Origin of the sequence: Halomonas sp. KAO (assembly GCF_015595025.1) — a bacterium.
Lineage (GTDB): Bacteria > Pseudomonadota > Gammaproteobacteria > Pseudomonadales > Halomonadaceae > Halomonas.
The window spans coordinates 1,204-58,874 of record NZ_JADNRL010000019.1 but is presented as its reverse complement, the minus strand read 5'-3'; the positions used below and the strand labels follow the sequence as shown (position 1 = coordinate 58,874).

The 57,671-nt window shown below is 64.7% G+C and carries 48 protein-coding genes (1 of these 48 running past the window's edge); 36 read left to right on the top strand and 12 right to left on the bottom strand.

The window, feature by feature from the left end; all coding sequences use genetic code 11:
- Positions 1-570, top strand: the 3' portion of a protein-coding gene (alr, locus tag IOC61_RS06575) for an alanine racemase (protein WP_195688070.1). It extends 534 nt beyond the left edge of the window; the window shows 570 of its 1,104 coding nt (coding positions 535-1,104); the start codon falls outside the window, past its left edge; it ends in the stop codon at positions 568-570.
- A gap of 20 nt (positions 571-590) precedes the next feature.
- A complete protein-coding gene (gene lpxL, locus IOC61_RS06570; protein WP_195688069.1) occupies positions 591-1,508 on the top strand; it encodes an LpxL/LpxP family Kdo(2)-lipid IV(A) lauroyl/palmitoleoyl acyltransferase in 918 nt (305 codons plus the stop codon).
- Between the two features lie 9 nt (positions 1,509-1,517).
- Here the strand turns inward: lpxL and IOC61_RS06565 are convergent, their stop codons facing one another.
- The 5 genes from IOC61_RS06565 to IOC61_RS06545 all read right to left on the bottom strand — a co-directional run bounded on the left by IOC61_RS06565 (position 1,518) and on the right by IOC61_RS06545 (position 7,056).
- On the bottom strand, positions 1,518-2,855 hold the full coding sequence (locus IOC61_RS06565; protein ID WP_195688068.1) for a DUF2254 domain-containing protein: 1,338 nt from the start codon (positions 2,853-2,855) through the stop codon (positions 1,518-1,520).
- Positions 2,856-3,037: 182 nt separating this feature from the next.
- Positions 3,038-4,699 (bottom strand): energy-dependent translational throttle protein EttA, encoded by a 1,662-nt coding sequence (gene ettA / locus IOC61_RS06560; RefSeq protein ID WP_195688067.1) that lies wholly within the window; start codon positions 4,697-4,699, stop codon positions 3,038-3,040.
- 90 nt (positions 4,700-4,789) lie between these two features.
- Entirely contained in the window at positions 4,790-4,993 is a 204-nt protein-coding gene (locus tag IOC61_RS06555) for a PA3496 family putative envelope integrity protein (protein ID WP_195688066.1), read from the bottom strand.
- Positions 4,994-5,190: 197 nt separating this feature from the next.
- Entirely contained in the window at positions 5,191-5,625 is a 435-nt protein-coding gene (locus tag IOC61_RS06550) for a PAS domain S-box protein (RefSeq protein ID WP_195688065.1), read from the bottom strand.
- A 117-nt stretch (positions 5,626-5,742) separates the two neighbouring features.
- Positions 5,743-7,056, bottom strand: a complete 1,314-nt coding sequence (locus tag IOC61_RS06545) for an MFS transporter (protein ID WP_195688064.1) — start codon at positions 7,054-7,056, stop codon at positions 5,743-5,745.
- Between the two features lie 103 nt (positions 7,057-7,159).
- Here IOC61_RS06545 and IOC61_RS06540 point away from each other — a divergent pair, with 103 nt between their 5' ends.
- Positions 7,160-8,032 carry a DMT family transporter gene (locus IOC61_RS06540; RefSeq protein WP_195688063.1) on the top strand — a complete coding sequence of 291 codons (873 nt, stop codon included), beginning with the start codon at positions 7,160-7,162 and terminating at the stop codon, positions 8,030-8,032.
- An 89-nt stretch (positions 8,033-8,121) separates the two neighbouring features.
- On the opposite strand, the gene IOC61_RS06535 is transcribed toward IOC61_RS06540, so the two are convergent.
- From IOC61_RS06535 to IOC61_RS06525, 3 genes are all read right to left on the bottom strand, one after another.
- On the bottom strand, positions 8,122-10,023 hold the full coding sequence (locus IOC61_RS06535) for a LapD/MoxY N-terminal periplasmic domain-containing protein (RefSeq protein WP_195688062.1): 1,902 nt from the start codon (positions 10,021-10,023) through the stop codon (positions 8,122-8,124).
- 67 nt (positions 10,024-10,090) lie between these two features.
- A complete protein-coding gene (locus tag IOC61_RS06530; RefSeq protein ID WP_195688061.1) occupies positions 10,091-10,792 on the bottom strand; it encodes a transglutaminase-like cysteine peptidase in 702 nt (233 codons plus the stop codon).
- A gap of 57 nt (positions 10,793-10,849) precedes the next feature.
- The gene (locus tag IOC61_RS06525; protein WP_195688060.1) at positions 10,850-11,512 is read right to left on the bottom strand and encodes an arylesterase; all 663 of its coding nucleotides are present in this window, start codon (positions 11,510-11,512) and stop codon (positions 10,850-10,852) included.
- Between IOC61_RS06525 and IOC61_RS06520 the strand changes: the two genes are divergently transcribed.
- From IOC61_RS06520 to IOC61_RS06485, 8 genes are all read left to right on the top strand, one after another.
- The gene (locus IOC61_RS06520) at positions 11,511-12,227 is read left to right on the top strand and encodes an ABC transporter ATP-binding protein (RefSeq protein ID WP_195688059.1); all 717 of its coding nucleotides are present in this window, start codon (positions 11,511-11,513) and stop codon (positions 12,225-12,227) included. The two genes, IOC61_RS06525 and IOC61_RS06520, sit on opposite strands and share 2 nt — an antisense overlap.
- Positions 12,224-14,818, top strand: a complete 2,595-nt coding sequence (locus IOC61_RS06515; protein WP_195688058.1) for an ABC transporter permease — start codon at positions 12,224-12,226, stop codon at positions 14,816-14,818. The genes IOC61_RS06520 and IOC61_RS06515 overlap by 4 nt, the downstream gene beginning before the upstream one ends.
- A gap of 334 nt (positions 14,819-15,152) precedes the next feature.
- Entirely contained in the window at positions 15,153-16,313 is a 1,161-nt protein-coding gene (locus IOC61_RS06510; protein ID WP_195688057.1) for a hypothetical protein, read from the top strand.
- Between the two features lie 129 nt (positions 16,314-16,442).
- Complete coding sequence (glyA, locus tag IOC61_RS06505) at positions 16,443-17,708, top strand: serine hydroxymethyltransferase (RefSeq protein ID WP_195688056.1); 1,266 nt, start codon at positions 16,443-16,445, stop codon at positions 17,706-17,708.
- Positions 17,709-17,889: 181 nt separating this feature from the next.
- Complete coding sequence (locus IOC61_RS06500) at positions 17,890-18,657, top strand: FadR/GntR family transcriptional regulator (protein ID WP_195688055.1); 768 nt, start codon at positions 17,890-17,892, stop codon at positions 18,655-18,657.
- A 66-nt stretch (positions 18,658-18,723) separates the two neighbouring features.
- Positions 18,724-19,758 carry a TRAP transporter substrate-binding protein gene (locus tag IOC61_RS06495; protein ID WP_195688054.1) on the top strand — a complete coding sequence of 345 codons (1,035 nt, stop codon included), beginning with the start codon at positions 18,724-18,726 and terminating at the stop codon, positions 19,756-19,758.
- Positions 19,759-19,827: 69 nt separating this feature from the next.
- Positions 19,828-20,436 carry a TRAP transporter small permease subunit gene (locus tag IOC61_RS06490; protein WP_195688053.1) on the top strand — a complete coding sequence of 203 codons (609 nt, stop codon included), beginning with the start codon at positions 19,828-19,830 and terminating at the stop codon, positions 20,434-20,436.
- The gene (locus IOC61_RS06485) at positions 20,436-21,737 is read left to right on the top strand and encodes a TRAP transporter large permease (protein WP_195688052.1); all 1,302 of its coding nucleotides are present in this window, start codon (positions 20,436-20,438) and stop codon (positions 21,735-21,737) included. Before IOC61_RS06490 ends, IOC61_RS06485 begins: the two co-directional genes overlap by 1 nt.
- 83 nt (positions 21,738-21,820) lie before the next feature.
- On the opposite strand, the gene IOC61_RS06480 is transcribed toward IOC61_RS06485, so the two are convergent.
- A complete protein-coding gene (locus IOC61_RS06480; RefSeq protein WP_195688051.1) occupies positions 21,821-22,357 on the bottom strand; it encodes a gluconokinase in 537 nt (178 codons plus the stop codon).
- Positions 22,358-23,043: 686 nt separating this feature from the next.
- Here IOC61_RS06480 and IOC61_RS06475 point away from each other — a divergent pair.
- The 9 genes from IOC61_RS06475 (at position 23,044) to IOC61_RS06435 (ending at position 31,615) form a co-directional block, all read left to right on the top strand.
- The gene (locus IOC61_RS06475; protein WP_195688050.1) at positions 23,044-23,955 is read left to right on the top strand and encodes an MBL fold metallo-hydrolase; all 912 of its coding nucleotides are present in this window, start codon (positions 23,044-23,046) and stop codon (positions 23,953-23,955) included.
- 163 nt (positions 23,956-24,118) lie between these two features.
- Positions 24,119-24,985: an MBL fold metallo-hydrolase gene (locus IOC61_RS06470; RefSeq protein ID WP_195688049.1), complete on the top strand. Its 867-nt coding sequence runs from the start codon at positions 24,119-24,121 to the stop codon at positions 24,983-24,985.
- A 50-nt stretch (positions 24,986-25,035) separates the two neighbouring features.
- Positions 25,036-26,799, top strand: coding sequence for a SulP family inorganic anion transporter (locus IOC61_RS06465; RefSeq protein WP_195688048.1), 1,764 nt, complete (start codon positions 25,036-25,038; stop codon positions 26,797-26,799).
- A 60-nt stretch (positions 26,800-26,859) separates the two neighbouring features.
- Positions 26,860-27,333 carry a YeeE/YedE family protein gene (locus IOC61_RS06460; protein ID WP_195688047.1) on the top strand — a complete coding sequence of 158 codons (474 nt, stop codon included), beginning with the start codon at positions 26,860-26,862 and terminating at the stop codon, positions 27,331-27,333.
- Positions 27,330-27,743, top strand: coding sequence for a DUF6691 family protein (locus IOC61_RS06455; RefSeq protein ID WP_195688046.1), 414 nt, complete (start codon positions 27,330-27,332; stop codon positions 27,741-27,743). Before IOC61_RS06460 ends, IOC61_RS06455 begins: the two co-directional genes overlap by 4 nt.
- A 159-nt stretch (positions 27,744-27,902) precedes the next feature.
- A complete protein-coding gene (locus tag IOC61_RS06450; protein ID WP_195688045.1) occupies positions 27,903-28,604 on the top strand; it encodes a response regulator transcription factor in 702 nt (233 codons plus the stop codon).
- Complete coding sequence (locus IOC61_RS06445) at positions 28,601-29,938, top strand: ATP-binding protein (RefSeq protein ID WP_195688044.1); 1,338 nt, start codon at positions 28,601-28,603, stop codon at positions 29,936-29,938. The genes IOC61_RS06450 and IOC61_RS06445 overlap by 4 nt, the downstream gene beginning before the upstream one ends.
- Positions 29,939-29,957: 19 nt before the next feature.
- A complete protein-coding gene (locus IOC61_RS06440) occupies positions 29,958-30,653 on the top strand; it encodes a c-type cytochrome (protein WP_195688043.1) in 696 nt (231 codons plus the stop codon).
- Positions 30,650-31,615, top strand: coding sequence for a c-type cytochrome (locus IOC61_RS06435; RefSeq protein WP_195688042.1), 966 nt, complete (start codon positions 30,650-30,652; stop codon positions 31,613-31,615). Before IOC61_RS06440 ends, IOC61_RS06435 begins: the two co-directional genes overlap by 4 nt.
- A gap of 95 nt (positions 31,616-31,710) precedes the next feature.
- Here IOC61_RS06435 and dsbG read toward each other — a convergent pair whose 3' ends face one another.
- Both dsbG and IOC61_RS06425 read right to left on the bottom strand, forming a co-directional pair.
- On the bottom strand, positions 31,711-32,487 hold the full coding sequence (gene dsbG / locus IOC61_RS06430; protein WP_229332975.1) for a thiol:disulfide interchange protein DsbG: 777 nt from the start codon (positions 32,485-32,487) through the stop codon (positions 31,711-31,713).
- A gap of 58 nt (positions 32,488-32,545) precedes the next feature.
- Positions 32,546-33,367: a TlpA disulfide reductase family protein gene (locus IOC61_RS06425; protein WP_195688041.1), complete on the bottom strand. Its 822-nt coding sequence runs from the start codon at positions 33,365-33,367 to the stop codon at positions 32,546-32,548.
- Positions 33,368-33,566: 199 nt separating this feature from the next.
- On the opposite strand from IOC61_RS06425, the gene IOC61_RS06420 reads away from it, so the two are divergent.
- From IOC61_RS06420 to lon, 10 genes are all read left to right on the top strand, one after another.
- Positions 33,567-34,025 carry a copper chaperone PCu(A)C gene (locus IOC61_RS06420; protein ID WP_229332974.1) on the top strand — a complete coding sequence of 153 codons (459 nt, stop codon included), beginning with the start codon at positions 33,567-33,569 and terminating at the stop codon, positions 34,023-34,025.
- Positions 34,026-34,100: 75 nt separating this feature from the next.
- Positions 34,101-34,574, top strand: a complete 474-nt coding sequence (gene nrdR, locus IOC61_RS06415) for a transcriptional regulator NrdR (protein WP_195688040.1) — start codon at positions 34,101-34,103, stop codon at positions 34,572-34,574.
- Between the two features lie 12 nt (positions 34,575-34,586).
- Positions 34,587-35,735 carry a bifunctional diaminohydroxyphosphoribosylaminopyrimidine deaminase/5-amino-6-(5-phosphoribosylamino)uracil reductase RibD gene (gene ribD / locus IOC61_RS06410; RefSeq protein WP_195688039.1) on the top strand — a complete coding sequence of 383 codons (1,149 nt, stop codon included), beginning with the start codon at positions 34,587-34,589 and terminating at the stop codon, positions 35,733-35,735.
- A gap of 285 nt (positions 35,736-36,020) precedes the next feature.
- The gene (ribBA, locus tag IOC61_RS06405) at positions 36,021-37,190 is read left to right on the top strand and encodes a bifunctional 3,4-dihydroxy-2-butanone-4-phosphate synthase/GTP cyclohydrolase II (protein ID WP_195688038.1); all 1,170 of its coding nucleotides are present in this window, start codon (positions 36,021-36,023) and stop codon (positions 37,188-37,190) included.
- Between the two features lie 151 nt (positions 37,191-37,341).
- A complete protein-coding gene (gene ribE / locus IOC61_RS06400) occupies positions 37,342-37,836 on the top strand; it encodes a 6,7-dimethyl-8-ribityllumazine synthase (RefSeq protein ID WP_195688037.1) in 495 nt (164 codons plus the stop codon).
- Positions 37,833-38,330 (top strand): transcription antitermination factor NusB, encoded by a 498-nt coding sequence (gene nusB, locus IOC61_RS06395; RefSeq protein ID WP_195688036.1) that lies wholly within the window; start codon positions 37,833-37,835, stop codon positions 38,328-38,330. The genes ribE and nusB overlap by 4 nt, the downstream gene beginning before the upstream one ends.
- Positions 38,331-38,341: 11 nt before the next feature.
- Positions 38,342-39,307, top strand: coding sequence for a thiamine-phosphate kinase (gene thiL, locus IOC61_RS06390; protein WP_195688035.1), 966 nt, complete (start codon positions 38,342-38,344; stop codon positions 39,305-39,307).
- Complete coding sequence (locus IOC61_RS06385; protein ID WP_195688034.1) at positions 39,304-39,777, top strand: phosphatidylglycerophosphatase A; 474 nt, start codon at positions 39,304-39,306, stop codon at positions 39,775-39,777. The genes thiL and IOC61_RS06385 overlap by 4 nt, the downstream gene beginning before the upstream one ends.
- A 73-nt stretch (positions 39,778-39,850) precedes the next feature.
- Positions 39,851-41,086 (top strand): DUF945 family protein, encoded by a 1,236-nt coding sequence (locus IOC61_RS06380; RefSeq protein ID WP_195688033.1) that lies wholly within the window; start codon positions 39,851-39,853, stop codon positions 41,084-41,086.
- A gap of 131 nt (positions 41,087-41,217) precedes the next feature.
- Positions 41,218-43,656 (top strand): endopeptidase La, encoded by a 2,439-nt coding sequence (lon, locus tag IOC61_RS06375; RefSeq protein ID WP_195688032.1) that lies wholly within the window; start codon positions 41,218-41,220, stop codon positions 43,654-43,656.
- A gap of 116 nt (positions 43,657-43,772) precedes the next feature.
- Here the strand turns inward: lon and IOC61_RS06370 are convergent, their stop codons facing one another.
- Positions 43,773-44,501: an SDR family NAD(P)-dependent oxidoreductase gene (locus IOC61_RS06370; RefSeq protein WP_195688031.1), complete on the bottom strand. Its 729-nt coding sequence runs from the start codon at positions 44,499-44,501 to the stop codon at positions 43,773-43,775.
- A 96-nt stretch (positions 44,502-44,597) separates the two neighbouring features.
- Here IOC61_RS06370 and IOC61_RS06365 point away from each other — a divergent pair, with 96 nt between their 5' ends.
- From IOC61_RS06365 to IOC61_RS06340, 6 genes are all read left to right on the top strand, one after another.
- Positions 44,598-45,575, top strand: a complete 978-nt coding sequence (locus tag IOC61_RS06365; RefSeq protein ID WP_195688030.1) for a TAXI family TRAP transporter solute-binding subunit — start codon at positions 44,598-44,600, stop codon at positions 45,573-45,575.
- Positions 45,575-47,398: a TRAP transporter permease gene (locus tag IOC61_RS06360; protein ID WP_195688029.1), complete on the top strand. Its 1,824-nt coding sequence runs from the start codon at positions 45,575-45,577 to the stop codon at positions 47,396-47,398. Before IOC61_RS06365 ends, IOC61_RS06360 begins: the two co-directional genes overlap by 1 nt.
- Before the next feature lie 76 nt (positions 47,399-47,474).
- Complete coding sequence (locus tag IOC61_RS06355) at positions 47,475-48,035, top strand: hypothetical protein (protein ID WP_195688028.1); 561 nt, start codon at positions 47,475-47,477, stop codon at positions 48,033-48,035.
- A 377-nt stretch (positions 48,036-48,412) separates the two neighbouring features.
- Entirely contained in the window at positions 48,413-49,192 is a 780-nt protein-coding gene (locus tag IOC61_RS06350; protein ID WP_195688027.1) for a helix-turn-helix domain-containing protein, read from the top strand.
- 1 nt (position 49,193) lies between these two features.
- Complete coding sequence (locus tag IOC61_RS06345; RefSeq protein WP_195688026.1) at positions 49,194-51,917, top strand: ATP-binding protein; 2,724 nt, start codon at positions 49,194-49,196, stop codon at positions 51,915-51,917.
- 369 nt (positions 51,918-52,286) lie between these two features.
- A partial coding sequence (locus IOC61_RS06340; protein WP_267491279.1) for an ESPR-type extended signal peptide-containing protein occupies positions 52,287-57,671 on the top strand: 5,385 nt, incomplete at its 3' end.

Below are 57,671 nucleotides of genomic sequence, written 5' to 3'. Positions count from 1 at the left end.
CAGCTCGAGGCCCTGGCCGAACGGTTAGGGGCGCCGCTGTGTCTGGCCAACTCGCCGGCGACCCTGGCGCACCCCGAGGCCCATGGTGCCTGGAATCGCCCGGGAGTGATGCTCTATGGCAGCGACCCCCTCGAGCAGCCCAACGCCTTGACCTCCCGGCTGGCGCCGGTGATGACCCTGCGTTCGGCGATCATCGCCGTGCGTGAACTTCCCGCCGGAGAACCGGTGGGTTATGGCGGCCGTTGGGTTACCCCCCGGCCCTCACGCATCGGCGTGGTGGCGGCGGGGTACGGCGACGGCTATGACCGCCATGCCGTGGACGGCACTCCGGTGCTGGTCGCGGGCAAGCGCACCGCCATTGCCGGCAAGGTCTCCATGGATATGCTCACCGTGGATATCACCGATATTCCCGAGGCGGATATCGGCAGCGAGGTCGTGTTGTGGGGGCGGGCCGCCAACGGCGAGGTGCTGTCGGTGGATGAGGTGGCCCGCCACTGCGACACCATCAGCTACACCCTGCTGACCGGGGTGCTGCCCAGGGTGCCGAGGCGGTATCATGGAGCGTCTTGAAAGCCCGACAGGAACCGAACATGTCCAGGGACGCTCCTGACCGCCCCAACTTCGCCCACCCCCGTTACTGGCCGGTCTGGTTGGCCATTGCCGCCATGCATGTGGCGGCCTGGCTGCCCTGGCGTCTCAAGCTGTGGATCGGCAAGCTGATCGGCCTGGCCGCTCGGCGCTTTGCCGGGCGGCGCCGGCATATCACCGAGACCAATCTCAGGCTCTGCTTCCCGGAGCTCGACGATGAAGCGCAGCGTCGCCTGGTCAGGGAGACCTTTATCGCCAACGGCATCGGCCTCATGGAGACCGCAACGGGCTGGTGTCGTGACCCCGAACACCTGCGTCATCGGGTCGTTTTCAAGGGTCAGGAGCATCGTGCCCGGCTGGAGGCCGAGGGGAGGGGAGCGTTGATCCTCGGGGTGCACTTCTCGACCCTCGACCTGGGTGCCGCCCTGCATTCGCTCTATTTTCGCGCCGACGCCGTGCAGCGGCCCCATGACAACCCGCTCTTCGCCCGCTTCATGGGGCGTGCCCGTGCCCCCTACTTCGATGCGGTGATCGATCGCCACGACCTGCGCGGCGTGGTGCGCCGCATCAAGGCGGGGCACGCGGTCTGGTATTCGCCCGACCAGGACTTCGGCCGGGATGTCAGCGTCTTTGCCCCCTTCTTCGGCATCCAGGCGGCCACGGTGAAGATGACGGCACGCATCGCTCGCATGACCGGGGCGCCGGTGATACCGCTGATCTTTCACCGCAACGCCGATAATCGCACCTATACCCTCGAGTACCTGCCGCCGCTGGAGGATTTCCCCAGCGGTGATGAGGTGGCCGATGCCACCCGTGTCAACGCCGTGATCGAGGCGGCGATCCGCCAGCACCCCGAGCAGTATCTGTGGCTGCACCGGCGTTTCAAGACACGCCCGGAAGGGGAACCCTCTCCCTACTGATGTAATCGGTCAGGAGAGGCGGGGCAGGGTATCCGGCAACGAGAGGCGATGGGAGCCGCGATTCAAGTGATCGGAGACGAAGCGCCGGTCCAGCGGATGGTCCGCCGACTGGGCGAGCGTTTCCACCACCCGGTCGGCATGGGCCTGCAGTGTCTTGAGATCCCGGCGATCGGCGAACTGGGAGAGGGTCTTCAATGACCTAAGCAGCTCCAGGCCGATGCTCAGGTCCTCCCTGGCGTAGGTCAGGATGGGCTGGAAGAGTCGGAACACGAGGCTGTCGAACGCCTCTACCTGCCAGGTCACCCGGCAGGCGCCGTCCTGGTCGAAGAGTGCGTCACAGGGCCGCCACTCCAGGCGTCGGCGCAGCAGGTCGGTGAGGCGATGCAGACACAGTCGAGCGGTGCCGGGGTCGTTGATCCCCGGTGACAGCGCCTTGACGGCCACCTCCATCAGCTGTGTCATGCCGAACACATAGTGCTCGCTGATCGACTCCCCCTCCATATAGGTCAGCGTGGCACGCACCTCATCGCACCAGCCCGAATCGGGCGCCTCCGGGGCTTCCAGCGAGAGGATCGGCATGCCCGCCACCACGTAGTCGCCGAAGTGGAAATGCAGGTGCAGTGTGCCCTCGGCCCGCTCCGCCAGGGTTGCCAGGGTAGTGAGGTCGGCATTCAGCAGATAGCCCGCCTGTCGGGCATGTACGGGATGATAGGGGGGCTCGGACGTGATGGGGGGAGTGGAGGAAGCGAGAACCCGCCACTCCTCGCCGCTCTGACAGGTCTGCAGCGCCTGCATCGAGATGAGAGTGGTTCGGTGCAGGTCGGCCGCCACGGCGTCGACCTGGATCGACTGCGAGGCGTTGTGGATGAAGTAGACGAACAGGGCGAGGCAGTGAATGACCATCAGGCAGGCCAGGTAGACCGCCAGTGTCCGCCAGGTCACGATGCCCTCGTTGACATCCGGGGTCATCAGCAGCACCAGGGCAAAGAGAATGGTGCCCAGGTAGTGACCCAGCACTCGCTGATGGGAGCGCTCCGAGATCAGCCCGAACACCAGCTTGTGGGAGAACTGGCCGCCGGCCTGGGAGAGGACCGACATCACCATCGAGAAGCTGAACACCATCAGGGAGATCATGCCGCCGAGCAGGGCGGCGAGCAGCGAGCGGGTGTCTTCCGGCGGCTCGATCAGCTTGACCAGCAGGGAGGGCAGCTGCTCGTCGGAGATCGGCAGGAAGAGTGACACATAGGCGAGCAGCGCATAGGCCAGCGCCAGCAGAGAAGGCAGATAGGCAATGCTCTGCCGAAAGGCCTTGAACAGATGGATGGGCCAGAACAGCAAGCGGATCATGGGCGGCTCCTCATGAGCGGAGTCCCCTTATCGCGTGACTCGGCGCCGGGTGCAACCCTATCCCTCTCGGGAGCAGTAAGCCATCAGCCATAAGAAAACCCCGCAGACCCTAGGGGTGCGGGGTTGGTTCTTACTCGTCGGACATCAAGCTGACTTACAACTTACCGTCCCGGCGAAGCCGGTCAGGCGTCGATGCGCTTGTACTTCATGCGATGCGGGGTGTTATCCCCGACCCGCTTCTTGTGGTCCGCTTCATACTCGGTGTAGTTGCCCTCGAAGAACTCCACATGGGAGTCGCCCTCGAATGCCAGGATATGGGTGGCGATCCGGTCGAGGAACCAGCGGTCGTGAGAGATCACCAGGGCGCAGCCGGGGAAGGCCAGCAGGGCCTCCTCGAGGGCGCGCAGGGTCTCGATATCCAGGTCGTTGGAAGGCTCGTCAAGCAGCAGCACGTTGGCCCCCTGCTTGAGGGTCTGGGCCAGCTGCAGACGGCCCCGTTCACCGCCGGAGAGCTCGTTGAGACGCTTCTGCTGATCGTTGCCCTTGAAGTTGAAGCGACCCACATAGGCCCGTGAGGAGACCTCGTAGCCGTTGATATTGAGCATGTCCTGGCCGTCGGAGACGGCTTCCCACACGGTCTGCTTGTCATCCAGGGCATCACGCAGCTGTTCGACATAGGCGATATCGACGGTCTCGCCGACCACCACCTCGCCGGTGTCGGGCTGCTCCTTGCCGGTGATCAGCTTGAACAGCGTCGACTTGCCCGCGCCGTTGCCGCCGACGATACCGACGATGGCTCCCTTGGGTATGCTGAACGAGAGGTCCTCGTAGAGCAGCTTGTTGTCGAAGGCCTTGGAGACGCCGTGGAACTCGATGACCTTGTCGCCGAGCCGCGGGCCGGGCGGAATATAGATCTCGTTGGTCTCGTTGCGCTTCTGGAAGTCGCCGGACTGCATCTCCTCGAAGCGATTGAGGCGCGCCTTGCTCTTGGCCTGGCGGCCCTTGGCATTGCTGCGCACCCACTCGAGCTCATGCTTGATGGCCTTGTTCTTGGAGGCCTCCTGCTTGGCCTCCTGCTCGAGGCGCTTCTCCTTGGCTTCGAGCCACCCCGAGTAGTTGCCCTCGAAGGGGATGCCCTGGCCGCGGTCGAGCTCGAGGATCCAGCCGGCCACGTTGTCGAGGAAGTAGCGGTCGTGGGTGATCGCGACCACGGTGCCGCTGTAGTCATGCAGGAAGCGCTCGAGCCAGGCCACGGACTCGGCGTCCAGGTGGTTGGTCGGCTCATCGAGCAGCAGCATGTCGGGGCTGGAGAGCAGCAGGCGGCACAGCGCCACGCGGCGGCGTTCGCCACCCGAGAGGTTACCGACGCGGGCATCCCAGGGCGGCAGGCGCAGGGCCTCGGCGGCCACTTCCAGCTTGCGGTCCAGGTTATGGGCGTCGGAGGCCTCGATGATGTTTTCCAGGCGAGCCTGTTCGCTGGCCAGGGCATCGAAGTCGGCATCCAGCTCGGCATAGGCGGCGTAGACGGCGTCGAGCTTCTCCTGGGCGTCCTTGATCTCGCCCAGCGCCTCTTCCACTGTCTCGCGAACGTTCTTGTCGTCGTCGAGCTGGGGCTCCTGGGGCAAGTAGCCGACGTTGATACCCGGCATGGGGCGGGCTTCGCCCTCGAACTCGGTGTCGACGCCTGCCATGATGCGCAGCAGGGTCGACTTGCCGGCGCCATTGAGGCCCAGTACGCCGATCTTCGCGCCCGGGAAGAAGGAGAGAGAGATATCCTTGAGGATCTGCTTCTTGGGGGGCACGATCTTGCCCACCCGGTTCATGGTGTAGACGTATTGCGCCATGGAGTTCCACTTGGTTGGAGGATTGGCTGACCCACGGATGATAGTGCCCGCAACGGGTAAAGGCCAGCCACTGGAGCGCACGGTCGGGGCCTACTCCTCTTCGTCGATCGCCCAGTCATCCTCGATGGCACGACGCAGGCGCCGCTCCTCGAGCAGTGACTCCACGCGGCGTCGGGCGCGCAGGGTGTCGGCGCGACTGGAAGCGCGGGGCGGCGCGTAGTCGTCATCGTTCATTGCATCAGCGGATTCCCGATCATTGTCATCATCGGAATCGAGAAGGTGTTCACGGCGCATGTGGCGTTCCTCCCATGGCCAGTGGTCGACCCGTGCCGACCGATCACATATCGCTTCTCTTCCCCTGTGCGTGCGTGGAATCCGAAGCGCCCGGACAACTCGGTCACAACACTCGGTCACAACATGGTTGCCTGGGCGCTATATAGTGCCAAAAGGCGAGAAGTGCAACCCCCTGGGCCCGATATCGTTGTCGGTGGTCAATCCAGGCCGTGCTCGGCCTTGACGCGCTCCAGCTCCTGCTGGGCCTCGACACGCTCGGTGACGTCCTTCTGTACCCCGATGTAGTAGGTGAGATTGTCGTCTTCGTCGTGGACCGGCGTGATCGAGAGCTCATTCCAGAACAGGGTGCCGTCCTTGCGATAGTTGCGCAGTATCGTTCGGCAGGGGCGTCCCTCGCCCAGTGCCTTGCGAATGGTGACAAGCCCCTCCTGGTCACGATCATCGTTCTGCAGGAACCGACAGTCCTGATAGAGGATCTCGTCGGCACTGTAGCCGGTCAGGCGCTCGAAGCCCTGGTTGATATAGATCAGGATGGTATCGTCGCCCTCCTGCTCGGCGACCACGATGCCATCATCGGAGGCGTCGACGATGCGCTCGAGCAGGTCCGGGCTGATCAGTGGAGATCGTTTCATATTGGGCGTTCCTGTCGCGAATCCTGTCCTGGCCGCCTGGGGGTGACGACATGCATTATGGAGTCAAGCCTGCCAGTTATCATGGCCAGAGGTCATGGTGATTGCAACGCACCACCGCTACTCTACCTCGGGCAGCCGGCTGGCGCTGGCGGCGGCGGCCAGCGCCATGCCGGCGAGTATCACCAGCAGGGTCGGGCTGCCCAGCCACTGGCCGAGGGCGCCGACCGCACCGCCCACCGCCAGCAGCAGCACCCCGGTAATGGTATTGGAGAGCGCCACGTAGAGGGCGCGGTTGTCGCCGCTGGCCATGTCGACCACATAGGTCTTGCGCCCCAGCCGCACCCCGGCGTGTACGACCACCAGCAGCGCATAGACCAGTGCATAGGGCCATACCGTCTGGGTCCAGCCGCCCGGCAGCCAGGCGAAGGCGGCGCCGAGCAGACAGCAGGCCGCCGCCCCCAGGCCGGCATCGCGCATCACCCGTCGGCTCGAGGCATCGGCACGCTTCCCCCACACCGGGCTTGCCAGCATGCCGGCGAGTCCCGACACCACGATCAGCACCCCCAGGCCCCCCAGCTCGGTGCCGCTCTGCTGCTGGCCGAGCAGTGCTACCCAGGGTAGCGCCAGGGCGCTGGCCAGGAGCAGGGTGCGGGAGATATTGAAGTGCAGGAAGGCGCGGTCCTCACGCAGCAGGCGCAGGCCCAGCTTGATGCTGTCCCAGGCATTCTCGCCGCCCTCCACGGCGCCGGGTGCCTCATGGATACGCGCCGCACACAGGGCATTCAGCGCCCAGCCCAGCGCCGCCACCCCGAGCAGCACGGCCAGGGCGACCTCTCCCTGGCGGTCCTCGAAGAGCATCAATACGCCACCGGCGGCCAGGGTCACGGCGCCCGCCACGCTGCCGCTCCACCCCATCAGATTGCCGCGGCGCTGCTTGGCGATGGTCTTGCCCAGCACATCCTTGGTAGCGATGGAGGAGAGTCCCCGGGCCAGCGAGAGCGCCACCAGGGTGGCAAGCACCAGGCTGCCGCCGACGCCGCCGGAGCCGAATAGCGCCAGCAGGGCGAGTATTGCGGCGGCCGCCGCCTGGAGCAGCCCTCCGGCCACCCATACCCACTTGCGCTGGGGCTTGAGGCGGATGAAGCCGGCCACGAACAGCTGTGGCAGCAGGGCGCCGGATTCGCGGATCGGCACCAGCAGGCCGATCATCCAGAGGGGGGCCCCGATCACCCCCAGCAGCCAGGGCAGCACCAGCCGTGCGCTGGACAGCTCGTCGGCCAGCTTGTTGCCCAGCGAGGCGATCAGATGCAGGAAGAAGCTGCGCGGCTGCTCGTCGCAAGCCTCATCGGGGATGTCCTTGCACATCCGGCTGTCATCGTCGCCGGTCAGCCATTCGTAGAGACGATGCTGGCTGATATCGGGTGCGGCCATGGGGGCTCCTCGCTGGTAGGATGGGGCCCCATTGTCGCGACAGGGAGGCCGCCGTGTCATCTATCAGATTCTTCGACTGTGTTACATCCACGCGGGTGACATCATGACCCGCGACGGTCAGGCCATGCTCTACGGCCTTGGCGCGGTGGCGCTGTGGTCCACCGTGGCCACCGCCTTCAAGGTGGCGCTGGGTTACATGTCGCCACTGGCGTTGATGTGGCTCGCCTCGCTGGTCTCCTGGGTGCTGATCGGCATCCTGGTGGCGCGCCAGGGATTGCTGGGCCAGGCGCTGCGCCGGGGTTGGCGCACCGCCGCCTGGGCCGGGCTGATGAACCCGGTGGCCTACTACCTGGTGCTGTTCGGCGCCTATGACCGCCTGCCGGGCCAGGAGGCCATGGCGCTCAACTATACCTGGGCGCTGGCCATGGCGTTCCTGGCGGTACCACTCCTCGGCCAGTGGCTGACGCGTATCGATGTGCTGGCGGGCCTTGTTGCCTACGCCGGGGTGTGGGTGATCGCCACCCGTGGTGCGGTATTCGACGTGGCCTTCGCCGATCCGCTCGGGGTGGGAATGGCGCTGGCCTCGACGTTGATCTGGGCGCTCTACTGGCTCCTCAACGCCCGTGACCATCGGCCGCCGCTGGTGGCCCAGTGGCAGAACTTCAGTGTCGGGGTGCCGGTGTTGACGCTGCTGCTGATCGCTGGCCCCGGTATCGAGTGGCACGGCTGGCCGGCGCTGGGGGCCGGGGTCTATGTGGGGCTGTTCGAGATGGGCATCGCCTTCGTGCTGTGGCAGCTTGCCGTGCACGGCGTGTCGCGTACGGCCAAGGTCTCCAACCTGATCTTCCTCTCGCCACCGGTGTCACTGCTGCTGCTCTACCTGGTGGTGGGCGAGCCGATTCTGCCCTCCACCCTGGTCGGTCTGGTACTGATCCTCGGTGGACTCGGGCTGCAGCAGTGGCAGAAGGCACCCTGAGTCAGGTGCTGCGACGAGGCCATTGAGTCGCGCGAGTCGAACCGGAAGCGTTGGCTGTGGGTGAGCCTTCATGAGTGCTCTCGGCGGTACTACAAGCGAACGCCTGGGCCGGTAACGCCATCCAGGCCGAGATCGAATACCGTTTGTCTCTCGATGTCGCTGGCAACCCCCTCGGCAATGGTCAGCACGCCCAGGGCGCGACAGAGGGTCGCCATGCCGAGGAGGACCGTCTGCTGCTCCGGGCTCGCCTCGATGCCCTGAACCAGGCTGCGATCGAACTTCAGGAAGGAGAGGCCACTGCCCTGCAGCTCGGCCAGGCGGGAGAACTCGCTGCCCACCTGTTTCAGACCAATACGACAGACCAGGGGCTCGAGGACTCTGCATAGCAGGCGGAACTGCTCCGGTTCACGCAGGGCGGCGGACTTCGGCAGTTCCAGCCACAGCAACCGGGCCTGCTCGGGGTGTCCCTTGAACAGCTCCGTCAGGCGGGTCAGGAAGTCCGCATCGCGAATCGAGGCGGGCGAGAGAGTGATACCCAGGGGTACCTGGTCGCGGCTGATGGTATCGATGGCGGCCTTGGCAACCGCCAGGTCGAGTGACGTAGTGAGCTCCAGCCGCGATACCCAGGGCATGAAGGTGCCCGCCGCACGCCACTCCCCCTCGAGATAAAGAAAGCAGGGGCCTTCATGATGCAGTAGGCTGCCCCCTGCATCGACCACCGGGAAGCTGGCCAGTCGGGGCCCCTGGGCGACGGCCCGCTCCAGGGCGCTCCGCCAGTCGGCGCGGTTGGTATAGAGCAGGTCGCTACGCTGGCTCTCGACCCACTGCTGGCCCAGATCACCCTGGGTTTCGGCGGCGGCCAGGGCACCATCCAGGCCGGCCATGAGCCTACTGATGGTATCTCCCGGTGCATAGTGGCAGAGGGCCGAGAGCAGCCCCAGGCTCGCCTCGCTCTCGCCGACCCGCAGGGCTTCCAGCTCGGCGCTGAGTGCCTCGGCCAGTGAACCGTCATCCTCGCAACCGGGAATCAGCAGGGCAAAGTCGCCACTATTCAGGCGGCCCACGATGCCACCGCCCTGGGTCCGGGCGACCCGGTGAAGACTCTGGCTCAGGCTCTTGAGCAGCTTATTGGTTGGCGCTCGCCCCAGGCGCTGGTTGACGTCGGTAAGTCGGTTCAGACGCACCAGCACCAGGCAGCCGCTGGCGCGTTCATCTTCGCTTTCGAGGTGCGTAGTCAGCTGGGTCATGAAGGCATCACGCCCCAGAGCGCCGGTCGCTTTATCCTGCTGTAGTCGGCGTCGCAGCTTGTCGAGCTTCTCGCTCTCGTTATGCAGCATCTCTCTTACGGAGTCGGAGAGCTGGTTCATGGCCTGAACCACCTGGCGCAGCTCGCGAGTCTGCGGCTCGGGGCTGGTCGTAAAACGCCGGGCGCCGATATCCCGGGCCTGGGCAATCACGGCCTTGAGTGGCTTTCGAATGGTCCGCACGATCCAGCCGGCGAGCAGCAGACCGATCAGGGCGGCCAGGCCGAACCAGGCGACCAACCGAATGGCGCCGTGCCACAGGGATTGGTAGGCGAAGCTATGCTGGCTCTGTAGGGTCAGGGTGCCGTATTGCTGCCAGCCGTTCTGGATCACCGCCTGGCTTGGCGGCACATCGAAACGTACCAGATCGACGAACCAGCCAGGCACGTTATCGACAGGGGCAGCGGCCTCGCGCCGGGCCAGCAGCTCGCCATCGGGGGCGTGCAACTCGATCAGCTGGTAGTGGCCGGTGTCGAACTGAGCGGCCATCAGCAGTTCGATAATGACCGAATCCTTGTCAAGCTGACTCATGGAGAGCGCCAGGGCATTGACGTTGTCGATGTTCTTGACCCGAATTTCCTGCTCGGTGTAATTCCTCAGCGCCGACAGCCCGACCGCCAGGCTGCCACCCAGGGGCAGTAGCAGGATCACCAGAACCGTGATCCACAGTTGTTTTATCAGCGACATGGCGGCCACTCCTCTGCGAGGTTTCGTGGTGTAACCACGGTGGTTGGTGTCGTTGTCAGGGGTGAAGTCATAGGAAGCCCTGCTCCTGCATCCGTGACAGTGCCCTGCTCCACCGCGACAGGCGCTGTAAGGGGTTGGCGCGTGACTGCGTCGAGCCGACGGCCCATAACCCATCGCTATTGAAGCTGAACACGGGGTCCAGATCGGTCCGCTGGGCGGCGGGGGTGATCGTGGTCACCAGGTTGTCGAGGACCAGTGGCTCGCTGGCGGGGGTCTCGTAATATCCCAGCACCATATGCGCCTGGGTCGCCTGTCTGCGCCCGATGCGCGCCCGAACATAGATCATGCGCAGCTGCTGATTCGGCACGCCGAGGCGCTTCAGGGTGATGTATTTGGCGATGGAGAAATCCTCGCAGTCGCCCTGGGCCTTGCCCATGGTCTCCAGCGGCGTGGCCCAGTAATCTTCCTGACCCCAGATATCGATATCATCCAGCCAGCGAATGCGGCGATTGAAGAAGTCGTTGGTGTCGCGAAGCTGCGTCTGCAAGGGTTGGCTGGCCAGTCGCTCGAGCAGCGCGAACCACTCCTCCAGCATCGTGCTGCCCCGGTCGCCATAGCGGTTGCGCATCACCAGGCGCAGCTGGTCGGGCCTGAAGCTTGCCTCGACTGGCCCCGGCCAGCCGCCGATACACAGCGTCGTCAACAGGATCAGGCCACCGCCGAGCAGGCCGCGACGCGAGTAGCGTGATGGTGAATGCGGCGGTGGCATGAATAGGGTCCAGTAGCGGGATTGTGTCCACTATACCGGCAGCAGGTGAGTTAAGGTTTAGTCTGATACCAGGTCCAGATCAAACTCCAGCAGTGCCTTCAATTGGGGCCAGACATTTTCCAGAATGATGGGTTGGCCGGCGGCGGTGGGGTGGATGCCGTCGTCCTGCATCAGGCTGTCATCCAGGGCCACGCCCTCGAGCAGGAAGGGGACCAGCGGCAGCTCGAAGTCGTCGGCAAGGCGGCGGTAGACCCCGGTGAAGGCGTCACGATAGGCCCGACCATAGTTGGGGGGAATATCGATACCCAGCAGCAGCACCTCGGCATTGGTCGCGTGGCTCGCCTCGATCATGCGTCGCATGTTGGCCTCGAACTGGCCGGGAGGCAGGCCGCGCAGGCCGTCGTTGCCGCCCAGTTCGAGAAGAACGATGTCGGGGTCATGCTGTCCGAGAAGCTCGGGTAGGCGGCTCGCCCCGCCGCTTGAGGTCTCGCCGCTGATGCTGGCGTTGATCACCCGCGCCTTGTCCTCCAGCCTCGCCTGCAGCAGGCTGACCCAGCCCCTGTCGGCCTCGATGCCGTAGGCCGCGCTGAGGCTGTCGCCCATCACCAGCAGGGTGGTGCGATCGTTGGCCTGGGCCGAAGCGACACCTATCGACAGGATCAGCGCCAGCAGCCAGGTGGTGAAATGGCGCAGTGCAACTTCAGGGAATTCCTTCATCATGAACGCAACCTCTCGCACGGATATGACACCGATTCTACACGCCGAGCATCTGATCAAGCAGGTAAGAAGCGGCGAGCGCCGGCTCACCATTCTGAGTGACCTGGCCATCTCGGTGTTCCCCGGCGAGACGGTGGCGATTCTCGGCCAGAGCGGTGCCGGAAAGTCGACCCTGCTGGGACTGCTGGCCGGGCTCGATCTGCCGACTGGCGGTGAGCTTGCGATGTTCGGCCAGCGGCTCGCCGACCTCGACGAGGATGGTCGGGCGCGGCTGCGGGCCGGTCGTGTCGGCTTCGTGTTCCAGAACTTTCAGCTGCTGCCGACCCTGACCGCCCTGGAGAACGTGCTGTTGCCACTGGAGCTCTCGCCCCGCACGGACAGCGAGCAGCGAGCCAGGGAGTGGCTGGCGCGGGTGGGACTCGGCGAGCGCCTCGACCATCTGCCCAAGCAGCTCTCCGGCGGCGAGCAGCAGCGCGTGGCCCTGGCGCGCGCCTTCGTCACCGGTGCCGAGCTGGTGTTTGCCGATGAGCCCACCGGCAACCTCGACCCCGCGACCGGCGAGCGCATCATCGATGCCCTGTTCTCGCTCAACCGCGAGGCCGGCACCACCCTGGTGCTGGTGACCCACGACCATGCCCTGGCACGGCGCTGTGACCGCTGCCTGCGTCTCGATCACGGCCGCCTGGAGGAGATGGCGCTCGACGAGGTGGGCGCATGAGTCTCTCCATTCTGCGCCTGGCACGTTTCTCGGCCCGGGGGCTCGTCCGCGACCTGCGCGCCGCGGATGTGCGTGCGCTGTTCGTCGCCCTGGCCCTGGCGGTGGCCGCCTCCACCATGATCGGCTTCTTCCTCGACCGGTTGGACCGCGGCCTGACCCGTCAGGCGAGCCAGCTGCTGGGCGGTGACCTGGTGCTGGAACAGGGGCACCCCTTCGATGCCGAGTTGCGCGCCACCCTGGAGGAGGCGGGCCTGGTGCTCAGCGACCAGGTGGACATGGTCTCCATGGTCAGCCTGGCTGACGCCTTCCAGCCCGCCAGCCTCAAGGTGGTGGATGATCGCTATCCGCTCTATGGCGGGGTACATGTCGACCAGGGGGAGGGTGTCGAGGTGGTGGCTCACGGCCCGTCTCCGGGTGAGGTGTGGCTGGCTCCCCGCCTGGCATTGCTGCTCGAGGCCGAGATCGGCGACCGCGTGCGCCTGGGCGAGAGTGAGCTGACCGTCGGTGGAGTGGTGGAGCGCGAGCCGGATCAGTCCGCGGGATTCGGCAGCTTCAACCCGCGGCTGATGATGCATCGTGACGACATGGAGGCCACCGAGCTGGTCCAGGATGGCTCGCGGGTGGCGTTCGAGCTGCTCGGTGCGGGGCCGCCGGCTATCCTCGACGACCTGGCGCCGCTGCTGGAGCGGCTGCGCCGCGACGGCGTCGAGGTCCGCGATGTGCGTCGCGACCGTCCCGGGCTCGGCAGTGCCCTGGAGCGGGCCGAGCGCTACCTGAGCCTGGCCGGGCTCGCCGCCGTGCTGCTGGCCGGGGTGGCGGTAGCGATGTCGACCCGACGCTATGTCGATCGCCACCTGGATACCGCCGCGCTGCTGCGCTGCTTCGGTGCCACCCAGGGCGAGCTGAGCCGCCTGTTCGGCCTGCAACTGCTGTGGCTGGCGCTGGCGGCCTCGGTGCTAGGAGCCCTGCTGGGCCTGGCCAGTCAGGCGGCGCTGCTGGCGCTGCTCACCGCCTTCCTCCCCCTGGAACTGCCGCCCCCGGGCATGCTGCCACTATGGCTCGGGGTATTTACTGCCTTGTCGGTGCTGGTGGGCTTCGCCGGCCCCACCCTGCTGCGACTCAAGAGGGTCAGCGCCCTCAAGGTGCTGCGCCGCGAGCTCGATCCGCTGCCCGCCTCGGCGTGGCTGGTGGTGGCGGTGGCCAGCGGCGTCTTCGGTGGGCTGCTGTGGCTCTACTCCGGCGATCCGGGTCTGGCGCTGGGGCTGCTGCTGGGCGGCCTGGTGATGCTGATGGTGCTGTGGGGGCTGGGGTCGCTGCTGCTCGGCGGTGTGTTGCGACTGGCGGCCCGCCTGCCGCGTAACGGGCGCGAGGCGGGTGTGGCCCAGGCGCTGCGGCTGGGCGGCGCCCAGCTGGCACGCCGACGCACCGCGAGCCTCGGCCAGCTGCTGGCCTTCGCGGTCACCTTCTTCGCCATGGCGATGATCGCCCTGGTGCGCGGCGACCTGCTCTCCACCTGGGAGGCGCAGCTCCCCGCAGAGACGCCCAACTATTTCGCCATCAATATCCAGCCCCATGAGCGCGAGGCCTTCGAGGCATCCCTCAGTGGCGCTGCCGATGCCCGCAGCGCCCTCTACCCCATGGTGCGCGGGCGTATCACCGCCATCAATGACATGGCGCCGCGCGAGGCGGTGCCCGCCGAGGCGCGCGGCGACAATGCCCTGCGCCGTGAGCTCAATCTCACCTGGCGCGAGACGCTTCCCGAGGGCAATCGCCTGGTCGCCGGCACCTGGTTCGATCAGCAGAAAGAGAGTGCCCCCGGCGACTGGTATGCCGAGGTGGCCAGCGAGTCCGCCACGTCGCCCGAAGCCGAGCGGGTGCCGATCTCCGTGGAGGACGGCCTGGCCGAGCGACTCGGCCTGGGGCTGGGTGACACCCTGACCTTTACCATCGGTGCAGCCGAGATCATCGGCGAGGTGAGCAGCCTGCGCGACCTGGACTGGGACAGCTTTCGCCCCAACTTCTTCGTCATCTTCCCACCCGGGGTGCTGGAGCGCTTCGGCCACAGCTATATCACCGCCTTCCACCTCGACGACGCGGAGCGCGAGGTGCAGCGTGGGCTGGTGCGCGACTTTCCCGGCGTGACCCTGCTCAATGTCGATGCCATCCTCGCCCAGGTGCGAGACCTGCTGAGCCGGGTCACCCGCGCCGTGGAGGTGGTGCTGGTCTTCGTGCTGCTGGCCGGCGTCAGCGTGCTCTACGCGGCGCTGACCGCCAGCCTTCCGGTGCGTGCCCACGAGAGTGGCCTGCTGCGGGTGTTCGGTGCCGGCAATCGCCTGCTCTCCCGGGTACAGGGCGCGGAGTTTGCCATCCTCGGTCTGGCCAGTGGTCTGATGGGGGCGTTGCTTGCCGAGCTGGCCGCCGCGGCGCTCTACCTGGCCTGGCTCGATCTCGCGCCGCGCCTGCATCTCTGGCTATGGCTGGTGCTGCCGTTGGGTGGAGCCCTGCTGATCGGAGCCATCGGGCATCTGCTCTCCCGGAACCTGCGCCGCCAGGCCCCGGCCACGAGCCTGGGGTTGTTGGGCGAGACCTGATGGGGCGTTGTCGGCCAGTCTTGCCGTCAGGTTAGCCCCGCACGAAGCGCGATCTGCCATGGCCCTGAAAAGTCAGGCAGAGCTGTTGCAGTTACCAACAGGGAAGTAGTGAAAGGCGCCGGGGGCAGGTCGGAGAGGGGGTCCGAGGACCAAGGAAGGCCGAGGTAGCCTACAGGGAAGTACTCGTAGCGCCCCCTCGACGGGCTTGTCCCCGGAATAGCCTTGAACGTTACTGCCATCTGCGATAGCCCTGAAAAGGCAAGCCATGTCGAGTAGAGAAAAACCCGTTAGTCTAGACTGGGCCTGATTCCACGATCACACAGGAGGTGATCCCATGCGATTCCCGAATACTGCCCTACCACGCCTGGCCCTGCCCCTGGCGCTCTCCCTGCTGGCCAGCCCGCCGGTATTCGCCGATGCCGAGCGTCTCGGCAACGACCTGCGGGCACTGGTCGCCGAGCATGGTGAGCTCACCATCGGCGACCTCTCCACCTCGCTGCTGGGCGGAGAGACCCGCGCCGAGGATCTGCGCTTCGAGAGCCTTGAAGGCGAGACGCTGCTGATCGAGCGTTATGTGGTCGAGGGGGACTACGAGCATCCGGATACCGTCACCCTCGAGGGCATTCGCGTGGAAGGTGTCGATCTCGAAGATGCCCCCCAGGAGCTCGAGGATGACCTGCTGCTGAACATCGGCAGCATCGTGGTGGAGGCGCCGGGCAGCGCCGTGCCGCCTCTCGACGACGAGACGCTGGCCGAACAGTGGTTCGAGGTGATGTCCCTGGCCGAACTGAGCCTCGACCACCCCGAGGGTGCGCTGGCGTCCCTGATCGGACTCGAGCTGGACGGGGACTTCGAGGATGGTGAGGGCGGGCTGTCACTCGAGGCCCTGGAGGTCGACCTGAGCCGCCTGATCGCGCTCTCGCCGGAAGAGGAGCGTACCCAGATGCGAATGGTCAGCAATGTGCTGACCGAGGGTAGTGGCTTGCTTCGTCTGGATGGCGGTTTCGATGCCCAGTGGGAGCCTTCGGGTGAACAGGAGGGGCGCCTGGTCAGCAGCGGTGAGTTGGCCCTGCGCGATGCCTTGTCCCTGGCCCTCGATCTGGAAAGTCTGCTGGCGTTGCCGGAAGGGGTGGACGTTGCCGAGTTGATGGCCGATGGCTCACTGCTGGAAGAGGCCAGCCTCGGGGGTGGTCATCTGGTGCTGAGCCTCGCCGAGCAGGGTCTCTTCGGGCGATTGATGACCCTGGGAGCGACCATGGAGGGCGTCAGTGAAGCCGAGTACCTCGAGAAGGCGCGGACCCAGGCCGAAGGTTTCGGGATGATGTTCGGTCCTCAGGTGAGCGATCTGCTCCATGGCCTGGTCGACCTGATGGCCGGAAGTGCCGAGGAGTTGGTGGTCACCCTCGATCTGCCCGCCGAGGAGCGTCTCGAGAGCTTCGCCGAAGACCCCCTGGCGCTGCCCGAGCGCTTCGCCATGCAGGTGGAGACGCGCTGACCTCGGGAGCAGGCCGGGAAAATGAACGCGTCGCGAGCAGGGATGACGTCGATTCATGTGAAAGGGGCGGGGGGCTGGGGTATCATGCCGTGATTGACTCAACCCCCCGTAATACGAGGTTTCCCGCCGATGTTCAGCCGTGACATGACGATTGCCGGTTTCGATGACGCCCTCTTTGATGCCATGCAGAAGGAGGTGCAGCGTCAGGAGGCGCACATCGAGCTGATCGCTTCCGAGAACTACGCCAGCCCCCGGGTCATGGAAGCCCAGGGCAGCCAGCTGACCAACAAGTACGCGGAAGGCTATCCCGGCAAGCGCTACTATGGCGGCTGCGAGTATGTGGACATCGTCGAGCAGCTGGCCATCGACTACGCCAAGGAGCTGTTCGGCGCCACCTATGCCAACGTTCAGCCCCACTCCGGTTCCCAGGCCAACGGTGCCGTCTTCCAGGCCCTGGTCAAGCCGGGTGATACCATCCTCGGCATGAGTCTCGATGCCGGTGGCCACCTCACCCACGGGGCCAAGCCCAACTTCTCCGGCAAGCATTACCATGCGGTGCAGTACGGTATCGACGACTCCGGTCGCATCGATTACGACGAAGTCGCCAAGTTGGCCCGTGAGCATAAGCCCAAGATGATCATCGCCGGCTTCTCCGCCTACTCCCAGATCATCGACTGGGGCAAGTTCCGCGAGATCGCCGATGAGGTGGGTGCCTATCTGCTGGTCGACATGGCCCACGTGGCGGGCCTGGTAGCCGCCGGCGTCTACCCGAACCCGCTGCCCCATGCCCATGTGGTGACCACCACCACCCACAAGACCCTGCGCGGCCCGCGCGGTGGCCTGATCCTCTCCAGCGAGGGTGACGAGCAGATCGAGAAGAAGCTGCAGTCCGCGGTCTTCCCGGGTGGCCAGGGCGGTCCCCTGGAGCACGTCATCGCGGCCAAGGCGATCTGCTTCAAGGAGGCGATGGCGCCCGAGTTCAAGACCTATCAGCAGCAGGTGGTCAAGAACGCCCAGGCGATGGCCGGTGTGTTCCTCGAGCGTGGCTATGACATCGTCTCCGGTGGCACCGAGGATCACCTCTTCCTGCTCTCGTTGATCAAGCAGGAGCTGACCGGCAAGGATGCGGACGCCGCCCTGGGCCGCGCCCATATCACCGTCAACAAGAACGCCGTGCCCGGCGACCCCCAGAGCCCCTTCGTCACCTCCGGGCTGCGCATCGGCACCCCGGCGGTGACCACCCGTGGTTTCGGCGAGGGCGAGTGCAGGGACCTTGCCGGCTGGATCTGTGACATTCTCGATGTGATGGCCAGGGGTGAAGATACCGCCGCCATCGAGGCTGAGGTCAAGGCCAAGGTCGAGGCCGTCTGCGCCGAGTTTCCGGTCTATCGCTGATCACGACTGACGGGTCCCCCTGGGGCCTGTCCGTCGCCGCGCTTTATTTCAAGACCCCGTCAGGCACCCCGCCTGACGGGGTCTTGCCGTATGGGGTCGACCAATGTCTAGCGGCGAATGGCCCGAAACTGCTTCACTCTATGTCGGACATAGGTTGCGATAGGTCGAACAGAGCACCCCCATGACGATACCGCAGAAACCCGACATCGCTGAGGACCTGGCGAGCGGCATCTTCGCCGGAGATTACCTCCCTGGCAGCTTTCTGCCCCGGGAGGTCGATCTCTGTGGCACCTACGGCGTCAGCCGAAGCACGGTGCGTAGCGCGCTTCAACAGCTGGTCTCGGGGGGCATGGTGGTACGAATCTCGGGGCAGGGAACCCGAGTATGTGATTTGACCGACTGGCATCTGCTCGACCCGCGGGTCAGTGACTGGATGGCGCGCTTCGCCCAGCCCAACCCTCGCATTCAACGCGACATCTTCGCCTTCCGTGTGGCGGTAGAGCCCTTCATGGCACGCCTGGCCGCCGAAAACGCCACCGCCGCCGACCTGTTGGCCATCGAGACCGCCTGGCACAACATGATCAGCGCGCTGAACTCCCCCGACCGCCGTTGGGCAGGGCGTAGTCACGACGAGCATGATGTAGCGTTCCATGAAGCGATCTTCGCGGCCACCCACAACCTGCTGTGGTCCCAGCTCAGCCATATGCTCAAGCCGGCCATCGGCCTGCTGGTGGAAACCTCCAATCACAGTGCCGCGGAGCTTGGCGACAGCATGGAGCGTCACCGTCTGCTGATGGAGGCAATCCGCCTGCGTCAACCGGAACAGGCCGAGCAGGCGGCACTGTCGGTGCTCGAACGCACCGGCCTCGACCTGGGCTTCGCCAGCTTCTTCGACCACTTACCCCCTCGGCTGCGCCTGCCTGGTGCAGCCGATCCCCGACCGGGCTGAACGTCCGGACATCACGGCAATCGCCAACCATGTGCTAGCTCGAACACCATAACAAGGAGTCAACCCATGCCATTGCTCAAGCCGCTTTCTGCCTTTGCCCTCAAGGGGATCACGGCCGCCCTCCTCGGGACCGTGGCGCTGTCCGCCCAGGCAGCGGAGTACGAGTGGACCTTCCAGACCTCAGAGACCGCCGGTGAGCCGCAGTTCGAGCTCAAGAAGGCGTGGGCCGACAACGTCAACACCATGTCCGGCGGGCGCATCGAGATCGAGATCCTGCCGGTCAACGCCGTGGTCCAGGCCAACCAGACCCTGGACGCCGTACAGTCCGGTATCCTCCAGGGTCACCTGACGGACCCCAGCTACTTCTCCGGTCGTGACCCGGCCTTCGGCATGCTCGGCAACCTGGTCGGCGCCTGGGGTGACCCGCTGGAGTTCCTCGAGTATATGAATCACGGCGGCGGCGAGAAGCTCTACAACGAGCTGGTCAACCCCTACGGCGTGCAGTTGATCGGCGCCGCCGCCACCGGCCTGGAGTCCTTCCCCTCCACGCGTCCGATCCGCACCGTGGAGGACCTCGAGGGCCTCAAGGTGCGCGCCCCGGAGGGCATGGTCTACAACATCTTCGAAAAGGCCGGTGCCGCCCCGGTGAACCTGCCGGGCTCCGAGGTCTACACCTCGCTGGAGAAGGGGGTGATCGATGCCGCCGACTACACGGTGTTCTCCACCAACCACAGCCAGGGCCTGCATAGCTTCGCCAACTACCCCAACTACCCGGGATTCCACTCGCTGCCCATGGTTTCCGTCTCTCTGAACAAGGAGATCTGGGATGGCCTGCCCGAGGATCTCCAGTCGATCCTCGAGACCTCGGTGGACAAGCTGGCCTACGAGATGGTGTTCGAGCTCAAGAAGCTGGATCTCGAGGCCGTGGCCGAGGCGCGTCAGGATCCCGAGATCGAGCTGATCGACATGGCCCCGGAAGAGCGTGCCAAGTTCCGCAACATCGCCAAGGAGGAGTGGGCCGCCTGGGCCGAGCGCAGCGAGATGAACCGCAAGGTTTACGACTCCGTGGTCGAATTTCTTCAGGCGCGCAACCTGATGTAAGCCGGTTAACCATTCATCACCACGTCGCCGCTCGGTCTCCTCCCGGGCGGCGTTCGACCGAGATACAGCATGACTCATCCCCCAAACGAATCCCGACATGGCGGGCACGGCGTGTCGGACGAACAGCGCTCGGAACGCGGCCCCGAGCGTACCGCCCTGGATCGCCTGGTGGCCCGTGGTGCGAGAGGTGCCGCCTGGCTGGTGCTGGTGGCCATGGCCATCAGCGTGGTCGAGGTGTTCCTGCGCTACGGCTTCAACAATCCCACTTCCTGGGTACACGAATCGGTGGTCTTCCTGGTGGCAGTCAGCTTTGCCCTGGCTGGCCCCGCCGCCCTGGCTCGTAACGCCCATATTCGCGTGCGTGTGCTCTATGACAGTGCCGGTCCTCGCCTCAAGTGCTGGATGGATCGCTTCAACGACTTCGTGACGCTGGGCTTCTGCCTGGCCATGAGCTATGCCGCCTTTCACATGTTCTGGCGGGCCTCTCACAACCCGTTCGGCGAGTGGCAGCTGGAGCGCTCCGGTACCTCCTGGAACCCCCCCTTTCCGGCGCTGGTGAAGGGAGTGATCCTGTTTGCCCTGGCGCTGATGACGCTGCAGGCGCTGCTCCACCTGGTGCAGTCGCTTCGTGCCCGTCCTGCTGACCCTGCGTCGGTCGATAACGAGGAGACGCGCTGATGGATATCGGGACGGCCACGATCGTCATGATCGCCGCCATCTTCGGCCTGCTGGTTACCGGCCTGCCGCTGGCCTTTATCACCGGCCTGGTAGCGATGATCTTCACCTTCGGCTGGTTCGGCGAGATGGCCCTGCCGCTGGTCACCAGTCGAGTCTTCAGTTTCATCACCGAATACTCGCTGGTCGCGGTACCGATGTTCGTGCTGATGGCTTCGTTGCTCGACCGCTCGGGCATCGCCAAGGATCTTTTCAATGCCATGCGGGTCTTTGCCGGGCGGCTGCCTGGAGGGGTGGCGGTGCAGACCATCGTGGTGGCCTTCTTCCTCGCCGCACTGTCGGGCATCATCGGCGGCGAGATCGTGCTGCTAGGCATCCTGGCACTGCCGCAGATGCTGCGCCTGGGCTACGACAAGCGGCTCTCCATCGGCGTGGTATGCGCGGGTGGCGCCTTGGGCACCATGATGCCGCCGTCGATCGTGTTGATCATCTACGGCCTGATCGCCAGCGTCTCCATTGCCGAGCTGTTTACTGCCGCGGTCACCCCGGCGGTGATCCTGATGGGCTCCTACATCGCCTACGTGCTGGTACGCTGCCTGAAGAACCCCGAGATGGGGCCGCCATTGTCTGCCGATACCCAGGACAACCCCTTCGACAGCAAGCTCGAGGCGGCCAAGGCGATTCTGCTTCCGGGCATGATCGCGTTTCTGGTGCTGGGCACCATCTACGGGGGGATCGCCTCGGTGACCGAGGCGGCGGCCATGGGGGTGTTCGGGGTCATGCTGGCCATCGTGCTGCGTGGCGAGTTCAGTATCGGCATGCTGCATCATAGTCTTGGCCAGACGCTCAACACCTGCGGCATGATCATCTGGATCGGCATCGGCGCCGCGGCCCTGGTGGGGGTCTATAACCTGATGGGGGGTAACCGCTTCGTCTCGGGGATGATCCTGGGCATGGAGGTGGCGCCCATCGTTATCATCCTGGTGATGATGGCGATCATGCTGGTGCTCGGCCTCTTTCTCGACTGGATCGGCATCGCCATGTTGGCCCTGCCGATCTTCCTGCCCATCGTTACCCAGTTGGGCTACGACCCGATCTGGTTCGGTATCCTGTTCGCGGTAAACATGCAGGTCTCCTTCCTGTCGCCGCCGTTCGGACCCGCGGCCTTCTATCTGAAGAGTGTGGCCCCGCCGGAAATCAGTCTGAAGGATATCTACCTTTCGGTATTGCCTTTCATGACAATTCAGCTACTGGTGTTGGCGGCACTTCTCGTCTGGCCACAGCTGGCAATATGGCCGCTATAGATGAGGGCAGAAAAAGGAAAAAGGGGGAGGCCTAAGCCTCCTCCTTTTCCTTGTATAAGGTTTCGGAAAGGGAAGGGGGTGAGCTATAAGGCGCTTAGATGTTGGGTGAATCTCTCTACAATTTCCAGGGGTGGCAGGACAATATCGAGGCACAAGGCCTCGTCGTCTCCCGGAGGTTCCAGGGTCTGAAGCTGGCTATCCAGCATATGGTCACCCTGGAAGAAGTGACCCTGCCGGGTATGCAGTCGTGTCAGCAGAAGCTCGCGGCTGCCGTCCAGGTAGAGAATCTTCAACTCCGGCGCACCGCTACGCAGGGTGTCGCGATAGCGACGCTTGAGTGCGGAGCAGCCGATGACCAGCGAGCGTCCCTGGCGGCGGTGCTCGCGGTAGAAGTCGGCCAGCGTCGCCAGCCACCCTTCACGGTCTCCGTCGGTGAGGGGCTCACCCCGCGACATCTTGGCGATACTGGTGGGGCTGTGGTGGTCATCGGCATCGATGAAGTCGGCCGGTATCGCCTCGGCGAGTAGCCGGCCGATGAAAGATTTTCCCGACCCCGAGACACCCATGACCAGCACGAGATGAGGGGGTGTCGATATCCTGTAGTGGCTCTCAATGGTCATGTTTGAAGCACGGTAATTTACGTGTGTTGCTAGATTAAAACTGCCGGCAGGGCTAGGCAAGAAGATTGTCGTTTTATTGGCAATAGTCGCCTCGCGAATACCCTTTGGGCGAATCCACTGTTGTGGATAGGCAGCGTGCAGGCGTGGATCTATTGTGCTGAAGGGAAAGGAAGCCATGGCAATGGTAATCCATGGCGAAAAGGAGGCATGCCCATGTCGACCCTGACGCTCCTGGGCGCGGTGAAGTAGGTCACTGGCTCCTGCTACCTGCTCGAGATCCTGCTGCAGGATGCGGCCTTCGTGATGGCCAAGGATATCGAGAGGGAGCACAAGTGGCGCAAGCGCAACGCCAGACCGCTGTTGGAAACACTCTATAAGCTTGACGCTGTCGAACAGACACTGTCCCAACGCGTCTCCCACTGCTATGGCCAGCCGGTGCACCTACTCGGTCTACCGGCTGCTGGGGGAATGCCTGCAAGTCGCAGGAGTCGCGGCCGGCGGTCTGGGCCGGCGACCAGGGGGGGGCACCCGTAACCGCGAGGCCACGGGCGCCCAGGTATGCCTCGGGGGGGTAGGCGATTGCCGTTGTGGAGTGACACAATCGCCGTATAGTCCATTTCGTGCTAAGTTTATTTCATGCAACGTCACTGGTGGACGATCCATCCGGCACGCTAACGGAGGTACCCATGAAGACCTTTTCCCTCTCGCCCAGCACCGGCACCGGCAGCCCCGAGGTGGCCGGTTTCTACGACTCGCGCACCTCCTCCATCCAGTATGTGATCAGTGATCCCGCTACCGGCAAGTGTGCCATCATCGACCCGGTGTACGACTTCGACGAGAACTCCGGGGCCACGGCAACTCATCACGCCGACGAACTGCTCGACTATGTGAAGGAGAAGGGATTCGAGGTCGAGTGGGTCCTGGATACCCATCCTCACGCCGACCACTTCTCCGCGGCCCGTTACCTCCGGGAGAAGACTGGCGCCCCCACCGCCATCGGCGAGAAGGTGGTAGAGGTTCAGAAGTTGTGGAAGGAGATCTATCACTGGCCAGACTTCCCCGCCGATGGCTCCCAGTGGGACCGTCTCTTCGCCGAGGGCGACACCTTCTCCATTGGTGAACTGGAGGCGCGGGTGATGTTCTCGCCGGGGCACACCCTGGCGTCGATCACCTATGTGGTGGGCGATGCCGCCTTCGTTCACGATACCCTCTTCCAGCCGGATTTCGGCACCGCCCGGGCCGATTTCCCCGGCGGCGACGCTCGTCAGCTCTGGCGCTCCATCCAGGCGATCCTCGAGCTGCCCGACGAGACGCGCCTGTTTACCGGTCACGACTACATGCCCGATGGCCGTGAGCCGGAGTGGGAGAGCACGGTGCGTGAGCAGCGCGAAACCAACCAGCACCTGGCCGGGGGCGTTACCGAGGATGACTACGCGGCGATGCGTGACAAGCGTGACAGCGAGCTGCCCATGCCCAAGCTGATTCTCCCCTCCCTGCAGATAAACACCCTGGGGGGACGCCTGCCGGAGCCCGAGGCCAACGGCAAGCGCTACCTCAAGATCCCGCTGGATGCCCTGGAGGGTGCTGCCTGGGAGTAAATCTACCGTTCACCGCTCACGGGCCCCGCACTTTCGGAGCCCGTGTCGTTTCGTGGTGTCTCACGGCGTGGGTGATATATAGCTAAACGAGCTATGCTTAGAACGTGTTTTTGGCTATGCTGGCGGTACAGCGGCACGCGACATCCCACGGAGGTTGTATCCCATGTCCAAGCCAGTCGTGACCCACTTCTTCGACGAGCCCACCAATACTTTCAGTTATGTGGTGCAGGATCCCGACAGCAAGTCCTGCGCAATTCTCGACTCGGTGCTCGACTTCGATTATGCCGCCGGGCGCACCGACGTGCGCTCCGCCGACGAGATCATCGCCTTCGTGCGTGACAACGCCCTGGAGGTGGAGTGGGTCCTCGAGACTCACGTGCATGCCGACCACCTCTCCGCCGCACCCTATCTGCATGAACAACTGGGCGGGCTGACCGGCATCGGAGCCAATATCACCCTGGTGCAGGATGTCTTCGGCAAGGCCTTCAATGCCGGCACCGAGTTCGCCCGGGACGGCAGCCAGTTCGACCGGCTCTTCGAGGAGGGAGACACCTTTGTCATCGGCAACCTCGAGGGGCGGGTGCTGCACACGCCGGGCCATACGCCGGCCTGCTTGACCTATGTGATCGGCGACGCCGCCTTCGTCGGCGACACCCTCTTCATGCCCGACTACGGCACCGCACGCTGCGACTTCCCCGGCGGTGATGCCCGGACGCTCTATCGCTCCATCCAGAAGGTGCTGGCGCTGCCCGACGAGACGCGACTCTTCCTGTGCCACGACTACAAGGCTCCGGAGCGTGAGGAGTTCCAGCACCAGACCAGCGTGGCCGAGCAGCGCGCCCACAACGTGCACGTTCACGAGGGAGTCAGCGAGGAGGCGTTCGTCAAGATGCGCACCGAGCGCGATGCCACCCTGGGCATGCCGAAACTGATCATCCCCTCGGTGCAGGTGAACATGCGGGCCGGGCAGATGCCCCCCGCCGAGGACAATGGCCAGGTCTACCTCAAGGTGCCGATCAATACGTTCTAACTACAGTTTCTAACGACACGCTCCAACCAGCGAGTGCCGAGGCAAGCCGCGTGAATCCGAAACGCTATCTGCCGATCCTGCAGTGGCTGCCCGACTACGGGCGCAGTACCCTGGCCAGCGACCTGCTGGCGGCGGCGATCGTCACCATCATGCTGATCCCCCAGTCGCTGGCCTATGCCATGCTGGCGGGTCTGCCCCCCGAGGTGGGGCTCTACGCCAGCGTCGCGCCGCTGGTGGTCTATGCGGTGTTCGGCACCAGTCGTACTCTGGCGGTGGGGCCGGTGGCGGTGGTATCGCTGATGACCGCCGCGGCGATAGGGCAGGTGGCGCCTCAGGGCACGCCGGAGTATCTCGGTGCAGCCTTGGCGCTGGCACTGTTGACCGGGGTGATCCTGACCGTGATGGGGGTGGCTCGGCTGGGTTTTCTGGCCAACTTCCTCAGCCACCCGGTGATCTCGGGGTTTATCACCGCCTCGGGGCTGGTCATCGCCGCCAGCCAGCTCAAGCATCTATTGGGCGTCGAGGCGAGCGGCCATAACCTGCTGGCGCTGGTGGTAGAGCTGGGTAGCCAGCTGAGCAGCGTCAACCTGCCGACCCTGGTGATCGGCCTTTCGGTGCTGGCCTTTCTGCAAGCCGCGCGGCGCCGGCTCAAGCCCGCCCTGTGTCGGCTTGGGGTACCGGCGCGCCCGGCGGACATGCTGACCAGGGCGGCGCCGATCCTGGCGGTGGCCGTGACGACTCTGGCCAGCTGGGGGCTGAGTCTGGATCGGCACGGAGTGGCGCTGGTTGGCGAGGTACCCGCGGGACTGCCGCCGCTGACCCTGCCCGGCTTCGACAGTGGCCTGTGGAGCGAGCTGTTCATCGCGGCATTGTTGATCAGCATCGTCGGGTTCGTGGAATCGGTGTCGGTGGGCCAGACGCTTGCCGCCAAGAGGCGCCAGCGCATCGACCCCGACCAGGAGCTGGTGGGGCTGGGGACCTCGAATATCGCCGCTTCACTGACCGGTGGCATGCCGGTGACCGGGGGTTTCTCACGTTCGGTGGTGAACTTCGATGCCGGGGCCGAGACCCCGGCCGCCGGGGCCTTTACCGCGGTGGGCATCGGTGTGGCGGCACTGTTTCTTACCCCACTGATCGCCTATCTGCCGATCGCCACGCTGGCGGCCACCATCATCGTGGCGGTGCTGTCGCTGGTCGACATCGCCGCGATCAAGCGCACCTGGGCGTATTCCCGCGGTGACGTCGCCGCCATGCTGGCCACCATCGCGGTGACCCTGGGAGATGGCGTGGAGAGTGGGATCATGGTCGGGGTGGGGCTGTCGCTGGCGCTGCACCTCTATCGCACCAGCCGGCCGCACAGTGCCGTGGTGGGGAGAGTACCGGGCACCGAGCACTTTCGCAACGTTCAGCGCCATGCGGTGGAGACCGACGAGTGCATGTCGATCCTGCGGGTCGACGAGAGCCTCTACTTCGCCAATGCGCGCTATCTGGAGGACACCGTGATGGCGCTGGCGGCTCGTCAGCCTGGCCTCGAGCATATCGTGCTGGCCTGCCAGGCGGTCAATGTCATCGACGCCTCGGCACTGGAGAGTCTGGAAGCGATCAATGCGCGTCTCAGGGACTCCGGCGTGTGCCTCCATCTGGCCGAGGTGAAGGGCCCGGTGATGGATCGACTGCAGCATACCGACTTCTGCCGCGAGATGACCGGCGAGGTGTTTCTAAGCACCTATGATGCCTGGTGCGAGCTGCGTGGCGAGAGCGATATCAGCCTGTCGCGGCGCTGTACCGAGCTGCAGGCAAACACGCTGCTCTAGCAGCAATTTCCCAAATGTTTCTTTAACAATGCACCCCCGGGTGCATCAAAGGAGAGAAGAGTGGACTGGAGCTCATCCCTGCAAGGGCTGGCCGGCGGCGTGCTGATCGGCCTCTCCGCGACCTGGTTGATGGCGACCCTGGGTCGCATCGCGGGCATCAGCGGCATCGTTGGCACCCTGATCACGGCGCGACCCAAGGGTGACAGCGCCTGGCGGCTGACCTTCCTGCTGGGCATGATCAGTGGCCCCATCGTGGTGATGCTGCTCGGCGGTGGCCTGGGCAATGTGGCGGGTGATGCCGTCGACGTCACCGGTCGGGTGATCGGCGAGCCAGCCGGCGGCGTGGCGCTGATGCTGCTGGCCGGACTGCTGGTGGGCCTGGGTACCGGCCTTGGCAGCGGCTGCACCAGTGGCCATGGGGTCTGCGGCCTGGCGCGGCTCTCGGTGCGCTCGATGGTGGCTACCATCACCTTCCTGGTGGCGGCGATCGTCACCGTGTTCATGGTGCGACACGTGGTCGGAGGTGGCGCATGAAAACGCTGATGGGCTATATCGCCGGGCTGCTGTTCGGCCTGGGGCTTGCCGTCTCCGGCATGACCGATCCGGCCCGGGTGCTGGGCTTTCTGGATATCGCCGGCGCCTGGGACCCGACGCTGATGTTCGTGCTCGGCGGCGCCGTGGTCACCAACTTTATCGGCTACCGTCTGGTCTTCAAGCGCGCTAACCCGTTGTTTGCCGAGCGCTTCCAGCTGCCCACCCGCCAGGACCTGGATGCCCGCCTGATCGGCGGCTCGGCGCTGTTCGGCATCGGCTGGGGGCTCTCCGGCTACTGCCCGGGGCCGGCCATCGCCTCCGTCGCCGGGCTGACGGCACCGCTGGTCGCCATGCTGGTGGCGATGGTGGCGGGCTGGTTCCTGGCCAGGGCGATGCCTGCGCCCAGTTGAGTTTGTGCTGTATCAAGAGCTCCCCCTCAGGATCGGCCTGCGGGGGAGTCGTTGTCTACGACCAATGGCTCGCCGGGAGTGGTTTAACTCACGATAGCCATTAACGCTGGCTTAATGACCCGGTGACAAGATGACGCACATTCAGAGGAGCCTTACGCCATGCACGTACTGCTGATCGAGGATGACGCCCTGGTGGCGTCGGGCATTCGCGCGGGGCTTGCGGTGTACGACTATGTCGTCGATCACGTGACCTCCATCACCGAGGCGCGTCGCGCCCTGGCGAGTGTCGCCAGCGATGTGGTGATCCTCGACCGCGGGTTACCCGACGGCGATGGCCTGAACCTGCTGATGGAGTGGCGCGATGGCGGGGTGACCACCCCGGTGCTGGTGCTGACCGCCCACGATGCGGTCAGCGACCGGGTGGCGGGGTTGCAGGGCGGTGCCGACGACTATCTGGTCAAGCCCTTCGACCTCGACGAGCTGGTGGCGCGGCTGCAGGCGCTGCTGCGTCGCGCGGCGGGGCGTTCGCATCCGCTGATCGAGCACGGTGCCCTGTGTCTCGACCCGGTGGCCCGGGAGGTCACCCTCGATGGTCGTCCGGTAACGTTGTCGCGCCGTGAGCTGGTGCTGCTCGAGGCCTTCCTGCATGCGCCGCGCAGCGTGCTGTCGGCCGACCAGCTCAAGGATAGCCTCTATGGCTTGAGCGAGGATGTGGAGAGCAACGCCCTCAACGTGCATATCCATCATCTGCGCCGCAAGCTCGGCAGCGGGCTGATCGAGACGGTTCGCGGGCTGGGGTATCGGCTGGGGCCGCCACTGGGCGAGTCAGCCGACGAGTCAACCGAAAAGGAGCGATCGTGAGCCTGCGCACGCGGCTGCTGGTGACCCTCGGCGTCACCCTGCTGGTGCTGTGGGGTCTGGCCGCCGCCTGGCTGCTGCGTGATCTGGAGGAGCAGTTCGTGGCCACCCTCGATCAGCGCCTCGCCCAGTCGGCGCGCATGGTCGCGGGGCTGATGGCCCAGCTGCCCCAGGAGGTGTGGCTCGAGGCCGACCGACGGGCACTGTCGATCCCGCCCACCGAGGGACTGGCCTGTCAGGTGCATTCGCCGCGCGGCGAGATCATGGCGCGGACGCATACCGACCTGGGGTCGATCCTGGCGATGGGGGAGGCCGGCGGGCACGCCTACCGTGAAGAGGGTGGCGTGACCTGGCGGGTCTTTACCTATGAGCGCAACGGGCTGACCATCACCACCGCCGATCGCATGGATGAGCGCGATATGCTGCTCGGCAATGTCATCAAGGTGGCCACGGTGCCCTTCGTGGTGGCCATGCTGGGCAGCCTGGTGGCGCTATGGATCGGGGTAGTACGTGGACTCTCGCCCATCGCCCGGCTGCGTGATTCCCTGGCCCGGCGCCATCCGGATGCCCTGGCGCCGGTAGCCACCTACGGGGTACCGAGGGAGTTGCGTCCGCTGGTGGAGACCCTCAACGGCCTGCTGGCTCGCGTTCAGCAGACCATCGTGCGCGAACAGCGCTTTACCAACGATGCGGCCCACGAGCTGCGCACGCCGCTTACCGCCATCAAGACCCATCTGCAGGTGGCGAGTCGGGTGGAGGGCAGGGCCGCGCGCGACGCTGTCGTCTACGCTGAGGAGGGCGTCGAGCGTCTGGCACGAATTCTCGACCAGCTGTTGATGCTGGCACGGGTGGAGGGGCGACTGGCCTTCGAGGACGGCACCCTGTGCCGACCCGCTGAGGTGGTGGCCCTGGCGCTGCGCGATAGCGGTGCCGCGACGTCACGCTTCGAGCTGCCCGAGGCGTGGCCACAGGCCCCGCTGGCGCTGCCGCGGGAGCTTGCCGTGACCGCGCTGCGCAACCTGATCGATAACGCCCTGCGCCACGGCGGCGAGGCATCGCGAGTGACCCTCGGCGTGGAGAGCGATAGCCGTACGTACCTGACATTCAGGGTGATCGACCAGGGGCCCGGGGTCGATGAGGAAGTCATGAAGCAGATGGTCAGGCGGTTCTGGCGTGCCAGCAAGCAGCACGGCAGCGGCCTGGGCCTGACCATCGTGGTGGCGATCGCCGAGCGTTTCGGTGGTCGCCTGGAGTTTACCAGCCCCGCGCGGGGTGGGCTGGAAGCGCGCCTGACCCTTCCGGTCCAGGCCAGTAATAGTGCCCCGGCGAGGGCATGACACGACAAGGAGAAGACCGATGACCGGCAAGAGGATCGCGAGTGGGCTCGGCCTGCTGCTGGGTGCCGGGCTGGCTGCCAGCCAGGCCGTGGCGCTCGAGGGGGACGCCGAGCGAGGCAAGGCGGCGGCGGGAACCTGTGTGGCCTGCCACCAGGCCGATGGCATGGGCATGAACTTGCCGAAGGGGGAGTCCTGGCCGCGCCTGGCCGGGCTGCCGGCGGCGTATATCGCCAAGCAGCTGCACGATATCAAGGAGGGACGTCGCGGGGCGCCCACCATGCTGCCGTTCGCCAATATGCTCGACGACCAGCAGATCGCCGACGTGGCGGCCTACTATGCCGAGCTCGAGCCCTGGCCGGAACTTCCCACGGCCTATCATGCCGCCGACCCGAATGACGAGGCCGAGTGGCTGGCAGAGCGCGGTGACTGGTCCGAGGACAAGATGATTCCGGCCTGCAGTCAGTGCCATGGCCCCAATGGTCAGGGGGTGGGTACCAGCTTCCCGCCACTGGCGGGTCAGCATGCGGGGTATATCGTCAGCCAGCTCGAGGCCTGGCGCGATGGCAGGCGTCATAACGACCCCAACGATCTGATGGTGGGGATCGCCGAGCGCCTCGACGAACAGCAGATCGAACTGATAGCCGACTACTATGCCACCCTGCCGGAGCGTATCGCCGCCCAGGGCGATGCGGCACAAGAGGAGAGCGGTCAATGAGCCAGCGTAGATTCCACCTGTTGATGGCCGGCACCCTGACCTCGGCGCTGGGCCTGCCCCTGACCGCACTGGCCCAGGATGATCAGGTCCAGCGTGACTACCAGATCCCGTTGCCCGAGGCGCCGGCGGGGGAGGTCACCTTCCAGCCACCCCTGGAGCGCGACATCCCCGACAACCAGTACGGCGATATGGTGCGCAAGGGGCGTGATCTCTTCCTCAACACCCAGGCGCTGCGGGGAGAGTATGTCTTCAGCGAGCAGAACTGCGCCAACTGCCACCTCGATGCCGGCCGGCTCGCCAACTCGGCACCGATGTGGGCCTCCTTCGGCGTCTATCCCGCCTATCGTGGCAAGAACGACAAGGTCAATACGCTCGCCGAACGCATTCAGGGCTGCTTCACCTACTCCATGAACGGCAAGCCGCCGGAGAACGGCAGCGAGCCGCTGGTCGCGATGCAGACCTACCTGCACTGGATGGCCACCGGGGCGCCGATCAACGAATCGCTGCCGGGGCGCGGTTATCCCAAGCTCGAGGAGACCGAGCAGGGGGCCGACCGCGAGCGGGGGGCCGAGGTGTATGCCCAGCAGTGTGCGGTCTGTCACGGCGATGAGGGCCAGGGGCAGAAGGTCGGCGAGCGCCAGGTCTTCCCGCCGCTGTGGGGCGATGGCGCCTACAACTGGGGGGCCGGCATGCACCGTGTGAATACCGCGGCCAACTTCATCAAGGCCAACATGCCCCTGGGCAAGCCCTACTCGCTGACGGATCAGGAAGCCTGGGATGTGGCGGCCTTCATCAACAGCCAGGAGCGGCCCCAGGACCCGCGTCGTCGCACCCTCGACACGCTGGATGAGACCGCCGAGATCTTCCATGACCATCATGGCTTCTATGGCAAGGAGATCGACGGCAAGCGTCTGGGGGATCATGCCGACTTCGGCGAGAATCCCGTCCCCCTCGACGGCTGATTCCTGCCGGGCGGAAGTGAAGCGCCCCGCTGCCCTGAAGGCAGCGGGGCGCTTTTGCGAGCAGGTAGTGCTGACAGCGATGCTTCGCTGGCCGCTCAGGGCGCCGGGCCGCCCATGACCTCCTCGAGGCGCTCGGGGCTGGGCACACCCTCGACGCGGTCGACACGGTCACCATCGCGGTAGAGCGTGGTGGGCGTGGCCATGAAGCCCAGCGAGTCGAACAGCTGATTGTTGGCGTAGACCTGCTCCTCGACCTCGCGCGACTGGGGGCCCGCTTCGATCTCGTCGCCATCGCCGCTGTGGGCATGAAGGGCGGCGGCGGGGTCCTCGGCACCCAGCAGGGCGGCGGCCTTGGCGGGGCTGTCCGAGGCCAGAACGCCAATCATGATATGGCGCAGCTGTACCTGGCCGGCCTCGACCCAGGGGCGGGCCTCGTGCCAGAACTGGCGGCAGTAGGGGCAGTTGGGATCGGTGAAGGTGTAGATGATACGCCCTGCATCGGGGCTGCCATCGGCGATCCAGTGGCTCGCTTCCAGATCCTGCCAGATCTCGGCGAACTGCGTGGCACGCACATGCGTGTCAAGTGCGGGCTCGGAGAGGTTGTTGCCCTCGGCATCGACCAGGGTGCCGATAATGGCATGCTCGCCGCCCGGTAGCAGGTAGACGGCTACCTCGCCGCGGGAGTGGCTGGCGCCGTAGCCGGTCAGGCCGGCCGGCGCTTCGAACTCGCTATGAATGGTCAGCCCCTGGTCGGTGATGGCTTTCACGGGGGCCGGCAAATCGGCGGGGTTCGGATCATCATTGGCCAGAGCGAGGGGCGTGAGGGTCAGGGTCAGCGCCGCGAAGGCAGGCATCCTGAGGAGATATCGCATGGTAGGGTCCTTGTGCGGTTGTCGTGAAGATTAAGCAGCCTGGGGTGACGTCAGGGCATCAGCGCAGGCGTTCCAGCCCTTGGCGCAGGGTAGCGTGGGAGAGCTCGCCGAAGTGGGTGTTCACCAGTTGCCCCTCGGCGTCGTAGAAAAGGGTGGTGGGCATGGCCATGGCGCCGGTGACGTCGCCCAGGGTGGTTTGAGCATCGAGTAGCACGTTGTCCAGATCCAGAGACATCTCGTCCAGGAAGCGGTTCACCAGTGCCACGTTCTCGCCCTGGTTAACGAAGGCGAAGGTAATGTCGCTGATCTCGTTCTGGGCCTGCTCGAACACCGGCATCTCGCGGCGGCATGGCGGGCACCAGGTGGCCCAGAGATTGACCACCAGCGGCTTGGCCTCGCGCTCGGCCAGTTCTGGCAGAGCGGTCGGATCGCCCGCGAGGGTAGTCAAGGGAGTGTCGGGGAGCGGACGGCCCTGCTCCTCGATCAGCAGCAGGGGGCCTGCGGTCAGTCCCCAGGCGAGTGTGCCGGCCAGCAGTGCGCCACCCAGTGGCCGGCGCTGGCGGGGAGAGCGCCATAGCCGCCAGGCGGCGTACCCCAGGCCCGCTACCAGACCGCCCACGGCATCGAAGCCGCCATCGCGGATATCCAGCATCGAGAGGATGCCATCGTAGCTGTTCCAGTAGCGCGCCACGAACACCAGGCGGGCGCCGACCAGGGCGACCAGCAGCAGGTTGAAGAGGGTGTCGGCGGTGGGGGTGCGATGGCGGCGGCCGATCAACGCCCCGGCCAGCAAGGCGACGCCGAAGGCCAGGATGATCAACAGCTGGCCGATCGAGAAGCCCATGGGGCCCACGGCGATACTCTGGTTCAATGCCTGCATGGGAAGTGCTCCTTGCCAATGAGTTCAGCGGCGTTCACGTCGCCGGAGGCCGAGCCTGGCAGCCAGTGATTAGCGTTGCATTAACCGGCCCGGCGCTGAGACGTTATGTCGCAAGGGTGAACAGGCGCCTCGGCCTGGCCTAAGCTTGCTGGCCTGAGCCTTGCTCCCTGTTTCCATCACCGAAGAAGGAATATCCTGCATGCTGCCACGCTCCCCGATGTCATGGCGCCTCCCCATGGTGGCGCTGCTTGCCTCACTGGTCAGCTCCGCGGTACTGGCCGATTCGCTGCGAGTCGAAGGCGTTCATGTGCGCGCCGTGCCGCCGGTCTCCACCACCACGGCCGCCTTCATGGTGCTGCACAATGAAGGGGAAACCGACCGCTCCCTGGTGGCGGCGAGCACACCGGCCGCCCGGGTGGCGGAACTGCACAACCATGTGGATGTGGATGGCGTGATGCAGATGCGCCGGGTCGAGGCGGTTCCGTTACCGGCCGACGCGAGTGTCAGCCTGGCCCCGGGCGGTTATCACCTGATGCTGATCGACCTGGCCGCACCGCTCCACGAGGGTGACGAGGTGGCGCTCAGCCTGACCTTCGATGATGGCCACACCCTGGAGCTCGAGGCACCGGTGCGGCGTATCGAGACCATGGGGCACTGATCGGCACTGCTGTGCGAATGGGGCTCGAGTCGCTACAATGCGACGAGTCCCGTTTCTTCGTTCTGGAACCCTGTCATGCACTGTCCCTTCTGCGGCACCCACGACACCAAGGTCACCGATTCGCGGCTGGTCGCCGAAGGGGACCAGGTGCGCCGGCGTCGCCAGTGTGTGGCCTGCGGTGAACGCTTTACCACCTACGAGACCGCCGAGCTGATCATGCCGCGGGTGATCAAGGGCGATGGCTCCCGCGAAGCCTTCAACGAGCAGAAGATGCGCGCCGGCATGCTGCGCGCCCTGGAGAAACGTCCGGTAAGCGCCGAGGCGATCGAGGCCGCGGTGCAGCGCATTCGTCAGACCCTGCGCGCCCGTGGCGAGCGTGAGGTCCACGCGCGCGATATCGGCGAGGCGGTCATGGCCGCGCTGCGCGGTCTCGATCAGGTGGCCTATATTCGCTTCGCCTCGGTCTATCGCCGCTTCCAGGATATCGATGAGTTTCGCGCCGAGATCGAGCGTCTCGCCCAGGACCCCGACCAGACGCCCCCTCGCTGATACGGAGCCCCCATGGCCCACCCTACGCCTTCTGAAGCCTGGATGGCTCGCGCCCTCGAGCTGGCCCAGCGTGGCCTCTACACGACACACCCCAATCCACGTGTGGGCTGTGTGCTGGTCAAGCACGACCGCCTGGTGGGGGAGGGCTACCACGCCCGTGCCGGTGAGCCCCATGCCGAGGTAAACGCCCTGATGGATGCCGGCGAGGAGGCCCGCGGCGCCACCGCCTACGTGACCCTGGAACCCTGCTCCCATCAGGGGCGAACCGGCCCCTGCGCCGTGGCGTTGATCGAGGCCGGTGTGGCGCGAGTGGTCATCGCCATGGAGGACCCCAATCCGGAGGTGGCCGGCCGCGGCGTTGCCCTGTTGCGTGATGCCGGCATCGCGGTGGAGGTCGGCGTGATGACGGCCCAGGCACGGGCGCTCAACCCCGGTTTTATCCTGCGCATGGATCATGGCCGCCCCTTCGTGCGCCTGAAGATGGCCATGAGTCTCGATGGCCGTACCGCCATGTCATCCGGCGAGTCACAGTGGATCACCGGTCCCGAGGCGCGCCGTCAGGTGCAGCGGCTGCGTGCCCGCTCGAGCGCCGTGCTTACCGGTGTCGAGTCGGTGATCTTTGATAATTCGCGACTCACCGTGCGTGCCGACCAGCTCGGCCTCGACGATGCCGCCACCATCGCCGCTCGCCAGCCGTTGCGGGTGATCGTCGACAGCCAGCTGCGGTTACCCGAAGCGGCGGCCTGCCTGACCGAGCCAGGGCGCACCCTGGTGGTTGCCGTGGAGGGGGTCGAGGAGGAGCGAGTCGAGCGGCTGACCCGTGCCGGGGCGGAGGTGCTGACCCTACCCGCCGGCAGCGAGGGGCGGGTCGACCTCGAGGCCCTGTTGCGCCATCTTGCCGAGGTCGAGCAGGTCAATGAGGTACTGCTCGAGACCGGGGCGACCCTGGCCGGCGCCATGCTCGATGCCGGCCTGGTCGACGAGATGCAGCTGTTCGTGGCGCCGACTCTGCTCGGCGGCGATGCCCGGCCGCTGTTCCAGCTCGCCGGCATCGAGACCATGGCGCATCAGCGCGGCCTGGATATCCTCGATATCCGCGCCGTGGGGCAGGATTGGCGCATTACCGCGCGTCCACGGCGCCGTATCCAGGCGCAGGAGTAGCTCGTCATCAGGCACGAGGGGCGCTGGGGGCAAGCCGAAGGGGAGGTCCTATGCCATGGATGGCATCGGTAGCGTACAGGGAGGTATTGACAGCGCCTCCCCGTAGGCTTGCCGCCAGATCAGCCCCGAGCCGGGGGAAGCTATCTACGGCTTCAAGGCCACTTTACTGGCGCCCGATGCCGCGCCAAGGTACCCTGACGCCGTTTCCGAGGCGAGGCGACGCCGATGGACGACGCGACCGTCGTCGTTTGGCAACGCCCGCCGCGTAGAATTTCTGGAGATCTCATGGTGCACGCCACTGCCGGGGGCCTGGCCCCCATCGAGGACCTGATCGAGGATATCCGTCAGGGCAAGATGGTGATCCTGATGGATGATGAGGATCGTGAAAACGAAGGCGACATCATCATGGCCGCTGAGAAGGTGCAGTCCGAGCACATCAACTTCATGGCGCGCCACGCCCGCGGCCTGATCTGCCTGCCGATGACCCGCAACCGCTGCGAACGGCTCAAGCTGCCGCTGATGGTCAACGACAATGGCTCGGGCTTCGGCACCAAGTTCACCCTCTCCATCGAGGCCGCCGAGGGCGTCACCACCGGCATCTCCGCCGCCGATCGTGCCCGCACCGTCCAGGCCGCCGTGGCTCATGACGCCAAGGCCGAGGATATCGTGCAGCCCGGCCATATCTTTCCGCTGATGGCCGAGCCGGGTGGCGTGCTGCGGCGTGCCGGCCACACCGAGGCCGCCTGTGACCTGGCCGCCCTGGCCGGGCTCGACCCCAGTGGCGTGATCTGCGAGATCATGAACGACGATGGCACCATGGCGCGGCGTCCCGAGCTGGAGCGCTTCGCCGAGGAGCACGGTATCAGGATGGGCACCATCGCCGACCTGATCCACTACCGCATCCACAACGAGCAGACCGTGGATCATGTGGAAGAGACCCAGGTGTCGACCGCCTTCGGCGACCTGACGCTCCACGTGTTCCGTGACAGCATCCAGGGGGCTCACCATGTGGCGCTGGTCAAGGGGCGGCCGAGTCCCGAGGCGCCGACCACGGTGCGCGTGCACCTGGCGGACACCCTGCGCGACCTGCTCTGCCTGCAGAAGGGCGAGGGTGGTCACTGGACCTCTCACCAGGCTATCGCCGAGGTGGCTCGCAGCGAGCGTGGCGTCTTCGTGCTGCTCGATCAGGGGCGACCGGGACTCGACCTGCGCGACCAGCTGGATACCTTCCTCGAGCGTCGCCGTGCCCCGCGTACCAGCGACTCGGACGGTGCCGGCAACTACCTGACCATCGGCACCGGTTCGCAGATCCTGCGCCATCTGGGCGTGGGCCAGATGCGGTTGCTCAGCTCCCCCTGGAAGTTCTCGGCGCTATCCGGCTTCGATCTGGAAGTGGTGGAGCGGCTGGGGCCCGAGGATGTGTCGGCCGGCGGTGAGGGGGCGGCCGGCGAGTGAGCCGATGCCCCCGCGGCACGCCCGACGCGACCTTTCAGCATTTTGTATCTGCACACCCATTCAGCATTTGCGTTCAACATTCCCATTCAACATTCTCATTCAACACCAGGCGCGGGTCGACCGCGCCAGTGAGTCTCAGCAGGAAACCGACATGGAACCCATTTCTCAAGTGGAAGGCAGCTTCGTCGACGTCGACGGGCGCTATGTGATCGTGGTGGGCCGCTTCAATCACCATGTGGTGGACAGCCTGGTAGAGGGCGCCGTTGACATCCTGGTGCGCCATGGCGTCGATGCCGAGAACATCGATATCGTCCATGTGCCCGGCGCCTGGGAGCTGCCGCTGGCGGTCAAGCAGGTCCTCAAGGCGGCGCGCCCCGAGGCCGTCATCGCCCTCGGCGCGGTGATCCGTGGCGGCACGCCGCACTTCGAATATGTGGCCGGCGGGTGCAATTCGGCCCTGGGGACTCTGCAGCTGGAGTTCGAGACGCCCATTGCCAACGGCGTGCTCACCGTCAACTCCATCGAGCAGGCCATCGAGCGTTCCGGCACCAAGGCCGGCAACAAGGGGGCCGAGGCCGCCATGGCGGCCATGGAGATGGTGTCGCTGATGCGCCAGCTTGGCGGCGGCGCCGAGGAGGAGGCATGAGCCGCGAACGCGCGCCTTCCAAGGCGCAGCAGTCGCGTCGTGCCGCCCGCGAGCTGGCGGTGCAGTGCCTCTACCAGTGGCAGCTGACCGGCAAGTCCATGAGCGCGGTGGAGGCGGAGTTCCGCAGCCAGCTGGCCGATGATGACCTCGAGGATCACGAGAACTGGCACAAGGTCATGGGGATCGCCGACCTGGCCCTGTTCCATGAGCTGGTGCACAACGTATCGCGTTTTCGTGCCGACCTGGATGCCTCCATCGCGCCGCTGCTCGACCGCAAGCTCGAGGAGCTCGACGCCATCGAGCTCGCCATCCTGCGCCTGGGCGCCTACGAGCTCTCGCGCCGCCTGGAGGTGCCGTATCGTGTGGCGATCAACGAGGGGGTCGAGCTGGCCAAGTCGTTCGGTGCCACCGACGGCCACAAGTACGTCAACAGCATCCTCGACAAGCTTGCCGGGCGCCTGCGTGGCGCCGAGGTAGCCGCCCGCCGCCGCTGAAGGGTGACCGGATGCACAGCGAATTCGAACTCATCGCACGCCACTTTACCCCCGCCACGCCCGGCCCCGAGTCCGGTGTGGCCCTGGGGGTGGGCGATGATTGTGCGCTGCTGGCCCCCACCCCGGGCCGGCGGCTGGCGGTGAGCGTCGACACCTCGGTGCTCGGGGTCCACTTTCCGCCCGGGGCGCCCCCCGAAGCGGTTGGCCATCGCGCCCTGGCGGTCAGTCTCTCCGATCTGGCCGCCATGGGGGCCAGGCCGCGCTGGTGCTTTATGGCGCTCACTCTCGAGGAGAGTGATGACGCCTGGCTGGAGAGCTTCTCGCGCGGCTTCCTGGCGCTCTGCGAGGAGACCGGCACCAGCCTGGCCGGCGGCGACATCACCCGTGGCCAACTGGCCATCGGCGTCACCGTGATGGGGGAGGTGTCACCCGAGGCGGCCATCGGCCGGAGCGGGGGTCGTCCCGGCGACCTGCTGGCGGTGACCGGGGCCCTGGGCGGTGGCGCCGGAGGCCTGGCCGCCTGGCAGGCGGGTGAGCGTGACCTTGCACACCCGCTGCTTGAGCGCTACCTCACCCCCCAGCCGCGGCTGGCCGCCGGCCAGGCCCTGGCGGGGCTTGCCACGGCCGGCCTGGATATCTCCGACGGGCTGCTTGCCGATCTGGGGCATATCCTCGAGCGCTCCGGAGGCGGCGCACACCTCGAGCCCGAGGCTCTGCCGCTGGCCGAGGGGCTGGTCGAGGCGCTGGGCGAGGAGGGCGCACAACAGGCGGCCCTGACCGGCGGCGACGATTATGAGCTGTTGGTGAGCCTGCCCCCCGAGCAGCTGGAGGAGGCCCGGTCACGCCTGGCGGGGCTGTCACTCCCCCTCACGGTGGTCGGTCGGCTCACAGAAGTCGCCGGCGTGAGTGGTGTGACGGCGACCCAGCGCACCGGTTGGCAGCACTTCCACGGTGCTGGCCGGGGAGGCAAACCATGAATCGAGCCCCGTCCAGTGTCTGGCATCGTCCATCGCACTTTCTGGCCTTCGGCCTCGGCAGCGGCGCCGTGCCCTGGGCGCCGGGTACCTTCGGCACCCTGGCGGCCATCCCTTTCTACTGGCTGCTCTCCGAGCTATCGCTCTCCTGGTACTGGGGCGTCGTTATCATCGCCTTTGTCTGGGGCGTATGGCTCTGCGAGAAGACCTCCCGCGACCTCGGTGTCCACGACCATTCGGGCATCGTCTGGGACGAGTTCGTGGGCTACTGGATCACCATGGCGGCCATTCCCTTCTCGTGGGAGTCGGCGCTCTGGGGGTTCCTGATCTTCCGGGTCTTCGACGTGATCAAGCCATTCCCCATTCGCTGGGCCGATCGTCGTGTGGCCGGCGGCTTCGGCATTATGATCGACGATGTTCTCGCCGGCATCTTCGCCGGCAGCCTTATGCACCTTTGGTTCTGGCTACACTAGACCCTAAAACCAGAGCCTAGATTGGTATCGCGGTGGTGTCGGCTGCCGGGGTGCCGCAGGGAAGGGAGTCACCATGCGCAAGGAACGACTCATCGTGCCACTGGTGGTAGGGCTGGCGTCGCTCTGGGCCGTGGCCCAGTATGCCGCCTCGCTGCTCTTCGAACGCGAGCTGGTGCGCATGTTGAGCGACCTGGAGGCGCGCGGTGAGCTGGTGGTCGAGCGTGTCGCCGTTGAGCGTGGCTGGCTCTCCTCGTCGGGACGCGTTGCGATCGCCCCGCTGCTGGGGGATGACTGGCAGCTCGCCTTCACCTACTCTGCCCGCCACGGGGTGCTCAGCACCCGGCTGGATGGCGAGCTTCACCCTACCCTGGGGCCGGAGCAGCAGCGCCTGTTCGGCGACGCCCTGCCATCCTCGGCACCCCGCTGGCATGCCCGCTATCAGACTCTGGGAGGGACACTCGAGGGCAGTATCGGATTGTCGCCCTTCGTGATTCATCAGCAGGAGCGCGAGCTCGACTTCCAGGGCGGTCAGGTGACCTTCGGTGGCGAGTATGGCGACTGGTGGCTGCGTGCCAGGCTCAAGCCGCTGCGCCTCAGTGATGGCGACACTACCCTGGAGGCGGGACCTTCGAACCTCGAGAGCCGCTACGCCTACACCGCGGGTGCCTACCACTTCACCCAGCATGACCTGCTGCATCTTGACCAGCTTACCTGGCGTCAGCCGGGACTGGTGCTCGATGGCAGCGAGCTGGACTATCGAAGCCGCATGGAACTCGATGACAGCGAGCTGCGCATCGAGGGTGAGCTTGTCCTGGGAGAGCTGGTGGCCGAAGAGCAGGTGCTGTTGACCGGCCGGGTGGAGGCGCAGCTCTCGCGTCTGCATGCCGAGGCCCTGCGAACGCTGCTCAGCCGGCTGCGCGAAGAGGTCATGCAGGCTCATCGCTACACCCCGCGTGAATTGATCGAACGGCTGGAGCCTGAGTTCAAGGCCCTGCTGCAGGACTCGCCGCGTCTGGATATCAGCAGGGTGGATCTCGACAGCCCCATGCTCGGTGTTTCCGTCCAGGGGGAGGGGGTGCTGATCTTCGATCCACGACATCTCGATGAGCTCAGGGTGGCTCGCCTCGATGACCCCGAGGAGCAGGCGCATTGGCGCCGCCGCCTCGACGGCGACTTCGTCTGGCGTGATGTGCCTACCGTGGTGGCCCTGTGGCTGGGCCTGCCGTTGAGTACCCAGGAGCTGGTGGTGGACGTTATTCGCGGCAAGGTGCGCGTCAATGGCCGCCCGCTGCCGCCGCTCCGGCGCTGACGGCGGGTCGTCAGGCTTGAAGTTCCCGCTCGTCGCCCGCATCCCTAAGAGCATTGGCTTAAGAATACTGGCTTAAGAACATTAGCCTAACAGCATTGGCATAAGCCCAACCGCTTGGACAGGGAGACACCATGAGCGATGAACAGGACCGCCACGATACGGATGAGCCGGAGTGGATTCACCACGGGCAGGACGAGGATCTCGACCTCGGTGAAACGCAGGGTGACACCAAGCACTCCGTCGTGCCGGCACGCGAGGCGTTGCCCGAGCGAATCTATCTGCTGCCCATCCATAATCGCCCCTTCTTTCCCGCCCAGGTGCAGCCGCTGGTCATCAATCGCGAGCGCTGGGACGAGACGATCGAGCGTGTCGCCAAGACCCCTCACCATACCGTGGGCCTCGCCTTCGTTGGGGAGGGCGCCTCGGAAGGCATGGCCGATGGCGATTTCCCCGAGATCGGCACCGCGGTCAAGATGCACAAGCTGCAGGGCGAGGAGGACCAGCTGCAGTTCATCGCCCAGGGCCTGCAGCGCTTCAGGATCCAGCGCTGGATCTCCCGGGAGCCACCCTATCTGGTGGAGGTGAGCTACCCGCGGGAGCCGGTGGATGCGGAGGCGGATGAGGCCCGAGCCTACGCCATGTCGTTGATCAACGGCATCAAGGAGCTGTTGCCGATCAACCCGCTCTATGGCGAGGAGCTCAAGCACTACCTCAATCGCTTCAGCCCCCATGAGCCGGGTCCGCTCACCGACTTCGCCGCCGCCATCACTTCGGCCAAGGGGTACGAGCTGCAGGACGTGCTGGCGACCCTGCCGGTGCTCGCCCGCATGCAGAAGGTGCTGCCGCTGCTGCGCAAGGAGATCGAGGTCGCCCAGCTGCAGAGCGAGATCAGCGACCAGGTCAATGCCCAGATGCAGGAGCGCCAGCGCGAGTTCTTCCTGCGCGAGCAGCTCAAGGTGATCCAGCGGGAGCTGGGCATCTCCAAGGATGACCGCGAGAGCGACGTCGACACCTTCCGCGACCGCCTGGAGAGCCTGGTGGTGCCGCCCAAGGTGCTGACCCGCATCGAGGAGGAGCTCGACAAGCTGGCCATGCTCGAGACCGGTTCGCCGGAGTATGGCACCACCCGCAACTACCTCGATTGGCTGACCAGCATGCCATGGGGAGTGCGTAGCCAGGACCAGCTCGACCTGGCCCATGCACGCAAGGTGCTCGACCGCGATCACGACGGCCTGGCCGACGTCAAGGAGCGCATCGTCGAGTTCCTCGCCGAGGGCACCTTCAAGGGCGACGTGGGCGGCTCCATCGTGCTGCTGGTGGGGCCACCCGGGGTGGGCAAGACCTCCGTCGGCCGCTCCATCGCCGATGCCCTGGGGCGCGAGTTCTACCGCTTCTCGGTAGGCGGCATGCGCGACGAGGCGGAGATCAAGGGGCATCGGCGTACCTATGTCGGCGCCATGCCCGGCAAGCTGGCCCAGGCCCTCAAGGAGGTCGAGGTCGAGAATCCGGTGATCATGCTCGACGAGATCGACAAGATGGGTCAGTCCTTCCAGGGTGATCCCGCCTCGGCGCTGCTCGAGGTGCTCGACCCGGAGCAGAACGTCGACTTCCTCGATCACTACCTGGACGTGCGCCTGGATCTCTCCAAGGTGCTCTTCGTCTGCACCGCCAATACCCCGGATTCGATTCCGCCGGCGCTGATCGACCGCATGGAGCAGATCCGCCTCTCCGGCTATATCGCCGAGGAGAAGGTGGCCATCGCCCGGAATCACCTGTGGCCGAAGCTGCTCAAGCGCAACAACATCCCCAAGAAGCGTATCAACCTCACCGCGGCGGCGCTGCGTCAGGTGATCGAGGGCTATGCCCGGGAAGCCGGGGTGCGCCAGCTCGAGAAGCAGCTGCACCGCATCGTGCGCAAGGCGGCGGTCACGCTGCTGGAGAGCGACCAGCAGACGGTCAAGGTATCGGTCAAGAACCTCGAGGAGTATCTTGGGGCGCCGCTGTTCCGCAAGGAGCAGGTGCTCGGCGGCGAGGGGGTGGTCACCGGCCTGGCCTGGACCTCCATGGGGGGCGCCACCCTGCCCATCGAGGCGGGCAAGGTTCACGCCCTGGACCGTGGCTTCAAGCTTACCGGCAAGCTCGGTGACGTGATGCAGGAGTCGGCCAATATCGCCTACAGCTATGTGCTGGGCCATCTGACCGAGTATGGCGCCGACGCCGACTTCTTCGACTCGGCCTTCGTTCACCTCCACGTGCCAGAGGGTGCCACGCCCAAGGATGGCCCCTCGGCGGGGGTGACCATGACCACCGCGCTGCTGTCGCTGGCCAAGCATCAGGCCATCGACCGCAATCTGGCGATGACCGGCGAGCTGACGCTGACGGGGCATGTGCTGCCGGTGGGTGGTATCCGCGAGAAAGTGATCGCCGCCCGGCGCAGCGGTATCTTCGAGGTGATCCTGCCCGATGCCAACCGCCGCGACTATGACGAGCTGCCCGAGCACCTCAAGGAGGGCGTCACCGTGCACTTCGCCAAGCGCTACAAGGATGTGGCGAGAGTGGTGTTCGGCTGATCCGGTTGCGCCGGCGAAGTCAGCGATAATCTTCAGGAAACCCCGGAAACGGTAACGGTGCCGATTCCGGGGTTATATGTGGCAAGGGGCTATCCGTGGAGTCTCAACGGGTAACGCTAGATCGCCGCCGTGGCACCGCCGTCGATGATCAGGGTGTCGCCGGAGATGAAGGTATTCTCGGCCGAGACCAGGAAGGCCACGGCGCGTGCCACCTCATCGGCCAGGGCCACCCGGCCCAGCGGCGTGGCGGCCTGCCAGCGGCTGCGTGACTCGGACCTGGCATCCTGCATGCCGGCGCTTACCGGACCGGGGGCGAGTGCATTGACCAGGATGCCGCGGGGGCCCAGCTCGACCGCCAGCGCTCGGGTCAGGGCCAGGATGGCGCCCTTGCTCATGGCGTAGGCGCTGCGCTCGCTTCCGGTGCGCAGGCCGTGGGCCGAGGCCACATTGACGATGCGCCCGCCGTTCTGCATCAGGGCGACCGCGTGCTGCAGCGCCTGGAAGGGGCCGCTGACATTGATCGCCATGACCCGCTCCAGCTCGTCGCGCGAGGTGTCGGTAAAGCCGGCGCGGTGGATCACACCCGCGGCGTTGATGCAGGCATCCAGGCCACCAGCCTGTTCGGCGATGGTCGCGAAGGCGGTGGTTAGGGTGTCGGGGTCACACAGGTCACAGTCCAGATAGCGTGCCTGGCCGGGCCAGCGTGTGGTGAGCTCCTCGAGGGCAGCACGGCGGTCGGGAAGGTCCAGTAGCCAGACCCGGTGGCCAGCAGCGAGCAGGTGATCGGCAATCGCGCTCCCGATGCCGCCGGCGGCGCCCAGCAGGGCTACACGGTATGTCAACATGGGGGATGGTTCCTCGGGTGGGCGAACGGCATTATAGTGATTGCTGAATTAAACAGTCACAACATGATGAATGCTGGACCACCCTGGGAGATAACGATGCCCCGCTTTACCCACACCCTGCTGGCCTCCACCACGGCGATCCTGATGGGCGCCATGGCCCTCCATGCCCAGGCCGAAACCCGTGTGACCTACAAGTCGGCGTCCGCCGGTACCGCCTATTATCAGATGGGGGTCGAGCTGGCCGAGGCCATTCGCGAGGGCACCGATGGTGACGTGGTGGTGACCCTCGAGGAGAGCCAAGGCTCGGTACAGAACGTCATGGAGGTGATGGCGCGTCAGGGCAACTATGTGTTCACCACCCCGCCGGGTCTGGTGACGCGTGCCCTGGAGGGGACCGGCCCCTTCGCCGAGCGACAGAACCCACGCTTCGCGGAAATTCGCGGCCTGTTTCCGATCCCGGCCATTACCATGCACTTCGTGCTGGCCGATGAGCAGGGCAGTGGTGGGGGCGTTGTTGATCTCGATGCCCTGGAAGGCAAGGAGATCCTTATCGGCCAGGGCACCTTCGGGGCCCGTGAGGCTCAGCGCTACCTGGAACTGTTCGAGCTGATCGACAAGGTGGAGGTTGCCAATGCCAGCATCGGCAGCGGCCCGGACGCCCTGAAGAATGGCCAGATCGATGCCTTCGTGACCGCCAGCTCCTTCCCCACCCCCAATGTGATCGAGACGGCGGCCAGCATGCCGATCAGCCTGGTCACGCTGAGCGACGAGCAGATCGAAGAGACCGGAGCGGCGCGTCAGACCATCCCGGCGGGCACCTATGCCGGGGTCGATGAGGACGTGGAGACGACCTCACTGCCGGTGATCGCCTACACCACCAGTGCCATGGATGACGATACCGCCTATGCCTTGACCCGCACCTTCTGGGAGCGCCGTGATGCCATGGCGGAGGAGGCCGCCTGGTGGGGCAGCATCACCCACGACATGGTCGGCAATATCGCCGGCACCCTCCACCCGGGGGCCCTGCGCTACTACGATGAGGCCGGTATCGAGGTTCCCGACGAGCTGCGCTGATGTCACATACTCATTCATCAACCCCATCATCAACTCCATCGCCGGCCGTGGCCGGCCATGCCACGTCGGCGCGACCGTCTCCGGCCTGGGTGATCCTCGGTGCCGTCAGCGTCATCTTCCATCTGGGGCTGATCTTCTATGGGCTGGCACCAGCGCTGATCAGTCGACCGATCCACATGGCCCTGGCGCTGCCCTGGATCCTGATTTTCATGGCCCGCACGCCCTTCGAGCGCGCCAGCGGCTGGGTGCTGACCGGGTTGGGGGTGGCCGCCTGCGGATTTCTCGTCGTCAACCACGACGCCCTGTTGCAGCAGTATGGGTTTATCGATACTCCGCTGCAGATGGTCATCGGTGCTTTCCTGGTGTTGCTGGCCCTGGAAGCGGCGCGCCGCGCCATCGGCTGGCCGTTGCCGCTGGTGGCACTCGTGGCGCTGCTCTATGGGCTGTTCGGTGACCTGATACCCGGCCAGTTTGGCCACCCGGGGATGCCGCTGCCGAGCTTCATGGGCACCCTGACGATCTCCGAAGGGGGGCTATGGGGCTCGCTGACCGGGGTCAGCGTCGGTGTGGTGGCCATCTTCGTGATCTTCGGTGCGGTGCTCAATGCCGGAGAGGCGGGGCGTGGCTTCATGAATCTTGCCGGTGCCATGGCGGGTCGCCTGACCGGCGGGGCCGCCAAGGTGTCGGTGATCTCCTCGGCCCTGATGGGGTCGATCTCCGGTTCGGCCTCGGCCAACGTGGCCTCGACCGGGGCCATCACCATTCCCGGCATGGTGCGCCTGGGCTATCCCCGCTCCCTGGCAGGCGGGGTAGAGGCGGTCGCCTCTTCCGGCGGGCAGATCATGCCACCGTTGATGGGGGCCGGGGCCTTCGTGATGGTGGAACTCACCGGTACCCCCTACACCCAGATCATGGCGGCGGCGATGCTGCCGGCGATTCTCTACTTTGCCACCGTGTGGGTGGGCATCAACGCCTACGCGACACGCCACGACCTCAAGCCGCTGGCCGAGAAGGACCGCCCCTCGGGATGCGAGGTATTGATCACCTCGCTGTTCTTCGCCGTCCCCTTCGTGACCCTGCTGGAGCGTATCTTCGTGGGCGGCTACACGCCCCAGTACGCGGCCAGCCTGGCGATCTTCGCCGGCCTGGCACTGCTCTTCCTCGACGTCTCCCTGAGCTTTTCGCTGCGCGGTTTCACCGCTCGGCTGGCGGAAGCGCTGGTCACGGCGGGCCGTCAGGTGGCGGTGATCGGCTCCATCATCATCTGTGCGTCGCTGGTGATCGGCGTGCTGGCGATGACGGGGCTGGGGGTCAAGATCACCTCGGGGATCCTGGCACTGTCCAACGACATGCTGTGGCCGGCGCTGCTGCTGACCGCCCTGGCCTGTCTGGTGCTGGGGATGGAGGTGCCCACCACGGCGGCCTATGTGATCTGCGTCTCGGTCGCCGGTCCGGCGTTGATCTCGCTGGGGCTCGAGCCGCTGCTGGCGCACCTCTTCGTGTTCTGGTTTGCGCTGCTCTCGACCATCACGCCGCCGGTCTGTGGTGGGGTCTTTATCGCCGCCGGCATGGTCGGGGAGAGCTGGCTCAGGGTGGCCTTCAAGGCCATGGCGCTCGGCATCGGGCTCTACCTGATTCCGCTGGCCATGGTGGCCAACCCCGAGGTGATCCAGCTGGCGTCGGCCCCTGGGGCGGCGGTGTTCGACATGCTCAAGATCGGCGTCGGCCTGGCGGCCATCTCCTTCGGCGTGATCGCACGCCGGGCGGTGTGGTGGCGGCTGCTGCTGGTAGTGGCCGGGGCGCTTATCGTGTTCATGGTCTAGCGTGTGGAACCCTCCGACGATTCATTCTGTGAAGAGAATCGCAGAATGCGGCGGATCTTTGTTAAAGGAGGTTGGGATGCGTTTCGCCACCCTGGGGCCCGAGGGCAGCAATCATGCGCTGGTGCTGGGCCGCTATCTCGACAAGCATGGCATGCTCGCAAGAGATGTCGATGCCGAGGTCTCCCTCTTCGAGGCCTTTCCGGAGGCCTTCGAGGCCCTGCTGGCCGGTCGCGTCGACCGGGTACTGCAGTGTAGCGCCCACTTCAGCCATGCCGACTGTGTGGGGCGTACCATGCATCGCGCCTTCCCGGTGGATCTCTTCGTCGCCGGTAGCCAGCCACTGGCGCTGCTGGCGCGCGCGGAGGTGGCCGCTCCGGTGACGGTCGGGCTCCAACCGGCCACCCGTCACTACACGGATATCTCCGCCTTCACCGAGCAGCGTGACTACGCCACCATCGTGGATGTGGCCGCCGCGTTGCTGGCGGGGGATATCGACGCCGGCATCTGCCCACGCGAGACGCTGGGGCGGCACTCCCAAGCGCTGCGACTGGTGGAGGACCTGGGCCCGGCGCTGGATGTCTGGGTGCTCTACGGCACTCGGCCACTGCCCGACAGCCACCCGCTGGTGGTGGCCTAGTCCGGGGACAGTCCCCCTACCCCCGGGGACAGTCCCCTGTACCTTACCCAGGAACTGTCCCTTGTGCCTTCCTGCATCTGGTCACTGGCCTGGCGGCTGGCCGCGTGCCAGAATCGTCGGCTGACCTGGACACCGAGCCGCCGGCACAGGCGGCCACGACGACACCGAAGCGCTGGTTTAGCAGCGTGTTATCCGTTGAGTTAATCTCCTCCGGGAGCCTGCAAGGCGTTTTTAAAACGAAAGTTTATTCTTTGGGTGAATAAAGCATTGTTTTTTGTCACATTCTTGTAGGCCCCGATGTTTAACGTATCTTGCAGGGCCAAGATCGATGGATCGCCGGCCGCGCTTAAACGGCTGCAGGGAAAAGTGCCAAGGATATGAGTAATCTTAGAGGCAAGAAAATTCTGGTCGTGGATGATGTAGAAGCAGATCGAATGCTTATTTCCACATTTTTACGTCAACTCGGGTGCAGAGTCTTTCATGCACATGACGGTGTCGATGGGGTCCATAAGGCCAGGTTGATCAGGCCCGATGCCGTGCTGATGGACCTGAGCATGCCTAATTGCAATGGCTACGAAGCTTGCAAAATCCTTGCAGAGGACCCGAGAACTGAACATGCCCCCGTGCTGTTTCTTTCAGGTTATGCCACGCCGGAAGATAAAGTAAAAGGGTTGATGTTGGGGGCCGTCGACTATATTGCTAAGCCTTTCCATTTCGATGAGGTCAAGCTTCGGCTCTCCATTCACTTGAAGAGTGGTGATAATGATATCGGTCACATCAGCGATGATGAAGAGGAGAGCAGTGACCAAAAGCGGAAAGAAAATTCACTCGATGAAATCCTGTTTCGTAGTGCGCAGGTGCAACTTCTCAAGGCTCTTGACGAGGGGCCTGGCCTTCATGAGCTGGCACAGCAGGTCGGAACCAATGCCAAGCAGCTTAACCTCTCCTTCAGGGCCTGTGTCGGCATGACGGTCTACGAGTATCTTCGTGAAGAGAGAATGAAGGAGGCGCGGAAGCTGCTTGTTTACACGGATACCTCTGTCTCCGAGATAGCGGAGGTCGTCGGATTCAGCAGTGTCAGCACCTTTTCCACCGCCTTCAAGGAGCGCTTCGGCACCTCACCGTCCAGGTTCAGGAAGCAGGAGAGAGTTGGCTGATATGAGCGTGCTGCCTTGTTCCCGCCCCTTCGGCTCTTGTATGACCCTAGTGTCGGTAATCCTGATTGCACTTCTCGGCCTCTCAGGGGCTAAGGCCGAGCCAGCCGGGGGAGTAAAAGGGGGTATAGACAGTGGTGAAAAGTCAGCCGTTATCGATCTCAGCACCGTACCTCCCGAAAAGAACCTTGTGCTCGATATGCAGGGTTTTCATGTCTCGGGAAAGGGCCATGCCTCGCTGAAAAAGGCGCTGAAAGATGGCCATTGGCAGTGGGTCAGCGAAAATACCGATATTCTGGAGAAGCCTCGCCAATACGCCACACTATGGCTGAAGGCCCGGCTGGAAAATTCGAGTGATGAGCATGTAGTGCGCTGGCTTGACCTTTCTCCTTGGCGCCTCAACGAGGTCAATGCCTGGCTTGTCGAGCCAGAGAGCCTCGACATCAGAAAGCAGATGACGACAGGGCTGAACATTCCACTAGACAGCCGTGAGGTAGATAGCCAAAAGGCGATTATTCCGGTAGCGATCTCTCCCGGCGAGAGCCTTCTGCTGGTGGCGAGGATATTTTCTGATAGCCGCCCCTTTCTGGAGGTCAACAGCTGGGAGCCAGTGGCATTTTCCATGAGTGAGATGGCCGAATGGCAGTTTCATTCCATGCTGCTGGCGGCAGTCCTGACACTGTTCGCTGTGTTACTAGTGACCCTTGACTTTCGCTACGCTCTGTTGGGTGCCTGGCTGTTGGTGATCTTTATTTTCGAATCCGAGAAGGAGGGATATATAAGCCAGGTGTTGGTGAGTAGCCTGTTTTACTATTCTGCTAACCTAAGATTCTCGACCTGGATACTCACCGAGGCTGTCTTTCTGATCACCTCTGTCTATATCCTGGGCCTTAACAAGCAAAGCCCCTGGCGTTTTACTTCGCCAGTCTTGCTTATTGTCTCTGCTGTTTTTAGCGGGCTGACATTTTTCCTGGGTGGTGATGTTATACGAAATGTTGGCAATGCCATTGACCTATCGTTTTCCCTTATCTGGCTGATGATGATTCCCGCAGCGCTTCGTGTTGATCGCCAATGGCAATATGCATTGCTCGGCACTCTCTCGCTTTGGTGGCTGGTATCAAACTTCGTCTTGATCGGGTATGTGACCAATCTTTACTATACGGCCTCGCTTGCGGAAGTGAAAATCTTTGCAGGTGTTGCTATTGTGCTTTCTCTGTTGCTGATTTATTCAAGGCAGAAGCGTGGTCATGAGTTGAATCTTGAGAAACAACTGAGGGAGAGCGAACGTAATCAACGAGAGAAGCTTGAAGCGCTGGTAGTGCGTCGCACGCATGACCTCAACCAGGCTCTCGATGATGCGCGCAGGGCCAATGAAGAAAAGACCCTGTTTCTTGGTCGCATTTCCCATGATCTGAAGTCGCCGCTGACATCAATAAGTGGCTATGCACAGCTGCTCTCTGCAGAGGGTGGAAACTCCGCTAGCTTTGCTCGGATCATCCATTCAAGTGCCACACACATGAATAAGTTGATCGAGAGGCTGATTGGCTATGCGAGAGGTGTTGTTTCAAACAGGGAGAGGCTGTCAGATATTCATGTCGAGAGTTTCTTTATCACCATTTCTCGGGAGGCGGAAATTCTGGCAAGCCAAAATGGAAATCGCTTCACCATGAGTGTCGAGGCTGGGTCCTTTCCCTTTGTGCGTTGCGATGATGTATCTCTTCGGCAAGTGGTTATTAACCTTATTGATAACGCTGCAAAGTATACGAGATCGGGAGATGTTTCTCTTGAGGTAGAGTGCCATGGTGTAATTGAAAAGGCAGGACGTATTGCTCTCGATTTGACGTTAAGGGATACAGGGTGCGGAATTCCCCAAGAGCGGATAGAGCATATCTTTGAACCCTTTTCCCGTGAGTCTCGTGATAGCAAGGGCACAGGGCTAGGATTGGCCATCGTCAAAGATCTGGTTACCTCGATGGAAGGGCACATTTCTCTGCACAGTGAGCCAGGCGTAGGCACCGAAGTGCATGTCTTCATACCCCTTGAAATCGGTGATGAGTCGAAACTTCTGAACGAGGTGGCCTCCACGCCAAGGGCGCTTCTGCCTGCCTACCAGGCGGATGGCTTGACGGCATGGGTGGTCGAGGACTCTCGACCTATCCTGGAGCTTCTATGTGGCGACCTCTCCGCCATGGGTTTTGTCGTGAGGGGCTTTCAGAATGCCACGGAGGCCATTGCAGCCATCCAGAAAGTCGAAGTAGCACCAGACCTTATCGTGACAGACTATCGACTCGAGCCCCACTCCGGCGATGATATCTTGCGGGCGGCAAGCGAGCGGGATGCTGCAGTGCCCGTGCTGCTGATCTCGGCGACTTGGAGCGTGCTGAGAAGTCGAGAGCAACAGGAGGAGGGCCCCGAGTATGCCGCCTGCCTGTCGAAGCCCGTCAACCTTGTCGATTTTCGGCATGAGGTAGCTCGCCTCTGTGCGCTTTCACCTGACCGCAAGCCAGATACCCCCGGAAAGGAGGTGCCAGCGGGTAATGCGGGTGAGCCCGACATTCAACAGTTGAAAGAGCTCCTGGAGCTGGGAGCCGTCAGCGATATCATGGATTGGTGTGATGGCTATGCCGCCGCTTACCCGAATCGAAGGAGCATTGCCGAGCGACTCAGTCGTCAGGCAGAGCGAGGCAACTTTTCAGGCATGGAGGAAACGCTCAACACCTTGACATGAAATTGGTGTGCCGGATACTGTCGGTGGCTCCTTCCCGTCGGCTTCATCGACCCTTTATTTTTTGCCATGAATTTAGGCTGTTACAGCAATTTTTTCCCTTGAGACAAACTTTTCCCCCTCGAGAGGAAGCGGCTGCCTGTCTTAAATTTTACCCTCCTAGGCAACGCAGCGCTGTAGCCATCAACCGCCCCAAGGGCGCGTGGACTGCTAGCGACACTCAAGAAACGGAGAAAGCCCTGGCTGTGGCGGCCAGTCCTGACGGGACTGCTGCCAGGCTCTTGGGCGTGCTGTCCGTTTGACAGGGACCCGAGTACCTCCGCGTCAGGCAGGGCTGCTTGAGTCAAACATAACGACACTTCGCAGGTGGACATGAACAAGGTCTTTAAAATTATCTGGAACAGCACTCTTGGACGTCTGGTAGTTGCCTCGGAGGCGGCTCACTCCAGGGGCAAGTCTAGCGGCCAGCGGCTCCAGGTGGCGCCGACGGCAGCCATGAAGGCCTCGCCTGCGGGTGCCTTGCGGCCCCTGGTGGTGGCGATAGGGTTGGCTGCCGTAATCCCTGCTGCCACTGCACAGCAGAGCCCGACCTACACAAACCTGACGGTTACTGATGAGCTGAGGGTTAGCGGCGATGCGATTCTTAGCGCCCTGCAGGTAAATGGTGATGCCACGTTCGACGGTACCCTTACCGTAGGGGGGGTGAACGTTGCCAGCGCCATCAGCACTAATACGAGCGATATCGGCACCAATGCAAGCGCCATCAGCACTAATACGAGCGATATTGGCACCAATGCGAGCGCCATCAGCACTAATACGAGTGATATCGGCACCAATGCGAGCGCCATCAACACTAATACGAGTGATATCGACACCAATGCGAGCGCCATCAGCGCCAATGCGAGAGATATCAGTTCCAACTCGAGCGGTATCTCGGCGCTGGATGGCCGGATTACTGCAGCAAGCGCTGGCTGGGATATCAGCGCGGAAGGGGGTACGGCGGCAAATGTCGCTCCTGGAGGCTCGGTCGACTTCAGCGGCGTTAGCAATATCGAGGTCGAACGTAGCGGCACCGATCTGGCTTTCGGCTTGTCCGACGATGTTGAAGTAGCCAGCAGCCTTGGCGTCACCGGCGGGCCCAGCATCACCACCGGAGGTATCGATGGCGGCGGCAAGGCGATCACTAACGTTGCCGCCGGCAACCTGACGGCGACCAGCAACGACGTGGTCATCGGCAGCCAGATCTACGACCTGTTTATCGAAGAAGGTGCCGGCGGTGTGCGCTATTTCCGCGCGCTCTCGGCGCAGCCGGACTCCCAGGCCCTGGGGGCCGAGTCGATTGCCATTGGTCCGAATACCGTGGCAGAAGGAGCCCGCAGCCTGGCCGCCGGTGACGGGGCAGCCACCACGCTGCCCGCCGAGGGCGCGATCGCCCTGGGCCAGGGCGCCAGTGCCGGTGGCGATCCGCTCGGCGGGGCCGGTGCGGTCGCCGTCGGCCGCGACAGCGTGGCCGGCGCCAACAGCGCCTTGGCGCTGGGGGATGCTGCTCAAGCGGTGGGGGGCAATGCCACCGCCGTTGGCGCTGGTGCGGCAGCCTCGGGTGGCAATAGTATCGCCCTAGGTGATGCCGATGCCGTCGGGAGTAACGCCTTCGCCGCCGGCTCTGGCGCCTACGCAGGCTCGCCGGGCGGTATCGCACTGGGCTCCGGCGCCGGCGTTGGCACCAATGGTAGCGCGGCCGGAGACAAGACCCACCATATCGCCATCGGTACTGGTGCCGGTCGGAATGTAGACGGTAACCAGACCACGGCAATCGGCTTTTCGGCGGGTGCTGACATCACCGGAGATCATAACGTGTCCGTCGGCAGCCATGCCGGACAGAACCTCCAGGGCGACTTCAACGTCGCGATCGGTCACGAAGCCAACCGCAATGGTGGGGAGGTGGAGCGCGCCACCGCCATCGGGGGGCAGACTGGGGCAGAGAGAAATGGTGTCTCAGTCGGCTACGGTGCCAGCTCCTTGGAAAGCGGCGTGGCGCTGGGTGCCAACACTAGCGCCCACAACCTTGGGGTGGCGCTTGGGCGCAATGCGATGGCCGAGGGCGGCAGCGTGGCCATAGGCAGCGGTTCCGCCGCGCGCAGCACTGATGCCACGGGGGCGGGCTACCTGACCGGGAGCGACTTTACCGACGGCACCGTCGTCTCAGTGGGCAATACCAATCCGGCCGGCGTGCGTACCACACGGCGTATCGTCAATGTCGCCGACGGATCTCAGGCCTACGATGCCGTCAACGTTCGCCAGCTGGAGGGCGCGCAGCAGTCGGTCGCTAACCTCGTCGGCGGTAACGTCACCCTGGGGGCGAATGGCGCCTTCAAGGGGTATGTCGTCGAGCTGCAGGACAGCAGCGGTACCAGCCATCAGTACGCCACGGTCGCCGAGGCCATCAACGCGGTATCGAGCGGCAGTATCAACGTTCTGCCGGGTAACGCTGTGACCTACAATGCCACGACTGGTTCTGGCCCTGGCACAGTCACCGTTAGCGATGGGGAGCTGGACAGCCATGCGGTTAACGTCGGTCAGCTCAATAGGGCAGTGGCCGAAAACGGGGTCAAGTACTTTAGCGTCAACTCCACCGAGCCGGCCAACCGCGATAACGCCGAGGCCAGCGGCACCGATGCCATCGCGATTGGCCCCGCCACCAGCGCCGACGGGGCCTCATCGCTGGCGGCGGGCCACCTGGCCCACGCGGTGGGCGGTGAGAGCGTGGCGCTTGGCTATCGGGTCGAGGCGCTGGGCAATGATTCCACTGCGATTGGCAGCGACAGTGACGCCTACGGCAATGGGGGGGTGGCGATCGGCCTGTTAGCCAAGAGCCAGGGGGAAAACTCCATCGTCATGGGCACCCGTGCCCAGGCGGACCCCAAGAGCACCGATGCCACCGTCGACAATGCCGTGGTGATCGGGACTGATGCCGAGGCTACGGCGGACAACGGCATCGCGGTCGGCGAAAGCGCCCTAGCATCCGAGCTGCGAGCCGTGGCACAAGGTAACGATGCCCACGCCACCGCGGATGATGCCATGGCCTTCGGCAGCAACTCCCGCGCGAGAGCCGCCAGCGCCCAAGCCAGCGGTACCAATGCCAGCGCTAGCGGTGCCAATGCCCAGGCCAGCGGCACCAACGCCAGCGCTAGTGGTTTCAATGCCCAGGCCAGTGGCACTCGTGCTATTGGCTATGCCACCGATGGCATCGCCATGGGCACCGGGGCTGTAGCGGGCTTCGCTGATCCTAATGGGTTGGATCCGGACCGCAATACCGCGGGTATCGCGATTGGCAAGCAGTCCCTGGCGGACGAGCAGCACGCGATGGCTCTCGGCGTCGAGGCGAAGTCCCGCGCCCAGTCAGCCACGGCGATCGGCGATGGGGCCGAAGCCTCGGACACCGCCCAGGGCGGCCTGGCCGTCGGGTCCGGCGCGCGTGTCTCCGCGCAGAACGCCGCCGCCTTCGGCCAGAGCGCCGAAGCGGAGGCCACCGAGGCCCTGGCCATGGGCTCTGGGGCGAGAGCCGCTGCCCAGTCCGCCACGGCGATCGGCGATGGAGCCCAGGCCAACCACCAGGGCTCGGTGGCGCTGGGGAGCAACGCTGTCACAGCGGCGCCGGTCCCCACTGACAAAATGACGGTCGACAAGAATACCTACGACTTCGCGGGTATCGACCCCGTGGCGACCGTCAGCGTCGGTACGGCGGGCGCCGAGCGCACTCTGACCAACGTCGCCGCCGGACGCGTCAGCGCTACCAGCACCGATGCCATCAACGGTAGCCAGCTGCATGGTACTAACCTGGCGTTGGACGCTCTGGCCGGCAACCTGGATACCGCCGGTGACTCCGTGGCCGGGGTCTTGGGGGGCGATGCCGCCTACGATCCGGATACTCATCAGGTCACCATGAGCAACGTGGGTGGCACCGGGCAGGATACGGTAGACGAAGCCATCGAATACGCGGCCCAGGGTTGGAATGTCAGTGCGAATAACGAGTCCGGTGCCAATATCGCGCCCGGCGGGGCGGTGGATTTCAGCAGCACCGACGGCAATATCGCCATCAACCGCACCGGCACCGATCTGGCGTTCAGCCTCGCGGACGACATCGTCGTCGGCGGTAGCGTCAGCGTTGGCAGCGATACTGTAATTGACGGTGACAGCGTCACCACTAACAACCTGACGGTCGGCGGCAATACCTTCGTCGTGGCAGGAGATAGCGTCACTTATGACGGCAATGAGATCGCGACTCAAGCCGACGGCCTGAGTTTCATCGGTAACACCGGTGGTGCCATCGACAAGACGCTGGGTGGCACCACCCCACTGACCGTTTCTGGTGAGCTGGCGGCGGGCGATGCCTCAAGCGGCGCCAACCTGCGCGTAGATAGCGATGGTAATCAGCTCAATCTGGTGATGGCGCGCAATCTGACAGAGCTGGACAGCGTTACCACTGGTGATAGCGTGCTCGATACCGATGGCTTGACCGTCGACGACGGCACCAACACGACCGATTATGGCCCCAACGGTGTCACGATCAGTGGCCCGAACCAAGACGTTCAGCTCAGCGACAGCGGCCTGGACAACGGCGGCAACCAGATCACCAACGTGGCCAGCGGCGGCACGACCACGACCAATGCTGCCAACATCGGTGATGTACAAAGTGCGACCAGCGATCTCACCATTACTGGTTTGAACTTCACGGGTGACAACAGCAGCGTGAACGTGCATCGCAACCTGGGCGAGACGTTGGCGATCAACGGCGGTGCCAGCAACGCGACGACCGCGAAGAACATCGTCACCACCGGTGATGCCAGCGGTGCTATCCAGATCGACCTGGCGGAAGAAGTGGATCTGGGGACTGACGGCAGCGTCACCACCGGCGACACTGTGATGAATAATAGCGGTGTGACCGTGGACGACGGTACCGGCAACCGCACCGACCTGGGGGCGGGCAGCCTCAGTGTCGCCGGCGGCAGCAACACTGTCGCCATCGACGGTGGCGCGGGCGACATCACCGGCCTGACCAACACTGACCTCGACGGCACCGACTTCGCTCAGGCGGGGCGTGCGGCCACCGAGGAGCAGCTCGACCTGGTCAACCAGACCGCCAACGCCGGCTGGAACCTGAGTGGCTCCGGCGCCGATCAGGTGAACATCGGGCCGAACGGCGCGGTGGACTTCCAGGGCGACAGCAATATCAGCGTGGCGCAGAACGGCCAGGAGGATGACGGTCAGATCGACGTCACCCTGAACCCTGACCTGAATGTAGATAGCGTGACCGCGGGCAATAGCGTGCTCGATACTGATGGCCTGGCGGTGACCGATACCAACGGCAACCAGACCATCACCGATGCCACCGGCACCACGGTGACGGATGCGGTCGGCAACACGACTGCAGTAACCGCGACCGGCACCAACGTCACCGATGGCACCAACAGCACCGCCTACGGCGTCGACGGCATGACCATTGCGGGTGGGCCGAGTGTCACCAGTGGCGGTATCGATGCGGCTGGTAACACCATCACCGGCGTGGACGCCGGCGTGGACGGCACCGACGCGGTCAATGTCAGCCAGCTGACCAGTCTGGCGGATACCCCGCTGACCTTTGCCGGTGATGCCGGCAGCAACGTTGAGCGCAAGCTCGGGGAAACGGTGAACCTGGTCGGCGGCGAGACTGACACGACCGCTCTGGTCGACGGCAATATTGGCGTGGTCGCCGACGGC

Bases quoted from the DNA above. Each gene is read 5' to 3' on its own strand.
- lpxL (WP_195688069.1), top strand. From the start codon at position 591: ATGTCCAGGGACGCTCCTGACCGCCCCAACTTCGCCCACCCCCGTTAC.
- IOC61_RS06565 (WP_195688068.1), bottom strand. From the start codon at position 2,855: ATGATCCGCTTGCTGTTCTGGCCCATCCATCTGTTCAAGGCCTTTCGG.
- ettA (WP_195688067.1), bottom strand. From the start codon at position 4,699: ATGGCGCAATACGTCTACACCATGAACCGGGTGGGCAAGATCGTGCCC.
- IOC61_RS06555 (WP_195688066.1), bottom strand. From the start codon at position 4,993: ATGCGCCGTGAACACCTTCTCGATTCCGATGATGACAATGATCGGGAA.
- IOC61_RS06550 (WP_195688065.1), bottom strand. From the start codon at position 5,625: ATGAAACGATCTCCACTGATCAGCCCGGACCTGCTCGAGCGCATCGTC.
- IOC61_RS06545 (WP_195688064.1), bottom strand. From the start codon at position 7,056: ATGGCCGCACCCGATATCAGCCAGCATCGTCTCTACGAATGGCTGACC.
- IOC61_RS06540 (WP_195688063.1), top strand. From the start codon at position 7,160: ATGACCCGCGACGGTCAGGCCATGCTCTACGGCCTTGGCGCGGTGGCG.
- IOC61_RS06535 (WP_195688062.1), bottom strand. From the start codon at position 10,023: ATGTCGCTGATAAAACAACTGTGGATCACGGTTCTGGTGATCCTGCTA.
- IOC61_RS06530 (WP_195688061.1), bottom strand. From the start codon at position 10,792: ATGCCACCGCCGCATTCACCATCACGCTACTCGCGTCGCGGCCTGCTC.
- IOC61_RS06520 (WP_195688059.1), top strand. From the start codon at position 11,511: ATGAACGCAACCTCTCGCACGGATATGACACCGATTCTACACGCCGAG.
- IOC61_RS06525 (WP_195688060.1), bottom strand. From the start codon at position 11,512: ATGATGAAGGAATTCCCTGAAGTTGCACTGCGCCATTTCACCACCTGG.
- IOC61_RS06515 (WP_195688058.1), top strand. From the start codon at position 12,224: ATGAGTCTCTCCATTCTGCGCCTGGCACGTTTCTCGGCCCGGGGGCTC.
- IOC61_RS06510 (WP_195688057.1), top strand. From the start codon at position 15,153: ATGCGATTCCCGAATACTGCCCTACCACGCCTGGCCCTGCCCCTGGCG.
- glyA (WP_195688056.1), top strand. From the start codon at position 16,443: ATGTTCAGCCGTGACATGACGATTGCCGGTTTCGATGACGCCCTCTTT.
- IOC61_RS06500 (WP_195688055.1), top strand. From the start codon at position 17,890: ATGACGATACCGCAGAAACCCGACATCGCTGAGGACCTGGCGAGCGGC.
- IOC61_RS06495 (WP_195688054.1), top strand. From the start codon at position 18,724: ATGCCATTGCTCAAGCCGCTTTCTGCCTTTGCCCTCAAGGGGATCACG.
- IOC61_RS06490 (WP_195688053.1), top strand. From the start codon at position 19,828: ATGACTCATCCCCCAAACGAATCCCGACATGGCGGGCACGGCGTGTCG.
- IOC61_RS06485 (WP_195688052.1), top strand. From the start codon at position 20,436: ATGGATATCGGGACGGCCACGATCGTCATGATCGCCGCCATCTTCGGC.
- IOC61_RS06480 (WP_195688051.1), bottom strand. From the start codon at position 22,357: ATGACCATTGAGAGCCACTACAGGATATCGACACCCCCTCATCTCGTG.
- IOC61_RS06475 (WP_195688050.1), top strand. From the start codon at position 23,044: ATGAAGACCTTTTCCCTCTCGCCCAGCACCGGCACCGGCAGCCCCGAG.
- IOC61_RS06470 (WP_195688049.1), top strand. From the start codon at position 24,119: ATGTCCAAGCCAGTCGTGACCCACTTCTTCGACGAGCCCACCAATACT.
- IOC61_RS06455 (WP_195688046.1), top strand. From the start codon at position 27,330: ATGAAAACGCTGATGGGCTATATCGCCGGGCTGCTGTTCGGCCTGGGG.
- IOC61_RS06450 (WP_195688045.1), top strand. From the start codon at position 27,903: ATGCACGTACTGCTGATCGAGGATGACGCCCTGGTGGCGTCGGGCATT.
- IOC61_RS06440 (WP_195688043.1), top strand. From the start codon at position 29,958: ATGACCGGCAAGAGGATCGCGAGTGGGCTCGGCCTGCTGCTGGGTGCC.
- IOC61_RS06435 (WP_195688042.1), top strand. From the start codon at position 30,650: ATGAGCCAGCGTAGATTCCACCTGTTGATGGCCGGCACCCTGACCTCG.
- dsbG (WP_229332975.1), bottom strand. From the start codon at position 32,487: ATGCGATATCTCCTCAGGATGCCTGCCTTCGCGGCGCTGACCCTGACC.
- IOC61_RS06425 (WP_195688041.1), bottom strand. From the start codon at position 33,367: ATGCAGGCATTGAACCAGAGTATCGCCGTGGGCCCCATGGGCTTCTCG.
- IOC61_RS06420 (WP_229332974.1), top strand. From the start codon at position 33,567: ATGCTGCCACGCTCCCCGATGTCATGGCGCCTCCCCATGGTGGCGCTG.
- nrdR (WP_195688040.1), top strand. From the start codon at position 34,101: ATGCACTGTCCCTTCTGCGGCACCCACGACACCAAGGTCACCGATTCG.
- ribD (WP_195688039.1), top strand. From the start codon at position 34,587: ATGGCCCACCCTACGCCTTCTGAAGCCTGGATGGCTCGCGCCCTCGAG.
- ribBA (WP_195688038.1), top strand. From the start codon at position 36,021: ATGGTGCACGCCACTGCCGGGGGCCTGGCCCCCATCGAGGACCTGATC.
- ribE (WP_195688037.1), top strand. From the start codon at position 37,342: ATGGAACCCATTTCTCAAGTGGAAGGCAGCTTCGTCGACGTCGACGGG.
- nusB (WP_195688036.1), top strand. From the start codon at position 37,833: ATGAGCCGCGAACGCGCGCCTTCCAAGGCGCAGCAGTCGCGTCGTGCC.
- thiL (WP_195688035.1), top strand. From the start codon at position 38,342: ATGCACAGCGAATTCGAACTCATCGCACGCCACTTTACCCCCGCCACG.
- IOC61_RS06385 (WP_195688034.1), top strand. From the start codon at position 39,304: ATGAATCGAGCCCCGTCCAGTGTCTGGCATCGTCCATCGCACTTTCTG.
- IOC61_RS06380 (WP_195688033.1), top strand. From the start codon at position 39,851: ATGCGCAAGGAACGACTCATCGTGCCACTGGTGGTAGGGCTGGCGTCG.
- lon (WP_195688032.1), top strand. From the start codon at position 41,218: ATGAGCGATGAACAGGACCGCCACGATACGGATGAGCCGGAGTGGATT.
- IOC61_RS06370 (WP_195688031.1), bottom strand. From the start codon at position 44,501: ATGTTGACATACCGTGTAGCCCTGCTGGGCGCCGCCGGCGGCATCGGG.
- IOC61_RS06365 (WP_195688030.1), top strand. From the start codon at position 44,598: ATGCCCCGCTTTACCCACACCCTGCTGGCCTCCACCACGGCGATCCTG.
- IOC61_RS06360 (WP_195688029.1), top strand. From the start codon at position 45,575: ATGTCACATACTCATTCATCAACCCCATCATCAACTCCATCGCCGGCC.
- IOC61_RS06355 (WP_195688028.1), top strand. From the start codon at position 47,475: ATGCGTTTCGCCACCCTGGGGCCCGAGGGCAGCAATCATGCGCTGGTG.
- IOC61_RS06350 (WP_195688027.1), top strand. From the start codon at position 48,413: ATGAGTAATCTTAGAGGCAAGAAAATTCTGGTCGTGGATGATGTAGAA.
- IOC61_RS06345 (WP_195688026.1), top strand. From the start codon at position 49,194: ATGAGCGTGCTGCCTTGTTCCCGCCCCTTCGGCTCTTGTATGACCCTA.